Below are 56,128 nucleotides of genomic sequence, written 5' to 3' on the forward strand. Positions count from 1 at the left end.
TAGAGTTTTTGGTAAAGATAAAAAAAATTGAATGGTTAAGGTGTTGCCAATGTTTAAGCGAAAATCAGAAAATAAACAGTCTGAAGATAAGAAACCGCATAGTTTAAATGTGGACGATCTTAAATCAGAATTACAAACTGAGATAGGTGATTGTTCAGACCTGAATTTTCGGACATTAAAAAAGAACGGGAAAAAGATAGTATTTTGCTTTATAAGCAGCCTTATTGATAAAACAAGCTTTGATGAATTTGCATTAATACCCGTTCAACAAAATACACAAGTTGAATGGACCACCGAGAGTCTTGCCCAAATATTGCCGATTGCAGAAATCTTTGCAGCCAATCAATTAAAAGAAATCGTGTCTTCATTAATAGAAGGAAAAGCGTACATTTATGTGGATGGTGAACCGTACGGGATCCTTGCAAATTTTGGGAAGACTGTTGAAAGATCCCTTGAAAAGGCAGAAACCGAGTCGCTTGTGTACGGTCCAAAGATTTCCTTTACAGAATCCCTAATAGGAAATTTAAATATTATCAGGAGTAATTTGAAAGACCCACAATTGTGCATGGAGGATATCACGATCGGAAAAAGGGTGAAAACACCTGGAAAGCTTGTATACATTAAAGATATCGCTGATGAAAATAATGTAAATACGTTTAGGCAAAGAATATCGGAGTTAGAGTACGACTATATTCCGGATACAACGGTACTTGGCCAGTTAATAGAGGATAATAGTTGGACGATATTCCCGCAAATCATGTCAACTGAACTACCAGATCGAATCACCCTTTCCTTAATGAGGGGGAGGGTTGCCGTAATGATGGATCGTTCTCCGTCTGCTATTTATGGACCGACACCATTCCTAAGCTTCTTTGAATCAACCGAAGATGTTTACATGCGTTGGAATATGGGTTTTTTCTTAAGAATGCTTCGAATTATTTCTATTTTTTTATCAATATTATTGACCCCGGCCTATGTGGCTGTATTGACTTATCATTATGAGGTCATTCCATCTGCGCTGCTAATTTCTCTTGGTCAATCGAGGGCAAATGTTCCGTTCCCACCAGTACTAGAAGCCCTTCTTTTAGAATTTGTTATCGAACTTTTAAGAGAAGCTGGGGCAAGGCTGCCAACCAAAGTAGGTCAAACAATGGGTATTGTTGGTGGTATTGTAATTGGTCAGGCAGCGGTACAAGCAGGGTTTACAAGTAATATTTTAATAATCATCATCGCACTTAGTGCGCTAGGGTCCTTTACTTCACCAAGCTATATAATGGGTACCGCCGTTCGGATGATTCGTTTTCCAATTATCGTTTTAGCAGGTATATGGGGGGGAATTGGAATTATGCTATCATTTTGTTTTATTCTCATTCACCTTTTAAGATTAACTACAATTGGGGGACCCTATCTCATGCCAGTCTATCCCTTTAGGTGGAGGGACTTAGGATACAGTATTATTAAATTTCCTGCTCAATTCTTATCTCACAGGCCAATAACGAACCGTCCCGTTGACAATGACCTTTTTCCAAAACAAAAAGGTGTTGAAAAAAAGGATGTAGATGAATAGGAGCGGTCAGGATGAAAGTGAATTTGCAGCCAAAGGAAGGATTATTGATTAATGCATTCCTTATCATGTTTTTTATACATGCTTCGCAAACTGGCGTAGGAATTGTGGGATTACCGAGGATTGTGTACTTAGCGGCCAAACATGATGCATGGATATCTGTATTTCTCGGTGGAATCTTATCTGCTGTTGTCTTAGCAATGATGGTTTTAATGCTAAAAAAATATGATAGCGCTGATTTATATGGAATCCAAGTAGATATTTTTGGCAAGTGGCTTGGGAATGCGATGAACATTTTTTATATGATCTACATGAGCTTAAGTTTTTTTGTCATCCACATGAATTATATTGAAATTGTTCAAGTATGGATTTTTCCTGACTTACCAACATGGCAACTCTCTCTTGCGCTAATCCTTTTAACAATTTATGCCGTTAATGGCGGCATTCGTATTATTGTCGGAGTGGCTTTTATTTCTGTAATTGGGACTGTTTGGATGATCTTTATCCTTATCGTGCCGATGCAGTATGCAGACCCTAAGAATCTGCTTCCTCTTTTAAATACAGATTTGAGACATATTATAAATGGTGTGTTTAAAACATCCTTTTCACTAATGGGCTTTGAACTGCTTATGTTTTTATATCCATATGTTAAGGATAAAAAAAAGATTTTTCTGTATTCACAAATTGGAAATTTATACACGACTATTCTCTTTACTTCGATTACAATGGTGTGTATTACCTTCTTTGCGGAAAATGGGTTGGCGCGGACCATTTGGCCTGTTTTATCGATGTTTAAAATCGTTCGGTTACCAAACTTAGAACGGTTTGAATTTATTGCCGTTTCATTTTGGATGTTAGTCATTTTGCCAAACATGTGCAGTTATTTATGGGCTGCATCAAAGGGCTTTAGTCGGATCATAAATTGGAAACAAAAGAAGGGAATTTGGATTATTGGTATCCTTGTTTGGGGGGGGTCATTTTTTATTAAAGCAAGGTATCAAATGAATGAACTGACTGATTTTGTATCTCATCTTGGCTTTTTATCTGCCTTCTGCTATCCTATACTCCTTTCATTGTTGGTTTTGGTGAAAAAGTGGTTCTTAAGGAGGAAGAAAACAAATGCGGAAGCATCATAAAAGCAGAACAATCCTTCTCTTGGTTTGTTCCATGACGATGGTCATCAGCGCGGGTTGTGTTCAGCAAAAGCCTCTTGAAAAATTAGGTCTTATTACAACATCGGGATTCGATATGGAAGGGAAAAATCAAATAAAAGGCACCGTAGTCGTACAAAAATTTGATCCAATGACCACCCAATCTGCCACAAAAGTAATTACATCTGTGGCAAAAACAAGCAAAGGATTAAGACAACAACAAAATCTTCAATCCAATCAGAAACTCGTTTCTGGTCAGCTTCGTTCGGTTGTCTACAGTAGAGATCTTGCTAAAAAAGGGATTATTCAGCTCGTAGATACATTAAATCGAGATGCTGCCATCGGTAATATGGTTTATTTGACCATTGCAGACCAATCAGCAGCTGAAATATTGCAAATTGAAAATAGTAAAGAAAATCTAAATCTTGGGACATATATGTACAATTTAATTAAACAAAATGTGGAGGGGGAACAAATTATCTCCCCGACCCTGCATGAGTTTAACCATAATTATTATGATATTGGGAAGGACCCTATTCTCCCAATCCTTAAAGTAAAGGATAAAGATGTTATTATTTCTGGGGTGGGTCTTTTTAAAGGTGACCGTTTAGTTGATGAATTAAGGCAAGGGGATCTTTTTTATTTGAAAGTATTAATTGATAAATATAAAGCTGGTACAAAAGAAATGGGGTATAAGACAGATCAATTAAAAAAAATCATTATAAAAAACGAAAATTACACTAAAAAACCAATATTCAGTAAAATATATGTCAGCATTGATAACATTCGAAGTAAGACTAAAATTGAAATAGTCGATAAAAAAAACCTCCGTTTTAGAGTGGATGTAGACCTAGATTCAAGGGTATTAGAAATGACCGAAGCCCTAGATTTAGGTAAACCGACTTCGGTAAAGTTTCTTGAAAAAAAGTTAGATGAGTCGATGAAAAAAAAAATAGAAAGTTTACTTCTTCGTTTTAAGAAGTTAGAAATTGACCCGATCGGTCTTGGAAATGAATACGAAGCCCACTTGAGGGGGAAAACGATCACGCAGGAGGAGTGGGACCGAAAGTATAAGGATGTTACCTTTGATGTCCATGTAAAGAATACGATTGAACGAACAGGTGTAATCGATTAACAAACCAATTCCTTTCTTCTTTTTCAAATCTTTGTTAAACTATTCACGATATGGAATAGAAAAAAGGTTGCAGGTGATGGTATGAAAGCTCGGTTTTTAGTAGTGGTCTTAGTTCTTACTACACTCATTATGTCGGCGTGTGGACAAAAAGAAATAGAAAATGCCGTCGACTGGCCAATTAAGGACTTTACAGCTACAAATCAAGACAATAAATCCTTTGGATTAAAGGATTTAAAGGGTAAGGTATGGATTTCAGACTTTATTTTTACAAGCTGTGCAGATGTTTGTCCGCCGATGACTTCTAACTTGACAAAATTACAAAAAATGGTCAAGGATGAAGGCTTGAAGAATGTTGAATTGGTCTCCTTCAGTGTCGATCCAGTTGTCGATACCCCTGAAGTATTAACCCGTTATGGGGAACAATTCCAAGTGGATTTTAAAAATTGGACCTTTGTGACTGGATACTCGCAGGAGTTTATTGAAAACTTCGCCCTGAAATATTATAAAGCACTTGTCAAAAAACCTGTCGAGGGTAATCAAGTGATTCATGGGACCTCTCTATATTTAGTAGACCAAGAAGGACATATTAAAAAATCCTATGATGGTTACAAGGATGTTCCCTTTGATGAAATAATTCATGATATGAAAGCATTGCAATAGACCTTCGGACAGGTCTATTTTTTTTGGCAGGAATAGGATATAGTACATATTGTTTTGAATGATTCACGCCGTGTTATAATAATTATAATTTAGAAGGCAGGTGAATTTAAGATGAAAAAGCTCTTTCCCCTTCTAATTCTTACGGTATTATTCCTATGTTCATGTAATAAAGTTGACCAATGGGCGTTACATTCTGAAAAGAAAACAGCAGCACAGGCATTTGCACAAGTTCCCGCTGACTTCGTCCCCCGCAAATTAACAGTTTTATCAGCAGGCGATTCACTTACCAAAGGGGTAGGCGATAGTACAAACAAAGGCGGCTACTTGCCATATTTAGAAACAATGCTTGAAAAAGAAAAAGGTATAAAAAAAGTTGATTTCTATAATTATGGCGTAAAAGGTAATCGGACAACTCAACTTTTAAAACGATTGAAAACGCCAGAAATGAAAGCTGTGATACAAAAGGCAGATCTTGTTATTCTAACGATAGGTGGAAACGACATAATGAAAGTCGTCAAGGATAATATTGAAAACCTTCAACTTTCCACGTTTACCACCGAAAAAGAATCCTATCGAACTCATTTAACGCAAATTATCGAGGCTATCATTGGGGAAAATCCCCATACTCAGGTTGTATTAGTGGGGTTATATAATCCATTTTCTAAATGGTTTTCAGAAATTAAAGAGTTGGATGAGATTGTTGCTGATTGGAATAAGGCTGGTCAAAGGGTGGTTGCTAATTACCCCAATGCCTATTTTGTCTCGATAGAAGACATGTTTTTAAATTCTAACGAAAATTTATTATATACAGATAATTTTCATCCAAATGACAAAGGCTATGAGTTGATTGCGCAAAGGTTGAACAAGACATTAGAAGAACAAGTATTACCTGAATTGGACAAAACGCCATATATGGTCAATACAGAGGAGAATTAGATGAAAAACAAATGGAAAATCGGATTCCTGCTGTTGATAGGAATCAACCTTTTGTTCGCTATTGTTATGTTGTCGCTGGTCATGTTTCCGTCGGATGGCCGGCAAACGAGCAAATGGAATGTGCCAATGGGTGAACATGTTTCATTCCATGTTAATTCAAATAAGAATGATTTAAATAAACTCATCAATCATTATTTAAAGGAAGAGGCCGCTGATTCACCGATTGATTATCGAATCATTTTGGGAGATGAGGTTGAATTATATGGTACCTTGCCCTTCTTTAGTGAGGAATTGAATATGAGGTTAACCTTCGAGCCTAAGGCACTTGAAAATGGTGATTTGGTTTTAAATCAGAAATCAATGACAATCGGCAGTTTACATCTCCCCATTTCGTACGTCCTAAATTTTATTAGCAAAAATTATAAGATTCCAAAGGGAGTCGACATAAGACCTAAAGATAAACTTATTTATGTTAATATGCAACAGTTAAAACAAAAAAGTGATATAAGAATAAAGGCAGATAAATTTGATTTAAAGAAGGATGATATTGCCTTTACGATTTTAGTACCAGTAAAATAGGCGCCTCATCATTAGGAGGCACCTGTTTTTTATTCCCTAATAGTGATGAATTGGAATTCTGGTTGACCATTGGCTAAGCCAATAAAGACAATTGTGTAGCTTTCATTTGCCATAAATTGAACCCTCGGCAGGGGTAGAAGTACGGTCTTACTGCCAGTTTCCCTTGCTTCCAAATCGACTGTCATCGGTGTTAACCCCAAATATTCGGTTGCCTGCTTATAAGAAACATTTGGGAAAATCACATCTCGGTCTTTGACTGCAATATCTAGTGGCGAAGTATCTGGTGATAAGTGGATAAAGCGAACCTTCGATTCATTTCTTGGTACTGTTGGTTGATTCTGATACACGAGCAGGCGTAATTTCTTAACAGAGTCAATTGCAGCAAGTGTATAGGATTTTCCAGGTTCAACAGTAATCGTTTTATTTAAAACACTGTCCACCATGTTGCCCGTTCGGTAAATGTCAATATGATGTTTTCCAGCAGGTAATGACAGAATCATACTTACCTTTTTAAATGGTAAGTCTCTTATCACTCGTTTCCCGTCTATATAAATATCAATGTTCGGGGAATCTGGGGAGGTGTGAAGGAAACGCACCTTCGCTTCTAATTGTATTGGTTGGGAATTGGTACGCATGAAGTTCATCGCTTTATTCATGTATTTTATATGTTTTAAATAATACTGCATGTGTAAGTTTGGAAATGAGTATTTATAAAATTGAGCTAACAATTCATACATCGCCGCTTTTTGAAGATAATCGGAATGAGTTCTTTTCTCGGACATTTTATCAACTCCTATCTAATGGATTACACCATAATTTATTCAAGCTTAAATAGGTAGGTGTCTAACTTATATCGCAGTAATTTGGAAATTTTTCATTTTTTATTTACAAATGGGAATATTACACATATACTGATAACAAATATGTTTGAAAGTGGGTGAAGTGCAATGGCAATTGAATCGATGAGTCCAAACCGTAATTTGAATATTGTTGTTTGCACAGCCCAAAGATTTTCCTGTTAGGGACCCTTTATTCCATAATGCGAATAAAACCATGGGCTGTGTGTGCCTATGGTTTTTTATTATGAAAAAATAATGATTCGCTGGAGGAATAAAGATGAATTTAGCAGCAATGGGTTTAACTGAAACTGTAAAAAATGATTTTCATAAATTAAATACAAATGATGAGATGATTCTTGGCCGTGTGGCACTCGAGCACAAACGAATGTATAGGGTGTGGACAGAAAAGGGTGAATTATTATGTGAGGTATCGGGCAGGTTTAGCTTCAATGCCCTTAACAGAGAGGACTTCCCAGCTGTAGGTGATTGGGTTGCTCTAATGCCGAGGAGTAACGAAGGAAAAGGCACCATTTTGGCCATCATGCCGCGAAAAAGTAAGTTTTCGAGAAAATCAGCTGGTCTTACCGCACAAGAGCAAATCATTGCGACCAATATCGACACTGTCTTTCTCATAAATTCACTGAATGAAGATTTGAATCTAAGAAGAATCGAACGCTACCTTTTGCTTGCTTGGGAAAGTGGGGCAAACCCAGTTATTGTTTTAAGTAAGGCAGACCTTTGTCAGGATCTCGATAATATGCTGGCTGAGGTTGAAGCGATTAGCCTTGGTGGAGTTCCAGTTATTGCAGTTAGTGCCGAAACGATGACTGGCTTTGAGGAACTAGAGCCTTTCTTGAAGCCAGGAAAAACAATTGCCTTGCTTGGTTCTTCAGGGGTTGGGAAATCGACTTTAACGAATCGTCTCTTAGGAGAGGAGAAACAGCTAGTTCAGGATATTCGAATGGCAGATGATAAAGGGCGTCATACAACTACCCACCGTGAACTAATCCTTCTCCCGAATGGCAGTGTTTTGATTGATACCCCAGGAATGAGGGAACTGCAGCTTTGGGAAAGCTCAGACGGTTTAACAGAGACCTTTTCAGAAATTGAAGAATTAGCTACCCAGTGTCGCTACCGAGATTGTCAGCATAAGAATGAGCCCGGCTGTGCTGTGGTGAAGGCAATTGAAGAAGGATTGATTGTGGCTGAGCGGCTGACAAGCTACAACAAGTTGCAAAAGGAGTTGGCGTTTATCGAAAGGAAAGCTGATAAACGTGCACAAGCAGAAGTTAAAAAACAATGGAAAAATATAAACAAACAGATGAAGCAGCGAAAGAGCTATTAAAATAGGAAAGGCTGAACAAGTTAGGTCGATGTCGACCGTGACTTGTTTAGCCTTTTATTATTGTCTAGCTCCAGGCCCAGCGTTTAGAGGACTCCCCCCTTCTTTCAGTCAGGAGATTTTGTTTTTCCTAAAACATTCTGTATACTCATACTCAAAGTGAAATAAAGTTAAAGGGGTGTGGGAACTTGGAAAAAACAAATCAAGTTGCAACGTTTGCCGGAGGCTGTTTTTGGTGTATGGTGAAACCATTTGATGAACAGCCCGGAATTAAAAGTGTTACTTCAGGCTATACAGGGGGAACCGTAGAAAACCCGACATATCAACAAGTTTGTACGGATACTACCGGCCATTTTGAAGCAGTCCAAATCACCTATGATCCAGAGATTTTTCCTTATGAAAAACTCTTGGGGTTATTTTGGCAGCAAATTGACCCTACCGACCCGGGCGGCCAATTCCATGATCGAGGACAATCGTATCAAACGGCAATTTTCTATCATGATGACACACAAAAAAGGCTTGCCGAACAATCCAAGCAAGAACTACAAGAAAGCGGCCGCTTCAGCAAACCGATTGTCACACCAATCTTGCCAGCACAGACCTTTTATCCGGCTGAAGAATATCATCAACAGTACTATAAGAAAAATCGGGCCCATTATGAATCTTATCAAGTAGGCTCGGGCCGCGCCGGCTTTATTCAAAGTCATTGGGGGGAGAAAAATGAAAAATAAGGATGTAGAACATCTAAAAAAGGAATTAACACCGATCCAGTATGAAGTCACACAAAATAATGGCACAGAACCTCCGTTTCGAAATGAATATTGGAATGAAACGAGAGAGGGGATTTATGTAGATCTTGTTTCTGGGAAGCCGCTGTTTAGTTCGTTGGATAAATTTGATGCCGGCTGCGGCTGGCCGAGCTTCACTAAACCGATTCAAGACGAAGAAGTGATTGAAAAAGCTGATTTCAGTCATTATATGACTCGGACAGAAGTAAGGAGTAAATCCGCCGATTCCCATTTAGGTCACGTCTTTAATGACGGACCAGACCCAACTGGATTGCGTTATTGTATCAACTCTGCTGCGTTACGATTTATTCCTATAGATAAACTTGAAGAAGAAGGATATGGGGAATACACGAAACTTTTCGGAGCAAAATAAAAAGCCGCGATTGCGGCTTTTTTATTTTACCTTTTGTTTTGAGCTTGAAGTCATTCCGCCCGATAAGACAAATTTCATTGCTTCCTCGGGTTTGACGTCGATAATTTTTACTTGTTCCTTTGGTATTAGAAAGGTAAACCCGGCCACTTGGAATGTTTGCGGGATATAGACAGCCACATGGTCCTTTAGAGGAGAATAAAATTCCTCTAATTGTTCAGAAGTAATAAACCCCAGGCTGCGCATTTCTGTTCCTGGGATAACAACCAGGGCGACCTTAGAGAAAGATTTTTTCTCGCCAAGAAAGGATTGGACGGTGTCTTTAATAACAGAATAGATGGTTTTGACAACTGGAATCTTGTCTAGAAGAATATCGATCAAGCGGATGATTTTCCCCGATATATATTTCGTAGATAGCCAGCCTAAAACAGTAATTAAAATGATGGTTGTTAGTAAGCCAATCCCAGGGATGTAATCTTCCTTTAAATAAGGCTTCAGTGTGTTTCCGAGTAAACCGTCTAAGAATAGAAACGTTTTGTAAATGACATAGATCACAAGGATGATTGGAACAATTGTTAAAATACCGTTAATAAAGTTTTTCAAAATGGATTTCATCGTTTCACCTACAATTTTTATCATTGTATTTCATAATATAGGCGAATGCACATACGGGTCAAGTACCTACTACATAAAGTAACAGTGTTAAGAAACAATTTCGTGAGGAGTGAAGTGTATGTATTACGGGCATGGTGGTTGTGGTTACCCTGCATACCCTGTAGGAGGTTGCGGTTACCCTGTAGGAGGTTGCGGAATCGGCAGTGGATTTGCGTTAATTGTCGTCCTGTTTATTTTATTAATCATTATCGGGGCAAGCTGGGGCTATTAAATTATGAAATAAAGGCTGACTCAAAACGAGTCAGCCATTTCCTTTTTATATAATTTTCTGACAAACGAGCGAAATCCGAACGATGGAATATTTTTTTAAAAAATAGTTCGTATTTATTGTTGACGGAACAAAATTAGTCTGATATATTTACAAATGTTGAGTAAAATGACTTTGGAGGTAATTGGACAATGGATACGAGATATGATGTGATAGTAGTGGGTGCTGGCCCTGCAGGGATATTTGCCTGCTATGAACTGACACTAAAAATGCCGAACGCAAAGGTTCTATTAGTGGATAAAGGACATGATATTTATCGGAGAAATTGCCCGATTTTACAAAAGAAAATTGAGAAATGTCCACCGGCAGCTGGGAGAAAAGAATTTGCTGGGTGTCTTCCGGCATGTTCGATTACTAATGGTTTTGGTGGAGCAGGTGCTTATTCGGACGGAAAGTTTAATATCACAAGTGAATTTGGCGGCTGGATGACAGATTATCTTCCGGATTCTCAGGTAGTTGAGTTAATTCGTTATGTTGATGAAATCAACTTACAGCATGGTGCAACCACGAGCATTACTGACCCATTAACAGATGAAGTAAAAAACATCGAACGCCGCGGTTATGCTGCTGGATTAAAGTTGTTACGTGCACAGGTACGCCATCTAGGGACTGAACAAAATCTTGAAATCATGAAAAGTATCTACGAATACTTAAAGACAAAGATTAAAATGTCTTATAAAACAGAAGTTGTGGATTTAATAACTGAAAAAACAACAGATGGGCTTGTGGTGAAAGGAATTAATCTAAAAGGGGACCAAAATATTTATGCGGATAAGGTGGTCATTACACCAGGCCGAGATGGCTCTAAATGGCTTTCTGGTATCTTAAAATCGCGCAGATTACGCATGATAAGTAACCAAGTAGATATTGGTGTTCGTGTTGAAACATCCAATATTGTCATGCAGGAAATCAATGAGCATTTGTATGAAGGGAAATTTATTTTTAATACATCTGTTGGGACAACTGTACGAACATTTTGCAGTAACCCATCTGGGCATGTGGTGGTTGAAAATCATTCCGGGATTATGCTTGCCAACGGACATGCCTACAAAGATCCGAAACTTGGCAGTCCGAACACAAACTTTGCCCTACTTGTTTCCCATACGTTTTCAGATCCATTTGATAAGCCGAATGAATATGCACATGAAATTTCCCGCTTAGCAAACAGCCTTTCAAATGGCGGACTAATCGTCCAAAAATACGGAGATATTTTAAAGGGTAGAAGATCTACTGCAAAAAGGATTAAGGAAGGTTTCCTTGAGCCGACATTAAAAGAGGCTGTCCCCGGTGATCTTGGGTTAGTTCTTCCGTATAATACGTTAAAAAGCTTAATAGAAATGACCGAGGCGTTGAATCAGGTGACACCAGGACTTGCTTCAGAGCATACCTTGTTTTACGGTGTTGAGGCTAAGTTCTATTCGGCCCGACCACGCTTAAACGACCGTTTTGAATCGGAAATCAGCGGACTTTATGTCGGTGGCGATGGAGCGGGGATTACCCGTGGTCTTGCACAAGCAAGTGCATGCGGCGTCTGGATTGCTCGGGACATTATAAAAAAGGCAAAAACTGAACGAACACAGGAAACCATTCTTGTCTAACCCGCAAATTTTTGCGGGTTATTTTTTTGGGAGTGGCGAAATTTGCAAATACTTTTTAAATTTGTCCGCATGAAGGCCCCATGAGGACAAGAATGGTCCGATACATCGGAAATTTGTCCGCATGAAGGCCCCATGAGGACAAGAATGGTCCGATACATCGGAAATTTGTCCGCATGAAGGCCTCATAAGGACAAGAAAGGCCTAATTCTTCAGAAAGCATCCGCATGAACTGCATCATGAGGGGAATTTTTACTCCTCCACTTAATGCCTTACCCAATCGTTACTTTTTCTTTCGGATAGTTGAACTTTTCCTTGCTGCCTTTGCCTCTTAAGATAAGTAAACAGGTAACAATGCCTACTCTTCCAATAAACATCAGGATAATGATGAGTATTTGTCCAAAGGTAGTAAGTCTTGGTGTTAAACCCAACGATAATCCATTGGTGCCAAAAGCAGAAGATACTTCGAAAATAACCTCTATCACAGTGCCATGTTCAGTAATCGATAGGATTAAAATGGAGAACAAACATAAAAATGCTCCGGTCGCGATCACGATAAATGATTTAAGGACATCCTCACTTAGCAGTTCACGTCTAAAGATTTTGATCGAGCTTTTTCCCCGTGCGTAAAATATGATCGCTAAAATAACAATGGCAAACGTGGTGGTTCGTATGCCCCCGCTCGCACTACTCGGTGAACCGCCAATAAACATTAATATCGACAGGAAAAGTTGGTTACTCGGAGTAAAATCATTGATATCCATTGTTGCTAATCCAGCACTTTTAGTTGTTACGGAATTAAATAAAGAGTAGAAAAAGGATTCATGCCAATTTTTATCAGAAAAAAAGTGTTGACTATCAAAACAGTAAATCAAAAATGCACCTGCTATGGTAAGGAGGACAAACGTTATAGTGGTTAACTTAGTATATAAGGTGAAATGAAATTTCTTCCTTCTATTTAGGCTTAAAAAGAATTCAAAAACCTCAACCATCACGGGAAAGCCAATTGCCCCAACAATCATCAACAAAATTATTATCGTCTGAACAAAATAATCCTCACTATAGGGACTGAGTGACGCATCCGTCAGATCGAATCCCGCATTGGTAGTGGCGCTGATGGATGAAAAAAATCCATGTTTAAAAGCAGACAATGGGCTTTCGAAATAGTTTAAAAAGCGAATACCTAAGATAATTCCCCCCACAAATTCAAACGAAATAAAGATAATCAGGATCCGTTTTGCCAGCTGGACCAAACCAGCTAGGTTGGATTGATTTTGATCAATCATAATCAGTTGTCTTTCTTTTAAGCCTACTTTTTTACCCAGCATAATCCATAGGAATGTACTTAAGGACATAACGCCTAAGCCTCCCAATTGCAGAATTAAGCATAAGAGAAAGATTCCAAAATTACTAAAGGTATCCTTAATTGAAATGACACTTAAACCGGTTACACTGATTGCACTAGCGGAGGTAAACATCGTATCAATAAAACTTAGTGAAACATTTGGACGGTGAGCCATTGGGATTTTTAATAAAAGAGTAGAAACGATTAATGCGGATAAATAAAAAATTACGATTAATTGAATGGTTGAAATATCTTTCGTTTTTAACTTTATTTTTTTTATTGTACTCATAGGATCCTTTCCTTCTATAACTCTAAAAGTAATTTTATATTAATCATCTTGAAAAGTAAAAGTTCATACAATTTCTATAAGGCCTGCCTAATTTAATAAGGAAGTGTTTCCATATGGATCATTCGTTTCTAATAAAACCAATACTCGATGACACTTACCCTGTGATTGACTACGGCATAGGAATTTATTTATTTGATATGGATGGAAAAAGGTATTTAGATGCTGCTTCCGGCGCTGTAACTGCCAATATTGGTCATGGTGTAACAGAGATTATTGAAGCAATGAATGAACAAGCAAAAAAAGTTTCGTTTGTGTATCGATCACAATTTACGAGTGAAGCAGCTGAAAACTTAGCGAAAAAAATTACAAATATGCTTTCAGGAGATCTCAATTGGTGTTTTTTCGTTAACAGCGGTTCTGAAGCAACTGAAACGGCCATGAAAATGGCGATTCAATATTGGCAGGAAAAGGGTGTTCAAACGAAAACCAAGGTTTTATCAAGATGGGTAAGCTACCACGGGATTACCCTAGGTGCTCTTTCGATGTCAGGTCATACAGGGAGGAGAGCAAGATTTGTTCCACTTTTAGAGGATTTCCCTGTCATTAATCCCCCGTATTGCTACCGTTGCCCTTATAACCTCGAGGCACCTAACTGTGGCTATTTATGTGCCCATGAGTTAGAAACAGCTGTTAAGCGGATTGGCGCCGAACAAATCGCCGCTTTTATCGCAGAACCCGTCATCGGAGCTGCAGGCGGAGCAATTGCGCCGCCAAAAGATTACTACAAGATCATAAAGAAAATCTGTGAGGATTATGACATTCTTTTTATCGCTGATGAAGTCATGACTGGCTGTGGCAGGACTGGCACAATGCTTGCGAGTGAACAGTGGGGAATCAATCCTGATATTGTCGCATTAGGAAAAGGGATGGGTGCAGGCTACGCACCGATTGCAGCTGCTGTTGCAACCGAAAAAGTCATCGAGCCGATAATGGCAGGAACAAAGGTGGTCATGAGCGGCCATACCTTAAGTGCCAATCCACAGGCTTGTGCAACTGCCTTAGCTGTTCTCGAATATTTAGAACAAAACAATATTATTCAAGAGGTTGAAAGTAAGGGTGCCTATTTAAGAGCACAACTTGAAGGATTAAAACCACTTTTCACGTTTATTGGTGATATCCGAGGCAAAGGGCTATTACTGGGAATAGAGTTTGTCCAACAAGTGGAATCCAAAACACCCTACCCTAGAAACGCCCAGATCACACAAAGGATTGTAGCTCTTGCAAAGGAAAAAGGACTGCTTGTATATCCAGCTGGTGCTGGCATTGATGGGATAAACGGAGACTCTATTATTATTTCTCCTCCACTTACTATCACTCAAAAAGAAATGGAGGAATTGGTCCACTTATTAAAAAAAACATTTGAAGATTTTTCTAACCAACTGAATGTAGGGGAAGGGGTGATGTAAATGGAAAATCCATTCAGAAAAATTACAACCTTAGCAGCTGTTATGGAATATTTTCATGACGGAATGACATTGATGTTTGGCGGGTTTGGCGGGGTCGGCTCTCCGCCGGCATTAATCGATGGTATTCTTGAAAAAGGAGTTCGTAATATTACTTTAATTGGGAACGACACGGGATTCCCGCAAATTGGCATAGGGAAATTAGTCAGTCAACAAAGGGCAGCGAAAGTAATTGCTTCTCATATTGGCTCCAATCCCTTTGCTGGCCAGTTCATGCATGAGGGAAAGCTGGAGGTAGAGTTTTCACCGCAGGGAATATTAGCAGAAAGAATACGCGCGGGCGGTGTTGGCCTGCCAGCGATATTGTCAGATATCGGTACGGACAATGAAATGGTTACGAAAAACAAACCATTTTTTACTCTAGGAGATAAGAAGTTTCTTGTTGAAACAGCTTTAACGGCTGAGGTGTCGATTGTTTATGCGAAAAAGGCAGATGAGTATGGGAATTTAATTTATGACAAAAGTGCCCGCAATACAAATCCGCTCGTTGCTATGGCAGGGGATATCACGATAGCAGAAGTAGAGGAAATTGTCCCGCTTGGTAGTCTTGACCCCGATGCCATCATTACACCAGGAGTGTTTGTAGATTATGTCATTCCATCTAAGGGGGTGAATTGGAAATGGGCATGGCAGTAGATATGAGAAATCAAATGGCTAAAAGGGCTGCAGAGGAAATTCAAACAGGAATGGTTGTCAACCTTGGAATTGGGATTCCATCGCTCGTTCCGAACCATCTATCAACCGAGACAAATGTGATGTTTCACGCTGAAAACGGCATTACCGGCATGGGACCTACCCCAGTAAAGGGAGAAGAAGATGAAAACTTATGTAATGCAGGAGGTTTTCCAGTCACGCTAAACAAGGGCGGATCTTATTGTGATAGTGGAATTTCTTTTGGAATGATTCGCCGGGGCAGAGTGGATATAACGATTTTAGGATCGCTAGAGGTCAGTAAAAAGGGCGACCTTGCTAACTGGATTGTCCCAGGAAAGAAGGTTCCAGGGATGGGCGGAGCGATGGAACTTGCTCAAAAAGCTAAGAAAGTCATTGTTGTCATGAATCATTGTGATAAACAAGGTAGACCCAAAATTGTCACATCATGCACGTTACCATTAACATCCTCAGCCTGTGTCGATTTAATTATCACTGATCTAGCTGTTTTCAGTGTATCTGAAGAGGGTTTATTATTAACAGAATTGTTTGCGCCCTACAGTTTAGAAACTGTTGTCAACAAAACCGGGTGTGAATTTAAGATACGAGAAACTGTTCGTATGATTCCGTATTAAGCTGAATCATTTTTAAAAGGAGTGAATCGTTTGGACAATAATGAAATGCGCATAAAACAATGGATAAAAGAGAATCGAGCACGAGGGGCAAGACTTTTACAAATCCTCGTCCGAGAAAACAGCACTCGGGGGAACGAAAGTAGTACCCAGGCGATTATTATTGAAAAATGCCGACAGTTAGGATTAATACTCGATATTTGGGAAATCGGTGGTGATGAATTAAATTCCCACCCTGCTTATTGTTGTGACCGTCAGAACTTCGGCGGGAATCCTAACCTAGTAGCTGTGTTAAAAGGTACAGGCGGCGGCAAATCGATGATTTTAAATGGTCATATTGACGTGGTCCCAGTCGGGGATGAATTAAGCTGGAAACATGACCCATTTAGCGGGACTATTGAGTGTGGCAAGCTTTATGGAAGAGGCGCGACGGATATGAAGGGTGGGAATGCTGCTCTGATAATGGCGATTGAGTCCTTAATTGCAAATGATATTAAACTAAAAGGGGATGTTATTTTTCAAAGTGTCATTGAAGAAGAAAGCGGCGGAGCTGGTACCCTAGCAGCCGTTCTTAGAGGTTACCATGCGGATGGGGCCATTATTCCAGAACCGACCAATTTGAAGATATTCCCGAAGCAGCAGGGCTCAATGTGGTTCAGAATTACCGTGAAAGGCAGAGCAGCCCATGGAGGAACCAGGTATAAAGGTGTAAGCGCAATTGAAAAAGCACTAGTAGTCATTCAAAGATTACAACAGTTAGAGAACGATAGAAATGCTAGGATTACTGATCCTCTCTTTGAAAAAATCCCCATTCCTATTCCAATTAATATTGGAAAGCTTTCAAGCGGCGAATGGCCTTCTTCGGTGCCTGACACCGCAATTATTGAGGGGAGAATGGGAGTTTCTCCGGAAGAAACGATTCCATCAGCACAACTTGAAATGGAAGCTTGCTTGAGAGAAATAAGTGAAAATGATGAGTGGCTCAGGGAAAATCCTCTTAAGATAGAATGGTTTGGCGGCAGGTGGCTGCCAGGAAGTCTTGAAAATGACCATCCATTAATGAATGAATTGACAAAGAGTTTTATAGAAGTAAAGGGTAGTAGTCCTATCATCGAGGCAAGCCCTTGGGGAACAGACGGCGGTATCCTTTCTAATATTGGTAATACTCCCGTGGTCATTTTCGGACCTGGGATAACAGAAACAGCACATGACGCCAATGAGCATATTGTTCTCGAAGATATGTTTATCGCAAGTGAGATTATTGCTCTTACTTTATTAAAATGGTGTGAGGCGGCAGAGTAAACAGATTTTTCCATTTATTGATCAAAAGATTGCTATAATTGATTTATACCGACCTAGTGGGAATGTCTGGCTAATCTAGGCCAGACATTTTTTCGAGAATGCTAGTGAAATTATCATTTACCGATGGGGTGAACTCGATGAATCAAACGGCATCCACTATTTTTCTAGAGGAAAAAAGCTATTTTCTTGAAATATATCTTGATCCATTTAATAAACGTATTCGTGTGGATGATTATCGTGGAAATACAAAATTGCTAATTGAACGAGCGGAAGAGCTCGCAGCAAAGCACAAGGCTGAAAAGTTAATTGTCAAAGTCAGAAGTGAAGACTTTCTTAGTTTCTTGGAAAAGGGTCTTCAGCCAGAAGCTGTTGTTGATCGCTATTTTCTTGGCTCAGATGCCCATTTTTTTTCAAAGTATTACACGCCAGACCGGAAGAAAAATGATCATTGGGTGACCGAAGACGAGATGGTCAACAGTATATATCAATTAGACACGTCCATTCAGAAAGGATATCCACCAAAGGAATATGAATTACGAAAGGTCGACGAGAGCAGTGCTGTGGAACTTGCGGTACTGTACGGGCAAGTGTTTCAAATTTACCCAACCCCTTTGCATAAACCGGAATATATAAAAAAGACCATCAAGGATGGGACCATCTATTACGCTTTTTTCCTTCAAGGAAAAATAGTCAGTGCAGCTTCAGCCGAAGTGAATTCTTTTTATAAAAATGCAGAGTTAACGGATTGTGCAACATTATCTGAACATCGGAAATATGGGCTTATGAAAATTATTCTTCAGGAACTTGAAGCTGAGTTGAAAAGGAAGGGAATCTTTTGTGCCTATTCGATTGCTAGATCGTTATCCTTTGGGATGAATGCAGTTTTATTTCAGCTGGGATATTCGTATCGGGGCAGGCTGATGAATAATTGCTTTATCTATGACAAGCTTGAAAATATGAATATGTGGGTAAAGAATCTGGCAAACTGCTAAAATTTCGGCTTACCGTGCCAATTTTTCGGCACCTTGTTAAATTGGAAGGATGGGCAGGTGAATCAAATGGTTCAGTTAACCGCTTTAACGCAAGAAGTTCTGACAGCCATTCTAAAAGGGATTGATGAAGGAATTCATGTGGTCAATACTGAGGGAAAGACAATTTTTTATAATGCAGTGGCAGCAAAGCACGATGGGATGGAAGTAAAGGAAGTGCAGGGAAAGCATTTAATTGACTCATTTCCCTCCCTAACGGAAGAGTCCAGTACCTTGCTAAAAGTAATAAAAACTGGACATCCAATCTACAATCAAACACAGGTCTATATGAATTTGCATGGGACAAGAATTGATACCATCAATACAACCCTGCCAATCTTTCTCGGGGAAGAAATAATTGGCGCGGTTGAAATAGCGAAAGATTATTCCCGAATGAAACTACTTGCGGAACGACTATTAGATTTACAAAAGGGTTTAAAGAAATACAGTAAAAAGAAGGTAAACAGGCAAGTAAACTATACATTAAACGATCTATTGACGGTTAATCCACCCTTTCAGAGCATCAAAAATGAGGCTAAGAAACTGGCGAAATCGGATTCCCCTATTCTCGTCTACGGTGAGTCTGGAACAGGGAAAGAATTATTTGTTCAAGGAGTGCATCATGAATCCCTTCGTTCATCTGAACCGTTTATTGCTCAAAATTGTGCAGCCATTCCTGAAACACTGTTAGAAAGTATCCTGTTTGGTACGGCTAAAGGCAGCTATACGGGGGCAGTAGACCGTAAAGGGTTATTTGAATTTGCAGATGGCGGAACGCTATTCCTTGATGAATTACATACGATGCCGATAGAACTTCAAGCGAAATTATTACGGGTTTTGGAGGATGGAATGGTAAGAAGAGTGGGAAGTTCGCATAGTGTTTCTGTGGATGTGCGCGTAATTGCAGCCATGAATGTCATTCCAAGCAAGGCCCTTCAAGATCAAACGCTTCGTGCGGACCTTTACTATCGATTAAATGTATTTACCTTTTCACTCATCCCTTTAAGAGAAAGAAAAGAAGATATTCTTTTTTTAGCAGATCATTTTATCAAGGGATTTAATCAAAAACTCTATAAAAATATTAGCGGATATGAGAAGAAACTTGAGCTATTTTTTATGAATTATCCATGGCCTGGTAACGTAAGGGAATTGAAACATACGATTGAATACATGATGAATGTGTGTGAAGAAAAGCAGTTGAAGTATAACGATTTACCAAGCATGTTAAGACATCTTCCAAGCACAACCACAACCACAACCACAACCACAACTAATAATGTCGGAATGGAAAGTCTATCATTAAGGAAAAATATTGAAACATTAGAGAAGGATCTAATTTTGAATGCCCTTGAATTATCTGAAGGGAACATTAACCAAGCAGCGAAGCTCTTAGAGATTCCTAGGCAAACCTTACAATATAAACTGAAAAAAATAATAGACTAAGCTGCCGAGTTTTCGGCGTTTTTTTTTGCAAAAAACTAAAAGGGTAAGTTCTAAGCCTTCTTATGACATTGGCACATTTCTTGCATATTATTTTAGTGAAGCAAGATGGGAGGAACTTACAGTGAAACAATTTTTATATAAACCACTAAGGTATTGGAAAGATATAGAACTTTGGAAAGATGTTACTTCAGTGCAGTGGAACGATTGGCTTTGGCAGCTAACGAATACGATCCGTACGTTAGATGATTTAAAAAAGGTGATCCATTTAACTCCAGATGAAGAGGAGGGTGTAAGAATTTCTACAAAAACCATCCCCTTGAATATTACTCCATATTATGCTTCCTTAATGAATCCTGATGATCCACGTTGTCCGATCAGAATGCAGTCTGTGCCTATTTCGAAGGAGATTTATAAAACTAAATATGATCTGGAGGACCCATTATATGAGGATGAAGATTCACCTGTCCCTGGGTTAACGCACCGCTATCCGGACCGGGTTCTCTTTCTTGTTACCAATCAGTGTTCGATGTATTGCCGCTACTGTACAAGGCGACGTTTTTCAGGGCAAATTGGCATGGGTGTTCCGAAGAAGCAGCTGGATGCAGCTATTTCATATATCAGGCAAACCCCTCAGGTAAGAGATGTATTAATTTCTGGCGGGGACGGCCTGCTGATTAATGATAATATTTTGGAATATATCCTTAAAAACCTGAGGGAAATTGATCATGTTGAAATTATCCGGATAGGGACAAGAGCACCTGTTGTGTTCCCGCAGCGAATTACCGAAAACCTTTGTAATATCTTGAAAAAATATCATCCAATTTGGCTGAACACTCATTTTAATACTTCGATCGAAATTACCGAGGACTCAAAAAGGGCTTGCGAAATGCTTGCCAATGCCGGGGTTCCAGTCGGTAACCAGTCTGTAATCCTTGCAGGAATCAATGACAGTGTGCCAATCATGAAAAAACTAATGCATGATCTTGTCAAAATTCGCGTCCGGCCTTATTACATTTATCAATGTGATTTATCTGAAGGGATCGGTCATTTCAGGGCACCTGTATCAAAAGGACTTGAAATTATCGAGGGGCTTCGCGGACATACCTCTGGCTATGCTGTACCGACCTTTGTCGTAGATGCACCAGGTGGAGGGGGTAAAATTACCCTTCAGCCGAATTACTTGATCTCGCAAAGTCCAGAGAAAGTGGTCATTCGGAATTTTGAAGGCGTAATCACCTCATACCCAGAGCCAGAAAATTATGTGCCTGGAAGGGCAGAGGGTTATTTTCAAGAGGTTTACCCTGATATGGAAGCGAAAAGGTCTCTTACAGGAATCTCAGGTATTATGAATGATCAACACTTTAACCTTGTTCCAGAGGGATTAACAAGGTTAAATCGCCGTAAGGATTATTACCAAGACCCGGCACACACGACGTTAAAGGATAAGCGCAGCAAACGGGATGAATTAAAGGATAAGAAATTTAAAGCATTGTCTCAAAAAGAAGCAGGTAGTCAGGAAACAAAGACGGATGGATCATCAGCCTAGATGTTGAAGGAATAGGAGGAGTGTAATTGGAAACCGTATGTGAATGGTGTTCAAGCACAAATGTAGAAAGAGTAACCACTTCAGTTTTTTGGGAGCTGCCAGATGGGACGCGAGCGATTGAAATCTCGGAAACCCCCACCTTTTCCTGCCCTGATTGTGCAATGATTTATCAAAGCGAACCAATTGTAAAAGAAATAGAGAATCAGTTGTATTTAATTGATTGTAAACTGATTGGAAAAGTGGTCAGCTTCGAAGAGTTAATGGCGGTTCCAAGATTATTAAAGAAAAATTACTTTGACTTTTCATCATAATGAAAGCAGCCTCAATTGTAGGCTGCTTTTATGCTTTATGGTATGTCTAAACGCTGGACGCTTACCATAGTATCCGTTATAGTATTTCATAAGAAATACATATAGAGTGAATCTGGATGAGGAAGGCGTTTATATATGATTAAATCATTTTATCATTTTTTAATGAAATATAGGCATCCTGCTCCAAAGGATGCTATTAGTGACTTTGCCAATCATGCCTATTTAGATCATAGTTTTCCGAAAACTTCCGAGGACTATCATGAGTTAAGTTCTTATCTAGAACTGAATGGTCAATACTTAGAATCAATGTCCGTTTTTGATGAGGCATGGCAGCAATATTTGATTACTGAAAGCAAAATATAGAACAATGTGATCGTCTCAGAAATGAGGCGATTTTTTCATTTTACAATTCACATGCGCTTTTATTTAAACGGCGCATATACTATTGTAATCAAAATTCACGACTTATTATTGAGAGGATGGGAGGAAATGGGAAATAGAAAAAAACCGAAGTATAAGATCGGTGATACGGTCGTGATTACAATCTATGGAACAGTTGGCAAGGTAACAGATGTTAAGTGGCTAGACGGGAAGTACGTATATGAAGTAAACAAAAGTGACGGATTATTCATTGAATCCGCCTTACAATTACTATCAGAATTCGATGGCGTTGTAATGGAACAAGAACAAATTGACATCGAATATAATTTTTTCTTCGGCGATTTAGTTCAAGTAAGCGGTTATGGTGCAGACTTGTTTAAAGTTGTAGGCTTCCGTACAGAAATTTGGCGCTATAAAGAAGATGCCTGGGAAGATGTCATTTATGAGCTATCAAGGGTAAGTGATGGTGAATGGCTTGAAGCTGGTGAAGAAGAATTGACACTTGTTGCAGATGCTGAAAATGCTGATACATTTATTCAAAAACTGGGTCTCCTATACTTAGTGAATAAGAAGGAAAAGGCAGTCGATAATCCAAAAGTCCAGAACATTATTAGAAAAGCAGAATTCGAAGAAATTGAACGCAAAAAGGAAAAAAAGGAATTAATTGACAACTTATTGGACATATTTAATGATTACCGGATTTTATATGAAATGTTTCAGGATCAGGAATATTATCAAGTAATGCGTGTGATTCTTCGGAAATTGGAAAGTCTTGTCAGTAACGATGGCAAGAGTCACGTCTAAGAAAGAAGCTACCACCTCGAAATTTCAAATAGTAAATAGACAACAAACGGGATACCAGCCCATTTAATAAGAAAAAACATCACATCTAGTATCTTCTCAAATGTTTGGAGGGTGAGACCATCCTCCCGATTAACATCATTTATCCATGCCTCTAATTTTAATTGTAAATTTAACATCATATCACCTCAGGGAAAGTTGTTTTCATTCATCCTATGCTTGTCCAATCCAAAAAAGACTTCATCTCTTATTGAAATTTAAGGGGTTAATAAATCCTCGTTCACTTTGGAAATAGATATTCAGTTAAGTCCTTAAAGTAAATAGCATGAAAAAGCCATGTACATCATACATTCTCTAAAAAGGGGGCGATGCTATGAGAGAAATTGAAGTATTTATTGATACTGAAGAGATTGCCGAATTTTTCTTTCATGAGCTTGTAAAAAGGGGATACGTTCCTAGTGAAGAAGAATTAGAGGAAATTGCAGACATAACTTTCGAATATTTAATTGAGAAGAGTATTATCGACGAAGAAGAAGAGGATGAATAAAAAATTAATTAATCAAATAGAAGGAAATAGTCTTTTCCTTTTAATATAGATTAATACAGAAGACGAGCATTCGGTGCTCGCTTTTTGTTGTGCTCGTTAAAAAAACCTTTAGCCAAAGAGCATTGGTCATCATATTTAGTAAATTTCGCGAATCATGAAACCTTTATTTTTTCTAAACGTATGAATGTTTACGAAGCTAAGGAGGGGAAAGAATTGTTAAAAAAAATCCTTAAATTAATTTTCAAAAGTAAGCTTCACCATCACCATCAATATAGCTCTTCAAGTGATGCCTGGAAGAGAAGAAATCATTATAAGCACAACAACCTAGGACATCATCATTATAAAAAGAAGTATAAAAGTAGAAGTTTTTTTAGCAGCTAGCAAGGTGCCCTTCTCATGATAAAAAGAATTGCATTCCTATTTTCCAATTTATTTGAACAACTGTTCCCGAATGATAAGCTCATCGCTGATCGATACAAGGTCATTGGACATCTCGGAGCAGGTGGTTACGGTCATAGTTACTTGGTTTATGATCTGGAATCAAAGCAAAAAAAGGTTCTAAAAGCCTTGCGACTCCATAAAAGATTAACGCAATCGGGTCGAATTGACTTTGATTATGAGAAAGAACTGTTAAGTTCGATTGAACATCCTGGTTTTCCAAGGTATTTTGAGGGTGGTACCTTTAACAACATTCCTTTTTACACAATGGAATTTATTGAGGGGATGAACTTTGAACAGCTTATTTTTGCTGAAGGAAAGAAAGTCTCTGAAAAAGAAGCTTTTCAAATCGTCTATGAATTACTAAATCCGATTGAATATCTGCACAATCATAAAATAATCCACAGAGATATCCGAATCCCAAATGTCATTTCGGATGGTGCTAAGATTAGGCTAATTGATTTAGGGTTAGGAAGACATCTTAATCTTAAAACAGCAGTTCAGACAACAAAAAAGGAAAACAATATCCGTAAAGAGTTTAACTGCCAAGCGGATTTTTATGGATTGGGACATTTCCTATTGTTTTTGCTGTATTCAAATTTTACTTTTCCACAACAAAAACAGGAAAAAAGCTGGGAAGAGGAATTGGAAATTTCCAACCAGGCCAAACACATAATTAGAAAGCTCTTACAGATTGAACCAGCATATGAAAACTGTGCCCAAATAAGAGCTGAAATAATAAATTTATACTTAATCTAGGGGGAGAAAAAGATGTCTTTTTTTAACAAAGTATTTGCCAGCGTAGGAATTGGGTCAGCAGCAGTGGACACAAAGCTTGAAAAGGATACTTATATGCCGGGGGAGACTGTTAACGGAGTAGTTGAAATTAAAGGAGGCAAGATCGATCAGCAGGTTGATGAGATTTATCTCACCTTAAATACCACCTATTTAAGAGAGTCAGATGACAAAAAGTATACCGTCACTGCTGCGATCGAAAAGTTTCGATTAACTACTCCTTTTGTCATTCGTGCAAATGAGAAAAAAGACATTCCATTTTCCTTTCAACTTCCTTTGGATACGCCGCTTTCCATTGGCAGGTCAAAGATTTGGGTAACTACCGGTCTAGATATTAAAGGCGGTGTGGACCCAAGCGATAAAGATTATCTAAAAGTTGTCCCTAACTCACTTATGTCTGCTGTGTTTAATGCTATTGATAATTTAGGATTTAGGATTCGAGAAGCCGATTGTGAAGAAGCACCGCGGCGATTACGGGGACGTTTACCGTTTGTTCAAGAATTTGAGTTTGTACCTACTGCAGGATTATTTCGTGGCAGATTAGATGAACTAGAAGTAGTTTTCTTCCCGTCTGGAAATGGCATGCTTGATATCATGTTCCAAGTGGACCGTCGGGCAAGAGGGCTATCAGGATTGTTTTCAGAGGCAATGGGTGCAGATGAGACCAATGTACGCTTGTCAGTTTCAAATGCAGATATCCCGATTTTACAACAAAAAATTCAAAGTGCAATTCAACGATATTCATAAAATCCTGACAATAGGGCCATTTTGGTCCTATTGTTTTTATGTCTATTGAAACGCTATGATTCGACAAAAATCATCTTTGCTGGATAAAAAAAGTGCAATTCGACAAAAATAATGGGATTTTCAAGAAGGAATCGACAATGTCCATCGCTAATTACTAGAATAAGCAATTAATTCTAATAATTGGAGGTATATGATGATCAAAGTATTAACAAAAAGAGCATGTATACAATATGATGTGACGATCTTTCAAACTCCAAAATACCGTGAAAATAAAGGGCATAAAGAGGTTTTTCGAACCACTATTCCAGCAAATAGCCGGGTGCAATGCTTAGAGGAAACTTTCAGCCGCTTTAATGTAACTGACAGAATCCCTGCAGATTATCAAGGCAGATTTCTCTCAACCGGGGATATTGTGTTAATTGACGAAGGCAGGGGAGGACAGCATTATTATCAATTAAAACCTGGTGGTTGGTTTCCTATTAACAGAATAGTACTTCTGTAAGTTAAAAACCTAAGGACAATATTCCTTAGGTTTTTTAGCTTAGTGCTTTCTTCCACCAGTTGCATTGTGCTCTTTTGCATGTGCTTCATGTTCAGCCACAATGGCCTCAGCAGGGATGTGATTATTTTTCTTCGGTGAATTAGTGCGGCTTCGATGTTTTTTACCCATGAATGATCTCCCTCCAATCTTAAAAATAGCTTCCCACAAAATAATAAATTCATGTCTGTTTCATTGCAGAGTTTCTCATTAGAAATTGTTTATGATATATTGTCAATGAAAACAGTTTAAATACGGCTGTAGTTATTGATTGGAGGAATATAGATGAGTGTACATATTGGTGCGAAGGAAAACGAAATTGCTGAAACAGTATTACTGCCAGGAGACCCGCTTCGGGCTAAATATATTGCAGAAACATTTCTAGATGATGCAAAATGTTACAACGAAGTTCGTAATATGTTTGGATTTACTGGGACGTATAAAGGAAAAAGAATTTCTGTACAAGGAACTGGAATGGGTGTTCCTTCCATTTCTATTTATATTAATGAACTTATGCAAAGCTATAATGTCCAAAATCTAATTCGTGTTGGAACATGTGGAGCCATTCAAAAAGATGTAAAGGTTCGTGATGTCATTTTGGCAATGACAAGCTCAACCGACTCAAATATGAATCGTTTAACGTTTGGTCATGTCGATTTTGCCCCTACAGCAAACTTTGATTTACTTCGTAAGGCATATGATGCAGGGGTGGCAAAAGGACTTAACTTGAAAGTAGGAAATATTTTTACAGCAGATTCATTTTATAATGATAACGCTGAGCTTGAAAAATGGGCTAAATATCAAATCCTGGCGATTGAAATGGAGACCACCGCCCTTTATACATTAGCAGCTAAATTTGATCGGAAAGCACTTTCCGTTCTAACAGTTAGTGATCACATCTTAACAGGTGAAGAAACAACAGCCGAAGAAAGACAATTAACCTTTAACGATATGATAGAAGTAGCTTTAGAAGCAGCGATAAAAGAATAATCAACATAAGCCTTTTCCAAATAGGATGAGGCTTTTTATTTTAGTAATTAACAGGAACTCACTACCAAAATGGAGAATAAATAAAAAACAAAACTCCTCTGTGACAAAAGTCATCGAAAGACGTCAAAATTAGGGCTTAAATTAAATATAGTATTATTTTCGGTAAAAATCCTTTGACCAAATATACATTGCGGGGGTATACATATAAAAGAGGTGATCCAAATGAAAGAGCAGCTCAAATTAGACATTTCTGGAATGACCTGTGCAGCCTGTTCAACGAGAATCGAGAAAGTCCTCAATAAAATGGACAGTGTTGAGGCAAATGTCAATTTGGCAATGGAAAGTGCAGCTATTTCTTTCGACACAGAACTGGTTTCAAGTAATGATATTATTACTAAAATAGAAAATCTTGGTTATGAAGCAACAGAAAAGGTTCACAGGGATACCAAACAGCAGCATAAAGATGCGGAAATTAAACAGAAAAAACGTATATTTCTTCTGTCGGTAATTCTGTCAATACCGCTTCTATATACGATGCTTTCCCATTTGCCTGTGGATTTTGGTTTACCAATGCCACATTTTTTGATGAATCCATGGTTTCAATTACTTTTGGCAACGCCTGTGCAATTTTATATAGGTGGTCAGTTTTATATGGGTGCTTTTAAGGCCCTGAAAAATAAAAGTGCTAATATGGATGTCCTTGTCTCGTTAGGAACATCAGCAGCATATTTTTATAGCTTAGCTGAAGGAATGAAAACAATTGGTAACACTAACTATATGCCACATCTATATTTTGAAACAAGTGCTGTACTGATTACATTAATTCTATTAGGGAAATTATTTGAAACGATGGCCAAAGGGAAAACAACGCTTGCCATATCGAAGTTGTTAAGTCTCCAAGCAAAAGAAGCCACTGTACTAAGAGAAGGTAAGGAGCTTCAAATTCCAATAGAGGAAGTGGAAGTTTCTGACAACTTATTAGTTAAGCCAGGGGAAAAAATTCCTGTCGATGGAATAGTAACTTTAGGGCAATCTTCTGTTGATGAAGCAATGATAACCGGTGAGTCAATCCCAGTGGAAAAATCTGTTGGGGACAAAGTCATTGGTTCAACGATCAATAAGAATGGCACCCTGACCATAAAAGCATTGAAGATTGGCAAAGATACAGCACTTGCTGGAATAATTAAAATTGTCGAAGAAGCCCAAGGCAGCAAAGCCCCAATCCAACGGGTAGCAGATACAATTTCAGGTTATTTTGTGCCTGTTGTACTTGCAATCTCAATGTTTACTTTTTTAATTTGGTACTTCTTTGTGAATCCTGGAGATTTCCCTTCCGCATTAGAAACAGCGATTGCTGTTCTTGTTATAGCTTGTCCATGTGCGTTAGGACTAGCCACTCCAACATCTATCATGGTTGGTACAGGTAAAGGAGCTGAAATGGGGATTCTTTTTAAAGGTGGAGAGCATTTAGAAGCAGCCCATAAAATTAATGCAATCGTCCTTGATAAAACCGGCACGATCACAAAAGGACATCCTACAGTAACAGATTTTATAGCCTATCAGGACGAGAAAAAAGTACTCCAATACCTCGTTTCAGCAGAAAAGTCATCTGAACATCCACTTGCCGAAGCGATCGTAAAATATGGGATTGAAAAAAGATCAAGTACCCTGCCTGTCAAACGGTTTAAGGCAGTACCTGGTTATGGAATTGAAGCAAAAATAGGCGATGATGAAATATTTGTAGGCACCAGTAAACTTATGGCTCTAAAAAATATTCCCAGCATTACGGGAGACCAAGACCTAACCCGATTGGAGAACGAAGGGAAAACAGCTATGTTTATTGCCATAAATTCCACTATTATGGGTGTAGTTGCGGTTGCCGATACAGTAAAAGAGACAGCTAAAATGGCGGTTCAGCAATTAAACCAATTAGGAATTAAAGTGTTTATGTTAACTGGTGATAATGAACGTACGGCTAAAGCGATTGCGAATCAAGTCGGCATTACTAATGTTATTGCAGAAGTCCTTCCCGAGGAAAAGGCCAATCATGTCAAAGAACTACAGCTGCAAGGTCTAAAAGTGGCCATGGTTGGCGATGGAATAAATGATGCACCAGCCCTTGTCGTAGCTGATATAGGAATTGCAATCGGTACGGGTACTGATGTAGCGATTGAAGCTGCTGATATAACAATTCTTGGCGGGGAATTAACCTTGATTCCAAAGGCAATGGGTTTAAGTAAATTAACGATGCAAAATATTCGCCAAAACCTCTTTTGGGCGCTTGTTTATAATTCAGGGGGGATTCCAATTGCGGCACTTGGCTTGTTAGCCCCTTGGGTTGCTGGTGCAGCCATGGCGTTTAGTTCAGTATCAGTAGTGTCCAACGCCCTTCGTTTGAAGCGAGTGAAAATATAAATATAAAGTGAGGTAATTTTCATGGAGAAAACAACATTACAGGTTACAGGAATGACATGCGGACATTGTGAAAAGGCAGTGAAAACAGCACTTCTCAATTTAGAAGGTGTAACAGAGGTTAATGTTTCATTAAAAGATGGCAAGGTTATGGTTGGTCATGATCTAAGCAAAGCCTCAGTTGGGAAGCTTAAAGAAGCCGTCGAAGATCAAGGTTATGATGTAGGATAAAAATAAACGGCACCTACCATTTGGTAGGTGCCGTTTATTGTGAAAATTTATTTGTGATCTTATTATAATTTCATTAACTTTTCTTTGTTAATTTTATACGAAAGATGTTATTCTAATCACTAAGGGTTATTTTTTAAAAGTATCTGATAATAGCTTTTGAAAATTTGGAAATCCATCTAGCACCTAATAAGAAAATTTTCGCTGGATCATTTCTTATTTTTATGGATAATGAAAGTGGTGAAGGATTTGGAAGACGAGAAAATTGAACAGATAAAAGCGCAAGAATCAAACGTTGAACAAGAGCAAGGATCAGCAAACAAATCAGGACACATACGTTTAAAAAAATTCCATTTTATCATGCTGTTGTTTATGGTTGTGTTTCTATCTGCGGGAATTACAACGTTTGCACTAGCTTTTGGAGAAGAAAAGGTCGTTACAGTTGGAACAGAAAGACCAGAATTTGATAAACTCTATGAAGCATATGATACATTGAAAAGTGGTTATTTTAAGGATATTGATCAAAAAAAGGTCATTAATGGTGCAATAAATGGGATGGTGGAGTCACTGGATGATCCCTATTCAGACTATATGAGTAATGAAGAAGCAGAAAGCTTTCATGGCAGCATTTCTTCATCTTTTGAAGGGATTGGCGCTGAAATTCAGGAAAAGGATGGGCACATCGTGATTGTGTCTCCCATAAAAGGATCTCCTGCGGAAAAAGCTGGCTTAAAGCCAAATGACATGATTATGTCCGTTAATGGAAAAAGCCTCCAAGGGATGAATTCTACTCAAGCAGTAACACTGATTCGTGGGAAAAAGGGTACAAAGGTTGAGTTGTCTGTCCAACGCCCTGGTACAGCAGCTCCAATGACTGTGCCAATTATCCGTGATGAGATACCAATTGAAACTGTTTATGGTGAAATGGTGGGAGACGGGATTGCTAAAGTTCAAATTACGAGCTTTTCTAGTAATACGTCGAAGGAACTAGTTAAGACCTTGAATGACTTGAATAGGAAAGGAATGAAGGGTCTAGTCTTAGACTTGCGTCAAAATCCAGGAGGTTTATTGGACCAAGCCATCTCGATTTCGAGCATGTTCGTTCCAAAAGGGAAACTTATTTTAAAAGTAGAAGACCGAAATGGAAAGATTAAGGAATATCCTTCTCAAAATGAAGGGAACCCAAATCTTCCGTTGGTTGTTTTAATTGATAAAGGGAGTGCCAGTGCATCAGAAATACTTGCTGCAGCTGTAAAAGAATCTGCTGGTGTTAAGCTAGTCGGAGAGAAGTCTTTTGGTAAGGGAACAGTCCAGACTGCTTCTGACTTCAAGGATGGCTCAAATCTTAAATTCACCACGGCGAAATGGTTGACACCGAACGGGAATTGGATTCATAAAAAGGGGATAAATCCTGATGTAGCAGTAGCCCTGCCTGAATATGCAACTCTAACAATTATTAATCCCGATAAGGAACTGAAACTATCTACATCATCTACGGAAGTTCAAACTGCCCAAAAAATGCTCAAAGCGATTGGTTATGATCCAGGTCGGACAGATGGATTTTTCGATCAAAAGACAAAAGATGCCGTTACTGCCTTCCAAAAAGCTCAAAAACTCCCGGTCAATGGTGTTTTAAAAGGTGATTCCACCATGAAACTAATGGAGTTATTAAGGGACAAAATAAAAACAAGTGATACACAAATGCAAGAAGCGATTAAAGTATTAAAGGGAACGATGAAATAAAAAAAGTAACCCGACTCCCCGGAGTTGGGTCATTTTTTTAGAGTACAATTAATGACCATTGGAAGGGAATTGAGGATGAAAAAAGCTGATGTTTATATTTTATCAGGATTTTTGGGAAGCGGGAAAACCACCCTTTTAAAACGATTGTTAGAGGATGAACAAAGGTTAGGAAGAAAAACAGCAGTCATGATGAACGAACTAGGTAAGGTTTCCATAGACTCTGATGCAGTTGAGGGGAATGATGTTTCCTTAAAAGAATTGTTAGGAGGATGTATTTGCTGCTCCATCCAAGACAAACTTGAAGCCCAGTTGCAAGGATTATTATTAGATGAAAAACCAGAAGTGATATATATCGAAACAACCGGTGCTGCCCATCCTGTGGAGGTTTTGGATGCGATCCTTTCCCCATTGTTTGCAGATAAATTATTGATTAAAGGCATCCTAACAACAGTCGATGGCAAGAGATGGATGGAAAGAAAATCCTTAAGTCCCCAGCTCCAGCAATTGATCCTTGAGCAAGTAAGGCATGCTGACTTCATTATTATCAACAAAATGAATGAATTAAAAGAGAATGAGCAAGCAAAGATAATATTCGAGATTCAATCCATTAATTCTAATGCAAGATGCCTTCTTACTAATTATTCACAGGTGTCAATTGAACAGCTGAGAAAACTTTCTGTATCCTTTGAAAAGGAAAAGAAAGAGTCACAACGAGTAACTATAAATTTAACGACATTTGTTTATCAATTTAAAACTGCCATTAGCCATGCTGAATTTGAGAATTTCTTAAAACGTTTACCAGATACAATTTACCGAATAAAGGGCTATGTTAAGTTTGATCATTCGGACCTGCCTTTTTTATTTCAGTTTTCTTATGGCATGCCGATTTATCTAAAAGAAGACATGAATATGCGATTAAACCTTGTGTTTATTGGTGAAGGTATAAATTGGAATGGGATTGAAACACAATTAGAAAATCTTGAAAAGTAAGAAAAATACCATGATTGAATGAATGATAATTTCCTCTTCAGGTAACTCTTTTAATGTAGCAAAGATTTTTTAAAAGGAGGATACGATGAAGAGGGTAGTCATTTTTTTAATGTTAATTCATATCCTCCTAAATGGCCAAGGGGTAAAAGCAGCATCAACAATCAGCTATAAAATTGAGATGTTAAATTGGAAAGAAGTTAATCAAATCCTTCCAAAGTACACAAAATTTACGGTAATGGACGTGGAAACGGGAAGAAAGTTCAAGGTGCAACGACGTGCGGGAAGCCACCATGCGGATGTACAGCCATTAACCACAAAAGACACGAAGGTAATGAAAAGAATATACGGGGGTAAATGGAGTTGGAAACGCCGAGCTATTATTGTTATTCATAAGGATCAATGGATAGCGGGCTCGATGCATGGAATGCCGCATGGTGCTGGAGCATTAGCGAATAGCTTTCCAGGTCACTTTTGTATTCATTTTTATGGGAGTACCACTCATCGCACCAACTCAATGGACTTATCACATATGCTCATGGTTTTGAAGGCTTCTGGCAAATTAAATCAGTATTTAGGAAAAGCGAATCCCTATGAGGTCATAAATGCCTATGTTGCAGGATTGAAGCAGCAGGATGTCCAGATTACTTCCCAAGCTTCTTTACAAAAAATAAACTGGAAGCCGATTTTAGGGAATATAGAAAGTGTTAGAATTTCTCGAATGGAGTTTTTGCCAGCAGAGGATTTAACCGAGGAAATTAGTTTAGATGTCCCCATCGAAATTGATTGGTTTATAAAAAACAGAGGCGGGCAATCCTTTAGAGGGGATATTCATCTGGTAAGATTTTCACCAATTGATGCTTGGAAAGTGGATTCAAAGGATTTTCTAAAAGAAAATAATCTTCACTAAACAAAAAAACATCCTAGTTACTGGACAACCCAATAATTAGGATGTTTTTTTGTGAAGAAGAAGATTATATCGGCTGTTCGCCAAATTTGATAAACGTACGTTCATCCTCAATTAAACCACAGGCACCGCATTGGACTCGAAATTCTGGTCCATTGTAAGGGAGGTGGAAGGGTTCTAAATCATTTTCACCATACTCTCGGATTACTGCTCCCGATTGAGGGTCAAGTTTAACAGATTGGGAAACTTGTTGAATAACATTAAAGCGGCTCCGATTCGTTTTGCAATTTGGACATTTATAAGGGGTAGACATAAGGTTTCTCCTTTCTTTGACTTGTTAAATTATATTTTTTGCAATAGTGTTAGTAAATATGTAACAATGCAAGTGAAGACATAAAAGGGGAGGGATTGTTTGTCGAAAGAAAGAGTGTCCTTCGATGAATTACTAGAGGAATATCGGCAGATTTGGAATAATCGTATACTAGAAACAGAAGGAAAAGGTAGTGAAGTGACCCTATTCGAAGCGATAAAAAGGGAGCTTCAAGATGAAAACTCACACCCGAGGATCCGGAAAAACAAGTATGAGAAATACTATTCTGCAATCAAAAGAGTGATTAATTCTACGATTTCTCTAGAAGCCAAGCTATTGTTAATTAAAATTCATAATGAAGTAATGGAAGAATTAAGTTAGGAGAGAGGAACCTTGAAAAAGCTTTTCGTTTTTTTGGTGACTGTTCTATGTTTAAGTATTGTTATTTCGTGCAGTAATAAAAAAGAACAAGCCGATAATCTACCGCAAATGGTAGAAGTAGAGTTATCCATTAACCCGGACCCAGGCAAAATGAATCAACCGATTACATTTGAAGCGAAGGTTACTCAGGGGAATGATCAAGTGAAGGATGCTGAGGTTATTTTTGAGATCTGGCGTGCAAAGGATGACAAGCATGAAAAGGTAGAAATTAAGCATGCTGAAAAAGGAATATATCGCTTAGAAAGATCCTTCTCACAAGAAGGTACTTATTATATCATTTCTCACGTTACAGCAAGAGATATGCATAATATGCCTAAAAAAGAATTTACCATTGGGACCCCAAGTGCACCTGAGGATCCCAACACCAAAAACTCCATGGATGGTATGAAGATGGAAGATGAAGATCAGTAAACTAAAGGACAGAAAAATTGGCTGTCCTTTACACTAATGACGTTCATGAAATTTCAGTAACATCAATTTGAGAAAACTGCATATCAACATTTTTGGGGATTTTCACTTCAAGCATATAATCCTTGAAGGTAGCAGTTGCCCCCTTCTTTTTTACAATTGCAGGAAGGATGATCGTGTGTTTATCTTCATGTTGTGGAATATGCTCCACAATTAGTTGATTAGATGTATGAAAAATTCGGAGCTGTTTAATCCATTCCTCTTTTTTGATTGGAATTCTAACATACACAAAATCATGGGTCTCAAAGGCCGTTGAATTCAATATACTCCTCGTTGGCTCCTGCGGGGATACCGACGATTGGAAACCCTTAAACATCTCTTGAGGGTTCATCACACCTTTCATGTTAGCGGGCATGATTTTCCCCATAAGATCCTGAACATAGTTATTGATTTCTTCAGGCTTCATTTTTATTATCTTATCCTTCAAATCGTTATCAAAAGGAAACTTATCCCAAGGGAACAATGATCTCATCCTTTCCACCTTTTGTAGCTATCTTATCCTATGCCAATATTTGCCCATTCGTTATTAAAACTTACATCCGTTACAGAGGAACAAGTTTTCACTATAGAGATGGAACTAAAATTTGCATAAATAATTGTTTCTTTTTAACATATAGTTAAGAGAGAAATTCTAAACATTGAGAGGTAATTATTTGTGAAAAAGAAAACGGCTTTGATTACGGGGGGAGCTTCTGGTATTGGCAAAAAAACTGCTTTATATCTCGCGGAAAATGGGTATCAGCTAGTCATTAACTATCGTAATAGTAAAGCAGAAGCTATTTCTTTAGCAAACCAATTGACTAAATATTATGGAACGCATAACATTACGATTCAAGGTGATGTCTCGAACATGGAGGATTGTATCCGAATTGTTGATGAAACCCTTGCTGTATTTTCAACCGTGGATGTTTTAGTTCATAATGCAGGTCCATACATACATGAAAGAAAGAAGCTGACAGACTATTCCTTCGATGAATGGAACTATATTTTACAAGGGAACTTAAGTGCTGTATTTTATTTGTCAAAACTTATTATTCCTTCGATGCGAAACCAAAAATGGGGAAGAATTATAACAATCGGATATGACCGAGTCGAAACCGCACCAGGTTGGATATTTCGTTCTGCGTTTGCTGCAGCGAAGACAGGAGTAGCGTCACTTACAAGGACAATTGCAATTGAAGAAGCAGAACATGGGATAACCGCTAATATGGTTTGTCCGGGTGATATAATAAATGAATGGAAAGATAGTAATATCGGGGATGCTATAGCAGCAATGGGTGATAGCCCCATTGGAAGGCAAGGAACTGGAGAAGATATAGCCAGAGTAATTGCCTTCCTTACGGATGAAAAATCCGATTTAATTACTGGAAGTATAATACCTGTCACAGGTGGACTTGACGTATTAGGTAAAGTACTTAAGAATTAGTATAATTTTTTGAACTATTTGATTTTCAGGAATGAAAACAGCTTCTTTTGTGGACAATAGAAAATAATCATCTATGAAAGGAGCAAAGAAAATGAGTTTTAACATGAACAGAATTAACCCTAATCAAACCCAAGTATTTTTTCATGATGGCCGCTTTGAAACATTGACGAATGAGGAATTAGATGAATTTTTGCTCCAAATGGGTCTTAATGACGTAAACGAAAGCATGGAGCAAAATTTAACGGAATAATATGAAGATTTCTTTCCTTGAAAACTAAATAAAAACAATCGGCGAGGGCCGATTGTTTTTTTTATGCCTCCAGCAATTGTGAATCGTCTGATTGAACTGCTCCGTTTCGCATAAGGTAAAAGGTGTATTGATCCTTTGGAATCTCATATAAATCATATACTTCACCAATCGCGTTTAATTGCTCATAAATAGATTTTCTACTTTCATTTGCTTTTATAACATAAGGTAGTTTTTCAGCAGCTTTTATTGAGCGAATATTAACCTTGCGGATGCGCATAAAAACTGTCTCAATTCCCGTTTCATAAAAAAGTTCTTGAAAAAAGGCATCCTTAGCCGGGCTATTGTAACCCTTGCCATGGTAGGGCTTGCCAAGCCATGTTCCTAAAAAACCTGCATTGTCCTCAATATCAAATAGATTAATTGTTCCGATAGGAGCTCCCCATTCATCGAGAATGGTCCGTGAAATTAATTCACCGCGTTCTTCGGATTCTATGGTTTGTTTTGTCATAAATAAAAATTCTTCATAAGAATCAGCTTTTTGGCGTACAAAAGGGAAGACATCAGGGTGCGTCATTAATTCGTACAATGCGTGGCTGTCATGAAGATCACGTTTTTTAAGCATGAAAATCCCTCCATTAGGGCATTCCGATCCCATGTCAAAAGAAGCGGTCCACCCTCGAAATTTTTTATAAAGTTACTAAAAAATTTCGGGGTGGGAATCGAACCCACTAGAACCAGTAAAACTGGTGGCGCACCATTTGCCTTCCCTATATCATTTTTTTGTTAACAAATTGTGTTCGTAAACCCCCAAAGTATTTAGGTCTAAAACATTTCACTTAGTGTATAATACAAGAAAAAAACCAAAAAATAAATAGGTTTTTTGTGTATTTTTCGATAATATTTTTTACCAATTTTCAACATTAATCTATCTTTCTTGATAGATCATTTCACCGCCAATCATCGTCCACTTTGGCTTTGCTAAATAATGGAATGGGTGATGGCTCCAAAGCACTAAATCTGCGTCCTTACCCTCTTCGATACTTCCGACGGTATTGTCTATTTTTAAATTTTTGGCTGGTAATATGGTGATTCCTTCTAGTGCTTTTTTCTCGGATAAACCTTCTCGAACAGCAAGGCTCGCGCAAATATTTAAGTATTGAATTGGTGTATAAGGGTGGTCGGTAATAATTGATACTTCAACACCATGATTGGTCAGTTCTTGATAGGTTTTCCATGTTTTATTTTTTAATTCTACCTTGGATCTTCGTGTCAATGTAGGTCCTACAGAAACCTTTAAACCCATTCCAGATAATTCACTGGCTATTAAATGCCCTTCAGTACAGTGCTCAATACGTAAATCTAGATTAAACTCTTCTGCAAAACGAAGCGCTGAAATAATATCATCTGCACGATGAGCATGAATTCTTACGGGAATTTCTCTTTTTAAGGCCTTCACGATAGGAGTAATTCTAGGCTCCTCCGGATTATCCGCATGGATGGCTTTGTAGAAGGCTTCTCTTAGCATCCCCATAATCCCCATCCGTGTAATGGAATCATTATTCCCATGGCTATGAATTCTCTTTGGATTTTCCCCTAAGGCTATTTTTAAGCCTGAAACTTCTTGGATAATCATTTTTTTTATATTTTTACCAGTAGTTTTAATGACTGAAGTAGTTCCGCCAATGACGTTGGCGCTTCCCGGCATGACATGGACAGTTGTAATTCCGCTTTTGACGGCATCAGAGAACGCTGGGTCCAATGGATAAACACCATCAATTGCCCGAATATGGGGCGTGAGGGCTTCGACTGTTTCATTTGCATCATTCCCAGCCCAGCCAGTTCCTTCATCATAAAGACCTAAGTGAGTATGAACATCAATAAAGCCCGGTAAAAGAAATAAATCCTCACAATCGATTATTTTTACTTTTAAGTCTGTCGTTAAATTTTTGCCTAATTTTTTAATTTTCCCTGCTTCAATTAGGACATCACAGTGATGGATTGGTTCTGATGAAATTGGATATACCGTTGCGTTTTTTAAAAGTATTTTTGTCATAATAAAACCTTTCTTCACGTTGATAATAGTTATTTTATTAATTTTACCAATTTGCGTGCCTAGGGAGAAGTTTGATCCCATAAATTTTTTCAAGGATAACGAAACCTTTTAAAACCATTGGCGTAAATATTAATGAATTTAAAAAATATATTCCAATGGGGGAATAGAAAATGGTTAATCAAGATGAAAGGTTGTTTGCTGCTGGTATTTATGTGTTAAGTATATTTTTCCCAGTAATCGCACCGCTAGTTATCTGGTTAATAAAAAAGGATGAGTCATCATTCATTGATTATCACGGCAGGGAATACTTTAACTTTTTGATTTCCTATACAGTTTACTTTTTTGTTAGCGGATTATTAACACTCATCTTAATTGGTTTTGTAGCACTAGCGATATTAGGCGTAATGCTCTTTGTATTCACCATTATTGCAGCAATCAAAGCCTTTGAAGGAAATGAATATCGATTTCCGTTAATTTTTAGGCTAATTAAATAATCTTGAGAAATATACCCGGCAAAAAATTTGTCGGGTTTTAAGGGATTTTTTGGTATAAATGTTAAATACAGTATATTGCGGCTCTTTCTTTGCATTCACATGCATCATAGTCCTCCTTGGGTTTAGTGTATTTATTTTTAGAAAAAAAGAGCTAGCCTCTTAACAAAGTCATATCATCCCTTTTTTTTTGTTCTTTAATCGAAATCTCCTATCATTTTTTAGTCGAATAGTAAATAAACTAAAACTAGAGGAATTGATAAGGAGTTTTCTAGATGAAAATAAATGAATATTACCGGGATACGGCTCATTTGAACTTAAATGGTAGTATTGTTGCTCTGATTCCAGCTGTTATGATTGTTGCTGGCAATCTTTCTGTTATTAAAAACAAAGAAATAATGATATTAACTATACCTTTCCTGATTTATAGCTTGATTTGTTTTCAAATCTATCTTTTTAGAATAAGGCAGTCGATATCCATTGACAGAAATATGGCAAATTCAAAGCGCATTAGGGAGTCTTTATTTGAAACACGACATTTACTTGTCTTATTTCTGAACACAAACTCTCCACGCCTTCTACTCTATTTTCCTGACGGGCATCTAGCAGGGATGATTAAAAGGTTTCATAACCAGGGCTTAAAGAAGCTTAGGATTTCGAAAATTTATGCTCTCTATAATTTGGATAACGATGCCATCGGATATTTTAAAGTTACTGGCAAAAAGATTGAGGTATTTGACCATAAAAGGCATTATTTAGGCTGCTTTGAAAAAAGGAAACTAGATTGGAGAACAAATAAGAAGGAATTACTAGATTCGAAAGGCAGGTTTATTGGTGCTGTTGAAGGGTCATCTACTTTTATGGATGAGCAAGTAATAAACAAAAATGACCTTCCGGACGGACGGCTTCGAAGGGGATGGATGCCGGTTGAATGGAGTCCAATGTTTCCAGAACCTAATACACCAGTCCTCTCACTTAGGGAGACTTTATCAGAGGAGGACAAGCTTCTCCGAATGTCATTTATTGTTAATGAATATTTTATCGAAAGATAGAAGTATCGACAGTTTCCCTCATGAACATTGAATGATATGATAAATAAAACATGTTTATCAATTTTGTGGGGGTTTTACGATGCAAATCAATTTAATTAAAGGCCATGGTTCGGGAAATGACTTTCTAATAATCGACGAAAAAACGAATGGATATGCTTTTACGGAAAGTGAACGAGCGGACCTCGCCAAGTTATTATGTAACCGTCAATCCGATTTGGGTGCTGACGGGATTCTTTTCGTTATGCAAAGCGAAAACGCAGATGGAAGAATGCGTGTATTTAACTCTGACGGGTCGGAAGCTTCAATGTGTGGAAATGGACTGCGTCTTGTGTCTAGATATGTTTGCGAACATCTAGGGCAAAATAGCGCTGTGATTGAAACGATGAAAGCCAATCTGAAGGTAAGCAAACAAAACGACCTTTTACAAGATATCCACACCTACCAAGTGGAAATTTCACCGGTGCTGTTTGAATTAAAAGCCCTCCCATTAAATTTAAATAAACCAACTCTTTACAATGAAAGAATTGAAAAACTTTCAGGGGATTTAAGGTTCACAGCTCTTGCAGTACCGAATCCGCATTTAATCGCCATTGTTGAAGCGGAACAGCTCAAAGGTGACCTCCAAAAACAACTTAGTGAGAAGGTGAATGGTCCCAATGATTTGTTTCCTGACGGCGTTAATGTAAGTTTTGTTAAACACTTGCAACCTGGTTCAATTTATGTAAGAACCTTTGAACGTGGTGTTGGTTTTACGAATGCCTGTGGTACTGCAATGTCTGCCTCCACGCTAGTCACTTGTTTACAAGAATTAAATGAGTTCGAAAAAGTTGTTAATGTTTATAATAATGGTGGAAGAGTCCAGTGTGTAGTCCACGAAAGCGAGGGGAAATACACAATTGACTTGATCGGAAATGCTACCTATCTTTATAATGCGACAGTCAATGTTGATCTCGAGCAAGGAGCGTTTACTGTCACTTCGAAAACGGAATTGATGGAACAGACTTCTTATGAGAAGTTACAATCAGAAGCAAAAGGGTATCTCGAAGACGGAATAAAAGGATAGGGCTCTCCTATCCTTTTTTGGTGCCTTTTTTTAGGATCTCTAAGACAGGTGCAAACGCCTGGGTTGATTTTGTTTGAAAGTAATTTGAAAAGGGATCACCTTGTTGGCGTATTCGCTTGATCGCATTTTCCATGTTAAACGATACTAGCTCGAGCTTTTCATTTACTTCCTCCCAATAAAGGGGAGTGGCAACACCTGCATGTTCGTTTCCTCGCATCGAATAGGGTGCAACAATCGTTTTTCCTTCGCTATGTTGCACATAGTCAACGTATAGCCTGTTCCCCCGCTTTTTTTTCATCCTCTCAATCGTGAAGGAGTCAGGATCCTTGGAAATTAAATACTCAGCGACAAAGCTTGTAAATAACCTGGTATCATCGTAAGAATATTCATTTTCGGGTAGTGGGATGTAGATTTGCAGCCCCTTGTTCCCAGAGGTTTTAATGAAACCTATTAAATTCAATTGATCGAGGACTTCTTTGATTAAAATTGCTGCTTTTATCGCCAATTGAAAGTGGCCGATAGAAGGCGGGTCTAAATCAAAGACAATTTCACTGGGTCCCTTGCTATGAATGGTTTGAAATGGCACGTGGAACTCAATCGCTAATTGGTTACCAAGCCAAACGAGTGTTTTAAGATTATTGCAAAGAATATAGTCAATCCCCTCGGCTGAATGTGTCTGCACAAATTCAGGAGCATAATCTGGACAGTTTTTTTGATAAAATGCTTCTCCGAACATCCCGTGTGGAAAGCGGATGACTGTTAATAAGCGGTCTTTTAATAAAGGCAGCATATACGGTGATATTTCTCGTAAGTACAGGATATAATCGGCTTTGCGTATGGAAAGTTTTTCCCAAAGAGGTTTATCAGGATGGGTAATATCTAAGTCTTCTGGCAGGTTCTTTTGTGCGAAAATAAAACGATCGTATGTACATAAGGATGGTTCTAAATCAAAGCGAAATCGATCAAAATGGGGCTCACGCAGCTGATTTTCATAGAGTTCTAAATATTTTACTTCTATACAAATGGCAGGTTCAACAATAATCATTTGTGCATCTTCACGGAGCTTATTTTGTTTAATTGTTTGTTGCAAAGCTTGTTTTTCCTCCGGTTTAAAGCCGAAAAGTACCTGGCCGATAGGATGGATCTTATTTTCCTTATAGACACTTACGTAAAAGTAACCATTTGTTTTATCATAAGCATTAATAAAACAGCTTACATATTTCCAATTTTTATATTTCAACCATTGTAAGGAACGTTTTCCTTCTTCCCACAGACTATTCTTGTGTTTAGCAATAATTCCTTCCCCATCATTTAAAACAACCTTTTCCCATAACAAATCAAAATCATCATGAGCCTGGACAAGCTGAAGTAATTGTTCATCATAGGGGTCAGCCTCCAACTCCAATCCGATTTTTTGAAACAGTTTGATGAGTTCCTTCTTCCGTTTATGGAAAACAAGGGAATGTAATGCTTTTCCGGTCATCACAAGCACATCAAATACCATCAAGCGGCATGGAGACTTGCTAGCTTGTTCATTAATTTTTCGTTCCGATTTTAATCGGCCTCGTATTTGAATCATTGAGAAATTAGCTTTATGCGTGTTTTCTAATGAAACGAGCTCCCCATCTAATTGAAGAGGTATGTAGGGTTTGAATTGTTTTTCATGTTTTAACAAAAATTCCTTTATTTCTGGAAATTGGGGGAGAAGTGACTTTCCGTTCCTGCTGGTCAGTTTAATTCCTTGTGAATCCCATTCCAAAATAGCGCGAAATCCATCATATTTAACTTCATAGAACCAATCAGGATGAACTGGTAGATCAAATGTAAGACTTGGCAGCATCGGTTTCATCATAAAAAAGTCCCTTCTTTTTTAGTTTATTTTGTTTAATTATCGTCGAATTCATCCTTTTCCAATTGTTTTTAGGAATGTGATTGTTTTGGTGACGTACAATAATAACAAAAAGATTGGAGAATTAACCATGCATACGATGTGGAAGGGCAGTATTAGCTTTGGACTTGTAAACATTCCCATCAAGCTCCATACGGCGACAGAAGATAAAGATATCAAGCTCCGGACCCTGCATAACAAATGTCATGCCCCGATTAAATATGAAAAGGTTTGTTCTGTTTGTGAGGAAGAAGTGAAGCCAGAGGATATCGTTAAGGCATATGAATATACAAAAGGGAAATTTGTTGTCCTTGATAATGAAGAACTCGAAAAGTTAAGAAAAGAAAACGAAGAGAAAGCGGTCGAAATTATTGATTTTGTAAAAATGGAACAAATTGATCCGATCTATTATGATAGAAGCTACTATATGTCTCCCAGTGAGGGGGGAGGAAAAGCCTATTCCTTGCTTCGAAAGGCCTTGTTGGAGTCTCAAAAAGTTGGACTTGCCAAAATCATCATTCGATCAAAGGAGCAATTAGCCGTTATACGGGTATATGAAAATGTCTTAGTCATGGAAACAATTCATTATCCTGATGAAGTTCGTAAAGCCGGTGATGTACCTAGTGTACCTTCAGAAGACAAAGTGACGAAAAGAGAATTAGACACTGCTATCTTACTGATTGATCAATTAACAACAGATTTTGAGCCGGAAAAATATACTGATGAATACCGGACTGCATTGTTGGAATTGATTGAGTCTAAAAGAAGTGGACAAGAAACTGTATCAGCTGCAACGAAGGAAGTAGCGTCAAATGTCACTGACTTAATGGCAGCATTACAGGCATCCATTGATCGCACAAAACCCAAAAAAGCGGCAGCTCCTAGAAAGAAAGCAGCAACAAGAGTCAAAAAGGAAGCATAATCTAAGAAATTTGCTAACGACCGATTCGAATTCTCTCGGGTCGGTTTTTCATGTTCTTTCAACCATTTTCTTTGCATAATTTTAATAAATATAAAAAATTGGAGGAGAGGCTATGGCTTATAATGTGCTCATGATTGCTGATCCTGGTATCGATGATTCGTTTGCCATCATGTATGCCTTACTTAATCCGAAAATAAACCTAGTTGGTATTGTCAGTGGTTATGGAAATACACCGAAAGAAAAATCGGTTAAGAATACAGCTTACCTGTTAACGTTAGGTGGGAGAGCAGATATTCCAATCATAGCAGGTGCAGCAGGACCAATATCAGGTGAATCAATAGTGTTTTACCCTGAGATACATGGCAAAGAGGGATTAGGACCAATTAAGCCTCCAGATACGATCCAGAATGTAAAAGTTTATGATATTAACAAAATTCTTGAAATTGTTACACAATATAAAGGAAACCTTGTGATTGTTTCTGTCGGAAGATTGACTGAGTTAGCATTGATGTTTATCTTATATGGGAATGACGCATTAAAGGAAGTAAACTCATTTTATATTATGGGAGGGGCTTTTTTGGTTCCTGGAAATATTTCTGCTGAAGCTGAGGCGAATTTTTATGTGGATCCAATTGCGGCAGATACCGTTATGGAAAAAGCTCATAATATTCATCTTTTTCCTTTAAACATAACAAACAAAGCAATCATAACTCCTGATATTATTGACTTCCTTAGCAAAAACAGCCCGACACCCTTTAAACCATTATTAAAACCAGCCTTTGATTATTACTATAAAGCCTATCAGAAGAATGTGCCGGGAATTAAAGGTGCACCACTACATGATGTGGTCCCGTTAATGGCATTAACGGAACCGGATTTCGTAAAATATATCCCGAGAAGAGTAAGAGTAGAGGAATTTGGTAATGCCAAAGGCAAAAGCATCGCTGATTTTCGACCAAAACCTGATAAAGAACCGGTTAATACTCTTGATTACATTGGCATGGAAGCGGATTTACAGAAATTTGTCGTCAATTTCATGGAAATATTTTTACAAGGTAATTTCAATAAAGAGCTATGAACTCAATTTGGGATTCATTGCTCTCGGAATACAATTCACCCCAACGTAAAAAATCTGATTGCTGGTGAGTGATAGGAAACTATTATATTTTTAACTGATATATATTCACTGAATTTCCTAGTTTTTGAAATTTTGTTGACTGAATAGCAGAAATGAGTTAAAATAAAGGTACGCTTTTAAGTTAGTTAAATATTTATTGGTTTAAGTAGTCGTAACTGCACGAAAATGTGGGTGATGTCTATTGCCCAAACGTGTTAGTGCGTCTTTTTTATTTTTTTAAATGTAGGATAAATTAAAAGTGAACTATATTTTGGGGGTTTTTCCATGAACAACGGTAAAGTTAAATGGTTTAATGCAGAAAAAGGATTTGGATTTATTGAAGCTGAAGGCGGTCAAGACGTATTCGTACACTTCTCAGCTATCCAATCAGAAGGCTTCAAAACTTTAGAAGAGGGCCAATCAGTTTCTTTTGAAATCGTTGAAGGCGCTCGCGGACCACAAGCTTCTAACGTTCAAACAGTTTAATTCTTTTAAAAAAAGGTGATGCACCATGATTAAGCATCACCTTTTATATATATGATTTATACACAAATAATAGTTTAAAAGTCAATAGGATACTGCTAAATGATGTATTTGATATTTTCCATATTATTTAGCTAGCAAACTAAGTATTTAAAAACAGTCATGCACTAATTACAAGGGGTGATCGTTTTGGCGTTTGGTAGAAAAAATGATGAGGAAATCAAATTAGAAGAAACTAAAATTTGGGTATGTAGTTCAGAGACTTGTAAATGCTGGATTCGCGACAATTTTAAAAGCACTGATGTGCCACTATGTCCGATCTGCAAAAGTGAAATGACAGAAAGTACTAAAGAATTGCAGGTAATTCACAATCATAGTAAGAATTTTATGTGATCAAATTGTCAGCAGGGAGGTTTCATTTCTCCCTGCCTTTTTATTATGCTTTTGCGTTTTCTTTACAATAGGCAAGGACCAGTTCTTCTTCATCCTCTTCCAGATCAAAGTCAAGGACCTTATCGCTCCCTTGTTCATAAAGATAAAAGTTGGTTATTTTGTCACCATTTTCGTCGCTGACGAAAATGGCCCTTAGGCCAATTCCTTTATCCGAATAAAGCTCATCCTCTTCATCTACATCAAGATCTAAGAAAAACTCATATCGGTCACCTGATAATAGACCGAATGGATCTTCCAATTTTTCAACTGAGTGTCCAGTAATGTTCAAGTGTATCATCCTCTTCAAATTATTCATCCTAATTATTATACACATATTTAAATCAACAAGAAAAACTAGAAGTAGCATTGTTATTATTATTTTTCTCGAATAGTGATGTCCTCTATGTATTAATAGGGACCCTGAATGGTTAAGTCCTTATCAAAAAGGAACATGCAAAAACCGCCAAAAATTATTTCTGGCGGTCTTTATATTAATATAAACACGATAAAACATCGTGTTTTTTGAAAGAATATGTATGGAGGAGAAGATGAGATTCGAACTCACGCAACGGTTACCCGTCCTAACGCATTTCGAGTGCGCCCCCTTATAACCACTTGGGTACTTCTCCATTTTGTCCTATGGAGCGGGTGAGGGGAATCGAACCCCCGCCGTCAGCTTGGGAAGCTGAAATTCTACCATTAAACCACACCCGCAATATTTCAAAATGATACATAAATATTATACCATAATCATTCGACATGGAGCAGAAAAGTTTTGTTTTTAAGTTGATATATTATGTATTGTAGAAAAATTCAAATAACGTTCAAAATCATTCAATTTATGAATGATTTTGAAAGAAAATGATTGATTTTTGCAATCGTTTTCAGTATTATGTACTTAAGAAGAATAAAAAAATAGGTGGTGATGACTTGTTAACACCAGAACGTCATCGAATCATACTTCAATTGTTAAAAGATAAGAATGTTATTAAAATTAATGAAATTATGGAGTTAACCGAGTCTTCGGAGTCAACAATTCGCAGAGACCTCTCTTTGCTAGAAGACCAAAAATTTCTAAAGAGGATCCATGGAGGTGCCTCAAGATTACAGGGGAAACTTCAAGAGCTAAGTATGATTGAGAAATCCTCCAAAAACCTTCAAGAAAAACGATTGATTGCTCAATATGCAGCGAATTTAGTGGAGGAAGGAGATTGCATTTATCTTGATGCTGGGTCCACTGTGATTGAAATGATTGAATTCCTGCCATTAAAGGAGATCGTTGTTGTCACGAATGGATTAATGCATTTAAAGCCATTATTAGATAAGGGCATATCGACCTATTTAATTGGCGGTTTGGCGAAGCCGAATACAAATGCTTTCATCGGAAGGGGAGCCTTAGCTGGTTTAGACCTTTACCGTTTTGATAAATGTTTCATAGGTGTTAATGGCATCCATCCACAATTTGGATTTACAACTCCAGACCAGGAGGAAGCAATGGTGAAGCAAAAGGCAATTTCACTTTCAAGAGAGACCTATGTTTTAGCAGATAATACAAAGTTTGCTGAAATCTCGTTTGCCAAAATTGCTGATATCCATGAAGCAACTATTATCACTAATGATGTAGATGACGAAACGCAGAAGCAATATGTAAATAGAACAACTATAAAGGTAGTGACATCATGATATATACATTAACTTTAAACCCTTCAGTCGACTATATAGTCAAATTAGAGAGCTTTCAGCTAGGAGAATTAAATCGAACTATAAATGAGGCGAAGTTTCCTGGTGGAAAAGGGATAAATGTCTCAACGGTATTAAAACAATTTGGTACCAAAAGTAAGGCACTTGGATTTATTGGTGGTTTTACTGGGGCTTATATTGAACAATATCTTCATAATGAAAAAATTGATACAGACTTTGTCCAGGTTGATGAAGATACTCGAATCAATGTAAAGATTAAGACCAGTCAAGAGTCAGAAATTAATGCCATTGGTCCAAATATTTCAGAACAAAACTTCATACGCCTAAAACAAAAAATTCACCACTTAAAGGCAGATGATCTATTAGTACTAGCTGGAAGTATCCCCGCTAGCTTACCTAAAACAACCTATGAGGAACTAGTGAAAATTTGCAGTGAAAGTGGAGCAGACTTTGTTGTTGATGCTGAAGGTGATTTATTAAAAAAGGTTCTTCCTTATCGGCCATTTTTAATCAAACCGAATCATCATGAACTGGGGGAATTATTTGACACCACCATTGCAAACCCAGCTGAAGTCATCCCATATGGCAAAAGACTCGTGGATATGGGAGCGAAAAATGTAATTGTTTCTCTTGCAGGCGCAGGAGCGGTACTAATAAATAGCGGAATGACACTTTTTGCGGAGGTTCCAAAAGGGGAAGTGAAAAATTCAGTTGGGGCAGGGGACTCTATGGTCGCAGGTTTCTTGGCTGCCTACGAGCGGACCAGAAATATTGAAGAAGCTTTTCGTTATAGTGTAGCGTCAGGAAGTGCAACAGCCTTTTCACTAGGTTTATGTACCAAGGGAAAAGTAGAAGAACTCCTTCCACAAGTTCATATTAAAGAGATCCGTTAAGGGAGAGAAAACCATGAAAATTACTGAATTATTATCAAAAAATACGATTCTTTTAAATATTGAAGGCAATCAAAAAGAAGCAACGATTAATCAGTTGGTTGATGTTCTTTTTAATGCAGGGAAAATATCGGATCGCACTGAATTTAAAGCAGCGATCCTAAAGCGTGAAGAGCAAAGTACAACTGGAATTGGGGATGGGATCGCTATCCCGCATGCTAAAACACAAGTAGTGAAAGAAGCCGCTATTGTCTTTGGTAAATCAGCTGCAGGTGTTAATTATGAATCATTGGACGGTAAACCGGCACATCTATTTTTTATGATTGCTGCTCCAGATGGTGCGAATAATACACATTTAGAAGCGTTAGCCCGACTCTCTGGTTTGTTAATGAAAGCGGAAGTCCGATACGATCTTCTAAAGGCAACTACTCCTGAAGAAATCATTGACACCATTAACCGAAATGATAAAGAAGAAAAACAAGAAACAGTAACAATAAGTAAAAAGAATTTAATAGTTGCTGTTACAGGATGTCCAACTGGTATTGCACATACCTATATGGCCGCCGACTCCTTAAAAGCAAAAGCATCTGAAATGGGTGTAGATATTAAGGTTGAAACCAATGGTTCTGGCGGCGCAAAAAATATTCTGACCAAGGAAGAAATTGAAAATGCAACAGCAGTCATTATTGCTGCAGATATCAATGTGGAAATGGAACGATTCAACGGCAAGCATGTCATTCAAGCAGCAGTAGCAGAAGGAATTCGTCGCCCAGAACAATTAATTGATAAAGCGCTAAAGCAGGATGCACCTTTATTTCGAGGAAATGGCGGACAAAGTGAAAAGGGATCCGATCAAAAAGGGTCACGTACAGGCTTTTATAAGCACCTAATGAATGGTGTTTCTAATATGCTTCCATTTGTTGTCGGCGGTGGAATTCTTATTGCGATTTGCTTTATGTTTGGTTATAACTCATTTAAGCCTGACGATCCATCCTACAACCAGATCTCAGAAGCATTAATGACGATTGGCGGCGGTAACGCATTTGGACTCATTGTTCCTGTTTTAGCAGGGTTTATTGCTCTAAGTATTGCAGATCGTCCAGGTTTTGCTCCAGGTATGGTTGGCGGTATGATGGCGGCAAGTGGCGGAGCAGGCTTCCTTGGCGGTTTAGTTGCTGGTTTTCTCGCAGGTTATGTTGTCCTTCTTCTGAAAAAAGTATTTGCCGGACTGCCTAGATCTTTAGAAGGTATTAAGAGTATCTTACTGTACCCTCTTTTTGGAATTGCCATCACAGGATTCATCATGCTTTATGTAGTGAATAAACCAGTTGCATGGTTGAATGGAACAATTGCTGATTGGTTGACAGGTCTTGGGACAGGTAATGCAGTTTTATTAGGTATTGTGCTAGGTCTTATGATGTCGTTTGATATGGGGGGGCCAGTTAACAAGGCTGCCTATGTATTTGGAACAGGTTTATTAGCGAGTGGTGTTTATGAACCAATGGCAGCGATTATGGCTGCAGGTATGGTACCGCCGCTAGCAATTGCTCTTGCAACGACATTCTTCAAAAATAAATTTAATGACCAAGACAGAGATGCTGGTAAAGCATGTTATGTAATGGGATTATCCTTCATTACCGAAGGGGCGATCCCTTTTGCTGCAGCTGACCCATTGCGTGTCATTCCTTCCGTTATGGCTGGTTCAGCTATCGCAGGTGCACTTTCAATGGCGTTCGGAATTGGTCTTCGCGCACCACATGGTGGAATATTTGTAGTCCCATTGGTTGAGAATGGAGCCCTTCTTTACGCACTAGCTATTTTAGTTGGATCAGTTGTATCAGCACTATTAATCGGTTTCTTAAAAAAACCAGTGAAATAATTAAAAAAATGAAAGAGCTGAGGGATTCCTCAGCTCTTTTGTTCTTGTGCATTGGGTTTTATGGCCATTAATGCGACAAGTGCAGCAATGATACTTAGACTGCCTAAGAGGATAAAAATCCAATGGATCGCATGCTTTAATAACAATGCAATAATCGGAGGTCCAGCAGCAACTCCAATAAACCTCATGGAACTATAAATTGATGAAATGGTTCCTCTTTCTTTTTTTTCAACGCCTTCGGTAATTAAAGCGTCTAGACATGGAAGGCCTGCACCGATTCCAATTCCGCTAATAAGAAACATGGTAATCATGTACCAAAGCTTAATCGAAAACCATAATGCACCAATGGATAAGGCTGTTGCGACAATTCCGGCAAACGTGATCCATTTCATCAATATTTTATTTTTCTTAATCACCTTACCGCTTATAAACGATGATAGGCAAAGTGCTCCTAGTGGTAATGCAAGAAAAAATCCCTTTTTAATATCCTTAATGTTGTATTCTTTTTCAAAAATTTCCGAAAGATAAAATAAAATCCCAAAAAGGACTAGCATGAGTATTCCACCAATAAAAAAGATACCGTATAGCCAACGGCCCTTTTCAGTAAAGGTTTTTTTCACGTTGATGAAAAACTCTTTGAAAGGAATTGGTTTCTCAGTTGTTTTTGGGCTTTTGACCAGAAATATGATCATCACAACGGAAATGGCACAAAATACAGGGAATGAAAAAAACGGCAAAAACCATATGAATCCTGCTAGAAAAGCCCCTAAAATAGGACTTAATACTTTCCCAAACGTATTGGATGTTTCAATTAGACCCAAACAACAACTAACATCATCTTCGTTATTAAACATATCACCAACCAATGGCATGACAATAGGAGCCGCCCCTGCTGCTCCGACCCCTTGCAGTGCTCTACCAGCTAAAATAATCCAATAGGCATCATCAAGTTTCCATGAGGCAAATCCTGAAATTAGACCGCCAATACCGGCAATGATGAGACTAGGGATAATGACCTTTTTTCGACCAATATGGTCTGATAGGTATCCTGCGACAGGTATTAAAAAAATGGCGACAATCGAATAGACAGTAATTATCATACTCGTTTGAAAAGATGAAATGGATAATTTTTTTTCCATTGAAGGTAGAACTGGTATTAACATTGAATTTCCCAATGTCATGACTAAAGGAATGGATGACAGTGAGATGATTGCCCACTTTTGATTAGATATCTCATTGGACCGCTTTTGTCCGGCTGCAGATTGTTTCTTTTTCACAGCTTTTGGATTTTGGCTTAAATGTTCAATATGTTCCATTAATCTTCAATCCCGCCTTCATGATTTGCTATTATTACTATTCGCTTAATCACCTTAAAAAACCCCAGTTAAGGCATCCTTTAAATGGAAAAGAATTAATTTGAAATTTTCTAAATCTTTCACTTGACTTTCACTTGAAATTTGCGTAGGATAAAAGTCAACAACATCAAAGTTAAATAATTAACTCGTTGAGCAAGAGGAGTACACTAATTTATTTCTTCCAAGAGAGTCGGGGTAGGTGGGAGCCCGATAAGAAAGGATTTGTGGAATGGACTTGTGAGAGGCATCTTGAACCTGAGTAGGGATGCACGGAACTCCACCGTTAAAAGGATAGGATATCGAACGGATTGTTCCGTATCTGAAGAGGAAGCAGGTTTTATCCACTGCTTCAAATGGAGGTGGCACCACGACCATAGAATCGTCCTCTATATGCGTAATTAATTGCGCATATAGAGGACGATTTTTTTTTATTTTAGAAAGGAGTCGAAACATGAAAATTAAAAGTGGTTATTTCATAAACGAGATCGAAGGAGACACGCTTACACCAATCTCCATATTACAAAAAATTAGCGGGAAAAAGAAGTTCCTATTGGAAAGTTCTCATAAGTACAATGACTCTGGGCGATATTCCTTTATTGGTGCAGACCCAGCTTTCGAACTTATTTCAAGGGGTGATAATAATGAGATTATTCAGCGGAATGGAGACAAGAAAGTTTTAAAAGGCAACCCTCTCGATGTATTAAAAAAACTTATACCACCCATGGGTTTTGAAGAGTTTCCCTTTCCGTTTATTGGAGGCGCGGTCGGGTACGTGGGGTATGACATTATCAGGCAATATGAAGTAATCGGAGATGAATATTCAAACGGAATGGAAATGCCGGATGTACACTTAATGTTTTATGAAGAAGTTATTATCTTTGATCATCTTGAAGACAAGGTCTTGATTTGTGGGTGTCCTTTAGTCAAGGAGAGCGATAACGCTTTAATTGAAAAAAGAATCAATCAAAGGATAGAAGAGCTAAAGCAGCCTACCTTCTACCCAGCAGAGGAGCCATTTTATTTCTCAGGGTTTGAATCCGAAACAAACAAAGAAGCCTTTATCAAAAATGTAGAAATGGCGAAGGAGCATATTTTAGCAGGTGATATATTTCAAGTAGTCCTTTCAAGACGAATGAAATCAACATTTAACGGAGAACCATTATCGCTTTATCGTAAACATCGTGCGAATAATCCTACTCCTTATATGTTTTATATTGATTTTGATACTTATACCGTTATTGGTTCATCCCCTGAAAGTTTAATTAAAACAAGAGCCAACACAGTTATTTCAAACCCAATTGCAGGGACCAAAAGACGGGGAAAAACAAACGATGAAGATTTGTTGATTGAAAAAGAATTAAAAAATGATGAAAAAGAACTTGCTGAGCATAAGATGCTTGTTGACCTTGGCAGAAATGATCTCGGCAAGATCTGCAATTTTGGTTCCGTTCAAGTAGATAAGTATATGGCGGTAGAAAAATACCGGCATGTGATGCATCTTGTCTCTGAAGTAAGCGGGCATTTAAATGCTGATAAAACAGCAATAGATGCCCTCGCGGCCTGTCTGCCCGCTGGGACTGTTTCAGGAGCCCCGAAGGTTCGGGCTATGGAGATTATTAACTCCTTGGAAAAATCAAAACGAGGGTTATATTCAGGGGCTGTTGGTTATTTATCAGCAGACGGAAATATGGATTTTGCCCTTGCCATCCGAACGATGATTTTAAAAGAGGGTTCAGCATATATTCAGGCAGGGGCTGGTATCGTTTATGACTCAAATCCAGAGTCCGAATATCAAGAGACAATAAATAAACTTAATTCTTTCTTGGAGGGTGAGAAATGATTTTACTGATTGATAATTTTGACTCGTTCACATTCAACCTTTATCAGTATCTAGGGGAATTAGGTGAACAAATTACGGTTTTACGAAATAACCAATTAAGCATGGACCAAATCAGAGATTTAAATCCTAAAGCCATTATTCTCTCCCCAGGACCAGGGAAGCCAGAGGATGCAGGAATTTGTATCGAATTGATTCAAACATTTTATAATAAAATCCCTATTTTAGGAATCTGTCTCGGCCATCAAGCCATTGGTGCAGCTTTCGGTGGGGAGATTCAAAGAGCAGCCCTTATCAAACATGGTAAAACATCATTGATTTCACATCGGAGTGGTGGATTATTTAACGGTCTTCCCAACCCATTAGAAGTGATGCGCTATCATTCATTAATTATTGAGAAGAGTAGTATTCCGGAGGAACTTGAGTGTATTGCTCATTCTGATGATGACCAGGAAATCATGGCCATTAAACATCGTGAATATCCCATTTTCGGTCTTCAGTTTCATCCGGAGTCGATTGGTACTCCATCAGGTAAACAAATCCTAAAAAACTTTTTAAATGAGATAGAGAGGATGAATAAAAGTGAAGAATTATTTACTCCAATTAGCTGAACGTGAATCATTTTCTGAAAACCAGATGAAAGAAGCCGTGCATTTCATTTTGGGTGAGGAGGTTTCTGAATCTGAAATTGCTGCCTTTTTAATGGGATTGAAATCTAAAGGAGAAACAGTTGAAGAAATTACGGGAATTGTAAAAGCGATGAAGGCAAATACGCTGAAATTTAATGAGAAAATTTCAGGCGTTCTTGATAATTGTGGAACAGGAGGGGACGGATCCTCCAGTTTTAACGTGAGTACTACGTCTGCTTTTGTTATTGCTGGTGCTGGAATTCCTGTTGCCAAGCATGGCAATCGAAGTGTTTCGAGCAAAACGGGCAGTGCGGACGTGCTGGAATACTTAGGAATCCATTTAAATCTTTCCGCAGAAAGAACAGAGGAAATTCTTCAGGAAATAGGATTATCCTTCTTATTCGCCCCAAACGTTCATCCAAAGTTAAAGAAAGTCATGACAGTTCGAAAACAATTGAAGATACCAACCATTTTTAACTTTATCGGACCACTTACCAATCCGATTGAGTTGGACTATCAATTGTTGGGTGTGTATCGGAGAGATTTATTGAATGTGTTTGCTGAAGTTCTTTTGAAGTTAGGACGCAAGCGGGCTATTGTTATTAATGGTGCAGGTTTCATGGATGAAGCTTCACTTCAGGGGGAAAATTATTTAACTATTTTAGAGGATGGGAAAATTGCTAATCAATCATTTCTCCCAGAAGAAGTCAATCTCCCACGATATGATAACAGCTGTATTAAGGGTGGAGACTCTAAGGAAAATGCTGAGATATTAATCAATGTGTTAAAAGGGGAGAAGGGTGCTTACCGTGATACGGTTTTACTTAATTCTGGACTAGGAATTTATACAGCAGGTAAAGCAAATTCCATTCAGGATGGGATCAATGTTGCGAAAGAAATCATTGACTCTGGTGCTGCTTATGAAAAATTAACTACTTTAATTGAAAAATCTCAAGCAGCGGGTCAGAAAGAGGCGATATAAGTGGCAACAATCTTAGATAAAATCATTGACCAAAAGAAAAAAGAAGTTCTCTTCCTTCGAGAGGGAAACCAACTATTCGAAGGTACAAATCAGCCGAAAAGATCTTTAATTCAAAAACTGAAAACAGCAGAACAAATATCGATCATATCTGAATTTAAGCGAGCATCTCCTTCAAAAGGAATCATTAATAACATGATTGAGCCTTCCTATCAGGCGGGGTTATATGAAGAATATGGCGCTTCTGCTATTTCTGTACTAACAGATCAAACCTTTTTTAAGGGCTCTTTCTCCGATTTAAGAGCTGTTCGGAGCAAGGTAAATCTGCCGATTCTCTGTAAAGACTTTATCATTGATGAATTGCAAATAAATCTTGCTTCTTCCAATGGGGCGGATATCATTTTACTGATTGTAGCTGCATTAGACGATCAGAGATTGGTTGAACTCCTTCAATATGCTAAGAACTTAGGCTTGGAGGTACTGGTGGAGGTTCATAATCAGAAGGAATTGGAGAGTGCACTTAAGACAGGAGCAAAGCTGATTGGAGTAAATAATCGCGACTTAAAAACCTTTCATGTTTCGCTTGAGGTGACAGAGACATTAGCTTCCATTGTAAAAAGCACTGGTGCGTATCTCATTAGTGAAAGCGGGATCCATCACCAAGAGGATGTAGCACGTGTTAGAAATGCAGGAGCGAATGGGATTTTAGTGGGAGAAGCATTAATGAAAAGTGCAAATGTGAAACAATCCTTTATAGACTTTCGCTTGCCGCTTAATGAAGGTGTAAATAGATGAAAGTAAAAATTTGTGGAATTACTGATATCGAAACAGGGGTTGCGGCGGCTCAATATGGTGCTGATGCTATTGGGTTTGTCTTTGCAGAAAGTAAGCGCAGGATCTCGATTGAGAAAGCACATGAGATAATTGCTAAGATACCTAAAGAGGTGTTTAAGATCGGTGTTTTTGTTAATGAAAC

General features: G+C 38.1%; 63 protein-coding genes, 2 tRNA genes and 1 other annotated feature (1 of these 66 cut by a window edge). Of the genes, 50 read left to right on the plus strand and 15 right to left on the minus strand.

The genetic code is table 11. The annotated features are described in order from the left end of the window. Window positions 1–49 precede the first annotated feature (49 nt). From ACSU6B_RS12770 to ACSU6B_RS12795, 6 genes are all read left to right on the plus strand, one after another. Entirely contained in the window at window positions 50–1,567 is a 1,518-nt protein-coding gene (locus ACSU6B_RS12770) for a spore germination protein (RefSeq protein WP_410885707.1), read from the plus strand. An 11-nt stretch (window positions 1,568–1,578) separates the two neighbouring features. Beyond that, window positions 1,579–2,700 (plus strand): GerAB/ArcD/ProY family transporter, encoded by a 1,122-nt coding sequence (locus tag ACSU6B_RS12775; protein WP_410885709.1) that lies wholly within the window; start codon window positions 1,579–1,581, stop codon window positions 2,698–2,700. Further along, window positions 2,684–3,850, plus strand: coding sequence for a Ger(x)C family spore germination protein (locus tag ACSU6B_RS12780; protein WP_410885711.1), 1,167 nt, complete (start codon window positions 2,684–2,686; stop codon window positions 3,848–3,850). The genes ACSU6B_RS12775 and ACSU6B_RS12780 overlap by 17 nt, the downstream gene beginning before the upstream one ends. 81 nt (window positions 3,851–3,931) lie before the next feature. After that, window positions 3,932–4,510, plus strand: a complete 579-nt coding sequence (locus ACSU6B_RS12785; protein WP_410885713.1) for an SCO family protein — start codon at window positions 3,932–3,934, stop codon at window positions 4,508–4,510. A 111-nt stretch (window positions 4,511–4,621) separates the two neighbouring features. Further along, window positions 4,622–5,446 carry an SGNH/GDSL hydrolase family protein gene (locus ACSU6B_RS12790; RefSeq protein WP_410885715.1) on the plus strand — a complete coding sequence of 275 codons (825 nt, stop codon included), beginning with the start codon at window positions 4,622–4,624 and terminating at the stop codon, window positions 5,444–5,446. Continuing rightward, entirely contained in the window at window positions 5,447–6,025 is a 579-nt protein-coding gene (locus ACSU6B_RS12795; protein WP_410885717.1) for a YpmS family protein, read from the plus strand. A gap of 29 nt (window positions 6,026–6,054) precedes the next feature. On the opposite strand, the gene ACSU6B_RS12800 is transcribed toward ACSU6B_RS12795, so the two are convergent. Further along, window positions 6,055–6,807: a DUF4397 domain-containing protein gene (locus ACSU6B_RS12800; protein ID WP_410885719.1), complete on the minus strand. Its 753-nt coding sequence runs from the start codon at window positions 6,805–6,807 to the stop codon at window positions 6,055–6,057. Between the two features lie 334 nt (window positions 6,808–7,141). Between ACSU6B_RS12800 and rsgA the strand changes: the two genes are divergently transcribed. The 3 genes from rsgA to msrB all read left to right on the plus strand — a co-directional run bounded on the left by rsgA (window position 7,142) and on the right by msrB (window position 9,367). Next, window positions 7,142–8,209 carry a ribosome small subunit-dependent GTPase A gene (gene rsgA, locus ACSU6B_RS12805; protein WP_410885721.1) on the plus strand — a complete coding sequence of 356 codons (1,068 nt, stop codon included), beginning with the start codon at window positions 7,142–7,144 and terminating at the stop codon, window positions 8,207–8,209. Window positions 8,210–8,445: 236 nt separating this feature from the next. Next, window positions 8,446–8,937, plus strand: a complete 492-nt coding sequence (gene msrA, locus ACSU6B_RS12810; protein WP_410885931.1) for a peptide-methionine (S)-S-oxide reductase MsrA — start codon at window positions 8,446–8,448, stop codon at window positions 8,935–8,937. Further along, window positions 8,927–9,367: a peptide-methionine (R)-S-oxide reductase MsrB gene (gene msrB / locus ACSU6B_RS12815; RefSeq protein WP_215003209.1), complete on the plus strand. Its 441-nt coding sequence runs from the start codon at window positions 8,927–8,929 to the stop codon at window positions 9,365–9,367. Before msrA ends, msrB begins: the two co-directional genes overlap by 11 nt. A 21-nt stretch (window positions 9,368–9,388) precedes the next feature. Here the strand turns inward: msrB and ACSU6B_RS12820 are convergent, their stop codons facing one another. Then, window positions 9,389–9,979, minus strand: a complete 591-nt coding sequence (locus tag ACSU6B_RS12820) for a DUF502 domain-containing protein (RefSeq protein WP_410885724.1) — start codon at window positions 9,977–9,979, stop codon at window positions 9,389–9,391. A 118-nt stretch (window positions 9,980–10,097) separates the two neighbouring features. On the opposite strand from ACSU6B_RS12820, the gene ACSU6B_RS12825 reads away from it, so the two are divergent. Together ACSU6B_RS12825 and ACSU6B_RS12830 are read left to right on the plus strand one after the other, a co-directional pair. Then, on the plus strand, window positions 10,098–10,250 hold the full coding sequence (locus tag ACSU6B_RS12825) for a YjcZ family sporulation protein (protein ID WP_088088682.1): 153 nt from the start codon (window positions 10,098–10,100) through the stop codon (window positions 10,248–10,250). Between the two features lie 188 nt (window positions 10,251–10,438). Next, a complete protein-coding gene (locus ACSU6B_RS12830) occupies window positions 10,439–11,905 on the plus strand; it encodes an NAD(P)/FAD-dependent oxidoreductase (protein ID WP_410885726.1) in 1,467 nt (488 codons plus the stop codon). Between the two features lie 55 nt (window positions 11,906–11,960). Here the strand turns inward: ACSU6B_RS12830 and ACSU6B_RS12835 are convergent, their stop codons facing one another. Together ACSU6B_RS12835 and ACSU6B_RS12840 are read right to left on the minus strand one after the other, a co-directional pair. Beyond that, on the minus strand, window positions 11,961–12,143 hold the full coding sequence (locus ACSU6B_RS12835) for a hypothetical protein (RefSeq protein ID WP_410885728.1): 183 nt from the start codon (window positions 12,141–12,143) through the stop codon (window positions 11,961–11,963). A 31-nt stretch (window positions 12,144–12,174) separates the two neighbouring features. Beyond that, entirely contained in the window at window positions 12,175–13,527 is a 1,353-nt protein-coding gene (locus tag ACSU6B_RS12840; protein WP_410885933.1) for a TrkH family potassium uptake protein, read from the minus strand. Window positions 13,528–13,649: 122 nt separating this feature from the next. On the opposite strand from ACSU6B_RS12840, the gene ACSU6B_RS12845 reads away from it, so the two are divergent. The 10 genes from ACSU6B_RS12845 (at window position 13,650) to ACSU6B_RS12890 (ending at window position 23,157) form a co-directional block, all read left to right on the plus strand. Then, entirely contained in the window at window positions 13,650–15,002 is a 1,353-nt protein-coding gene (locus ACSU6B_RS12845; protein ID WP_410885730.1) for an aspartate aminotransferase family protein, read from the plus strand. Further along, the gene (locus tag ACSU6B_RS12850; RefSeq protein WP_088088678.1) at window positions 15,003–15,695 is read left to right on the plus strand and encodes a CoA transferase subunit A; all 693 of its coding nucleotides are present in this window, start codon (window positions 15,003–15,005) and stop codon (window positions 15,693–15,695) included. After that, complete coding sequence (locus tag ACSU6B_RS12855) at window positions 15,680–16,345, plus strand: 3-oxoacid CoA-transferase subunit B (RefSeq protein ID WP_214712531.1); 666 nt, start codon at window positions 15,680–15,682, stop codon at window positions 16,343–16,345. Before ACSU6B_RS12850 ends, ACSU6B_RS12855 begins: the two co-directional genes overlap by 16 nt. A gap of 45 nt (window positions 16,346–16,390) precedes the next feature. Continuing rightward, window positions 16,391–17,644 (plus strand): peptidase, encoded by a 1,254-nt coding sequence (locus ACSU6B_RS12860; RefSeq protein WP_410885935.1) that lies wholly within the window; start codon window positions 16,391–16,393, stop codon window positions 17,642–17,644. Window positions 17,645–17,781: 137 nt separating this feature from the next. Beyond that, window positions 17,782–18,636 (plus strand): putative beta-lysine N-acetyltransferase, encoded by an 855-nt coding sequence (gene ablB, locus ACSU6B_RS12865; RefSeq protein WP_410885733.1) that lies wholly within the window; start codon window positions 17,782–17,784, stop codon window positions 18,634–18,636. 66 nt (window positions 18,637–18,702) lie between these two features. Beyond that, a complete protein-coding gene (locus tag ACSU6B_RS12870; RefSeq protein WP_410885735.1) occupies window positions 18,703–20,115 on the plus strand; it encodes a sigma-54 interaction domain-containing protein in 1,413 nt (470 codons plus the stop codon). Between the two features lie 121 nt (window positions 20,116–20,236). After that, complete coding sequence (gene ablA, locus ACSU6B_RS12875; protein WP_410885737.1) at window positions 20,237–21,661, plus strand: lysine 2,3-aminomutase; 1,425 nt, start codon at window positions 20,237–20,239, stop codon at window positions 21,659–21,661. A gap of 26 nt (window positions 21,662–21,687) precedes the next feature. Beyond that, on the plus strand, window positions 21,688–21,972 hold the full coding sequence (locus tag ACSU6B_RS12880) for a YokU family protein (RefSeq protein WP_088088672.1): 285 nt from the start codon (window positions 21,688–21,690) through the stop codon (window positions 21,970–21,972). A 138-nt stretch (window positions 21,973–22,110) separates the two neighbouring features. Further along, window positions 22,111–22,335: a YozE family protein gene (locus ACSU6B_RS12885; protein WP_210427180.1), complete on the plus strand. Its 225-nt coding sequence runs from the start codon at window positions 22,111–22,113 to the stop codon at window positions 22,333–22,335. 126 nt (window positions 22,336–22,461) lie between these two features. Continuing rightward, window positions 22,462–23,157 (plus strand): hypothetical protein, encoded by a 696-nt coding sequence (locus ACSU6B_RS12890; protein ID WP_410885739.1) that lies wholly within the window; start codon window positions 22,462–22,464, stop codon window positions 23,155–23,157. Window positions 23,158–23,165: 8 nt separating this feature from the next. Here ACSU6B_RS12890 and ACSU6B_RS12895 read toward each other — a convergent pair whose 3' ends face one another. Beyond that, a complete protein-coding gene (locus ACSU6B_RS12895; RefSeq protein ID WP_215010975.1) occupies window positions 23,166–23,336 on the minus strand; it encodes a hypothetical protein in 171 nt (56 codons plus the stop codon). 191 nt (window positions 23,337–23,527) lie between these two features. On the opposite strand from ACSU6B_RS12895, the gene ACSU6B_RS12900 reads away from it, so the two are divergent. The 4 genes from ACSU6B_RS12900 (at window position 23,528) to ACSU6B_RS12915 (ending at window position 26,183) form a co-directional block, all read left to right on the plus strand. Continuing rightward, window positions 23,528–23,701 carry a YozD family protein gene (locus ACSU6B_RS12900; protein ID WP_066256754.1) on the plus strand — a complete coding sequence of 58 codons (174 nt, stop codon included), beginning with the start codon at window positions 23,528–23,530 and terminating at the stop codon, window positions 23,699–23,701. A gap of 396 nt (window positions 23,702–24,097) precedes the next feature. Then, the gene (locus ACSU6B_RS12905; RefSeq protein WP_410885741.1) at window positions 24,098–24,898 is read left to right on the plus strand and encodes a serine/threonine protein kinase; all 801 of its coding nucleotides are present in this window, start codon (window positions 24,098–24,100) and stop codon (window positions 24,896–24,898) included. A gap of 12 nt (window positions 24,899–24,910) precedes the next feature. Then, window positions 24,911–25,681 carry a sporulation protein gene (locus ACSU6B_RS12910; protein ID WP_410885743.1) on the plus strand — a complete coding sequence of 257 codons (771 nt, stop codon included), beginning with the start codon at window positions 24,911–24,913 and terminating at the stop codon, window positions 25,679–25,681. 190 nt (window positions 25,682–25,871) lie between these two features. Continuing rightward, a complete protein-coding gene (locus ACSU6B_RS12915) occupies window positions 25,872–26,183 on the plus strand; it encodes a YodL domain-containing protein (RefSeq protein ID WP_214712540.1) in 312 nt (103 codons plus the stop codon). A gap of 39 nt (window positions 26,184–26,222) precedes the next feature. Here the strand turns inward: ACSU6B_RS12915 and ACSU6B_RS12920 are convergent, their stop codons facing one another. Beyond that, complete coding sequence (locus ACSU6B_RS12920; RefSeq protein WP_088088665.1) at window positions 26,223–26,351, minus strand: hypothetical protein; 129 nt, start codon at window positions 26,349–26,351, stop codon at window positions 26,223–26,225. A 153-nt stretch (window positions 26,352–26,504) separates the two neighbouring features. On the opposite strand from ACSU6B_RS12920, the gene deoD reads away from it, so the two are divergent. The 6 genes from deoD (at window position 26,505) to ACSU6B_RS12950 (ending at window position 33,489) form a co-directional block, all read left to right on the plus strand. Further along, window positions 26,505–27,209 (plus strand): purine-nucleoside phosphorylase, encoded by a 705-nt coding sequence (gene deoD / locus ACSU6B_RS12925; RefSeq protein WP_168244803.1) that lies wholly within the window; start codon window positions 26,505–26,507, stop codon window positions 27,207–27,209. 222 nt (window positions 27,210–27,431) lie between these two features. Next, window positions 27,432–29,624 carry a heavy metal translocating P-type ATPase gene (locus tag ACSU6B_RS12930; protein WP_410885747.1) on the plus strand — a complete coding sequence of 731 codons (2,193 nt, stop codon included), beginning with the start codon at window positions 27,432–27,434 and terminating at the stop codon, window positions 29,622–29,624. A 21-nt stretch (window positions 29,625–29,645) separates the two neighbouring features. Further along, complete coding sequence (gene copZ / locus ACSU6B_RS12935) at window positions 29,646–29,852, plus strand: copper chaperone CopZ (RefSeq protein WP_088088662.1); 207 nt, start codon at window positions 29,646–29,648, stop codon at window positions 29,850–29,852. Between the two features lie 228 nt (window positions 29,853–30,080). Beyond that, complete coding sequence (locus ACSU6B_RS12940) at window positions 30,081–31,592, plus strand: S41 family peptidase (RefSeq protein ID WP_410885750.1); 1,512 nt, start codon at window positions 30,081–30,083, stop codon at window positions 31,590–31,592. A 75-nt stretch (window positions 31,593–31,667) separates the two neighbouring features. Then, window positions 31,668–32,582: a CobW family GTP-binding protein gene (locus ACSU6B_RS12945; protein ID WP_410885752.1), complete on the plus strand. Its 915-nt coding sequence runs from the start codon at window positions 31,668–31,670 to the stop codon at window positions 32,580–32,582. An 85-nt stretch (window positions 32,583–32,667) separates the two neighbouring features. Next, entirely contained in the window at window positions 32,668–33,489 is an 822-nt protein-coding gene (locus ACSU6B_RS12950) for a hypothetical protein (RefSeq protein ID WP_410885754.1), read from the plus strand. 64 nt (window positions 33,490–33,553) lie between these two features. Here the strand turns inward: ACSU6B_RS12950 and ACSU6B_RS12955 are convergent, their stop codons facing one another. Then, the gene (locus tag ACSU6B_RS12955) at window positions 33,554–33,799 is read right to left on the minus strand and encodes a DNA alkylation repair protein (protein WP_168244799.1); all 246 of its coding nucleotides are present in this window, start codon (window positions 33,797–33,799) and stop codon (window positions 33,554–33,556) included. Window positions 33,800–33,898: 99 nt separating this feature from the next. On the opposite strand from ACSU6B_RS12955, the gene ACSU6B_RS12960 reads away from it, so the two are divergent. Both ACSU6B_RS12960 and ACSU6B_RS12965 read left to right on the plus strand, forming a co-directional pair. Continuing rightward, a complete protein-coding gene (locus tag ACSU6B_RS12960) occupies window positions 33,899–34,177 on the plus strand; it encodes a hypothetical protein (RefSeq protein WP_410885756.1) in 279 nt (92 codons plus the stop codon). Between the two features lie 12 nt (window positions 34,178–34,189). Continuing rightward, entirely contained in the window at window positions 34,190–34,648 is a 459-nt protein-coding gene (locus ACSU6B_RS12965) for a FixH family protein (RefSeq protein WP_410885758.1), read from the plus strand. A 43-nt stretch (window positions 34,649–34,691) separates the two neighbouring features. Here the strand turns inward: ACSU6B_RS12965 and ACSU6B_RS12970 are convergent, their stop codons facing one another. Next, a complete protein-coding gene (locus tag ACSU6B_RS12970) occupies window positions 34,692–35,177 on the minus strand; it encodes an Hsp20/alpha crystallin family protein (RefSeq protein ID WP_410885760.1) in 486 nt (161 codons plus the stop codon). A gap of 183 nt (window positions 35,178–35,360) precedes the next feature. Between ACSU6B_RS12970 and ACSU6B_RS12975 the strand changes: the two genes are divergently transcribed. Together ACSU6B_RS12975 and ACSU6B_RS12980 are read left to right on the plus strand one after the other, a co-directional pair. Then, entirely contained in the window at window positions 35,361–36,131 is a 771-nt protein-coding gene (locus ACSU6B_RS12975) for an SDR family oxidoreductase (protein WP_410885762.1), read from the plus strand. 91 nt (window positions 36,132–36,222) lie between these two features. Continuing rightward, window positions 36,223–36,381, plus strand: coding sequence for a hypothetical protein (locus ACSU6B_RS12980; RefSeq protein ID WP_179195904.1), 159 nt, complete (start codon window positions 36,223–36,225; stop codon window positions 36,379–36,381). Between the two features lie 61 nt (window positions 36,382–36,442). Here the strand turns inward: ACSU6B_RS12980 and ACSU6B_RS12985 are convergent, their stop codons facing one another. Further along, entirely contained in the window at window positions 36,443–37,003 is a 561-nt protein-coding gene (locus tag ACSU6B_RS12985) for a GNAT family N-acetyltransferase (RefSeq protein WP_215003237.1), read from the minus strand. A gap of 303 nt (window positions 37,004–37,306) precedes the next feature. Continuing rightward, entirely contained in the window at window positions 37,307–38,434 is a 1,128-nt protein-coding gene (locus tag ACSU6B_RS12990) for an amidohydrolase (RefSeq protein WP_168244795.1), read from the minus strand. Window positions 38,435–38,604: 170 nt separating this feature from the next. Between ACSU6B_RS12990 and ACSU6B_RS12995 the strand changes: the two genes are divergently transcribed. From ACSU6B_RS12995 to dapF, 3 genes are all read left to right on the plus strand, one after another. Next, complete coding sequence (locus ACSU6B_RS12995) at window positions 38,605–38,928, plus strand: DUF4870 domain-containing protein (RefSeq protein WP_088088653.1); 324 nt, start codon at window positions 38,605–38,607, stop codon at window positions 38,926–38,928. Window positions 38,929–39,200: 272 nt separating this feature from the next. Continuing rightward, the gene (locus tag ACSU6B_RS13000; RefSeq protein WP_410885765.1) at window positions 39,201–39,977 is read left to right on the plus strand and encodes a hypothetical protein; all 777 of its coding nucleotides are present in this window, start codon (window positions 39,201–39,203) and stop codon (window positions 39,975–39,977) included. A 79-nt stretch (window positions 39,978–40,056) separates the two neighbouring features. Further along, a complete protein-coding gene (dapF, locus tag ACSU6B_RS13005; protein ID WP_410885767.1) occupies window positions 40,057–41,040 on the plus strand; it encodes a diaminopimelate epimerase in 984 nt (327 codons plus the stop codon). Between the two features lie 7 nt (window positions 41,041–41,047). On the opposite strand, the gene ACSU6B_RS13010 is transcribed toward dapF, so the two are convergent. Continuing rightward, the gene (locus tag ACSU6B_RS13010; protein WP_410885937.1) at window positions 41,048–42,889 is read right to left on the minus strand and encodes a DNA ligase D; all 1,842 of its coding nucleotides are present in this window, start codon (window positions 42,887–42,889) and stop codon (window positions 41,048–41,050) included. Between the two features lie 130 nt (window positions 42,890–43,019). On the opposite strand from ACSU6B_RS13010, the gene ACSU6B_RS13015 reads away from it, so the two are divergent. The 4 genes from ACSU6B_RS13015 to ACSU6B_RS13030 all read left to right on the plus strand — a co-directional run bounded on the left by ACSU6B_RS13015 (window position 43,020) and on the right by ACSU6B_RS13030 (window position 45,843). Continuing rightward, window positions 43,020–43,850, plus strand: a complete 831-nt coding sequence (locus ACSU6B_RS13015) for a non-homologous end joining protein Ku (protein ID WP_214998337.1) — start codon at window positions 43,020–43,022, stop codon at window positions 43,848–43,850. Window positions 43,851–43,962: 112 nt separating this feature from the next. Further along, the gene (locus ACSU6B_RS13020) at window positions 43,963–44,928 is read left to right on the plus strand and encodes a nucleoside hydrolase (protein WP_410885769.1); all 966 of its coding nucleotides are present in this window, start codon (window positions 43,963–43,965) and stop codon (window positions 44,926–44,928) included. Between the two features lie 324 nt (window positions 44,929–45,252). Further along, window positions 45,253–45,453: a cold-shock protein gene (cspD, locus tag ACSU6B_RS13025; RefSeq protein WP_214712564.1), complete on the plus strand. Its 201-nt coding sequence runs from the start codon at window positions 45,253–45,255 to the stop codon at window positions 45,451–45,453. A 186-nt stretch (window positions 45,454–45,639) separates the two neighbouring features. After that, window positions 45,640–45,843, plus strand: a complete 204-nt coding sequence (locus tag ACSU6B_RS13030) for a cold-shock protein (protein ID WP_179195903.1) — start codon at window positions 45,640–45,642, stop codon at window positions 45,841–45,843. A 43-nt stretch (window positions 45,844–45,886) separates the two neighbouring features. On the opposite strand, the gene ACSU6B_RS13035 is transcribed toward ACSU6B_RS13030, so the two are convergent. The 3 genes from ACSU6B_RS13035 to ACSU6B_RS13045 form a co-directional block, all read right to left on the minus strand. After that, entirely contained in the window at window positions 45,887–46,180 is a 294-nt protein-coding gene (locus ACSU6B_RS13035; RefSeq protein WP_410885939.1) for a DUF6509 family protein, read from the minus strand. 239 nt (window positions 46,181–46,419) lie between these two features. Then, window positions 46,420–46,511: transfer RNA gene (locus ACSU6B_RS13040), tRNA-Ser, on the minus strand. Between the two features lie 11 nt (window positions 46,512–46,522). Beyond that, a tRNA-Gly gene (locus tag ACSU6B_RS13045) sits at window positions 46,523–46,596 on the minus strand. 216 nt (window positions 46,597–46,812) lie between these two features. Between ACSU6B_RS13045 and ACSU6B_RS13050 the strand changes: the two genes are divergently transcribed. Genes ACSU6B_RS13050 through ACSU6B_RS13060 form a run of 3 tightly spaced genes read left to right on the plus strand, consistent with a single transcriptional unit; the run spans window position 46,813 to window position 50,352 of the window. After that, window positions 46,813–47,565 (plus strand): DeoR/GlpR family DNA-binding transcription regulator, encoded by a 753-nt coding sequence (locus tag ACSU6B_RS13050; RefSeq protein WP_410885772.1) that lies wholly within the window; start codon window positions 46,813–46,815, stop codon window positions 47,563–47,565. Then, a complete protein-coding gene (gene pfkB / locus ACSU6B_RS13055) occupies window positions 47,562–48,476 on the plus strand; it encodes a 1-phosphofructokinase (protein ID WP_410885774.1) in 915 nt (304 codons plus the stop codon). Before ACSU6B_RS13050 ends, pfkB begins: the two co-directional genes overlap by 4 nt. A 13-nt stretch (window positions 48,477–48,489) precedes the next feature. Next, the gene (locus ACSU6B_RS13060) at window positions 48,490–50,352 is read left to right on the plus strand and encodes a PTS fructose transporter subunit IIABC (protein WP_410885775.1); all 1,863 of its coding nucleotides are present in this window, start codon (window positions 48,490–48,492) and stop codon (window positions 50,350–50,352) included. A 29-nt stretch (window positions 50,353–50,381) separates the two neighbouring features. Here the strand turns inward: ACSU6B_RS13060 and ACSU6B_RS13065 are convergent, their stop codons facing one another. Further along, complete coding sequence (locus ACSU6B_RS13065) at window positions 50,382–51,668, minus strand: MFS transporter (protein ID WP_410885777.1); 1,287 nt, start codon at window positions 51,666–51,668, stop codon at window positions 50,382–50,384. A gap of 179 nt (window positions 51,669–51,847) precedes the next feature. Continuing rightward, window positions 51,848–52,097, plus strand: a binding site (T-box leader). Between the two features lie 61 nt (window positions 52,098–52,158). Here ACSU6B_RS13065 and trpE point away from each other — a divergent pair. The 5 genes in view from trpE to ACSU6B_RS13090 are tightly spaced (each overlapping or abutting the next) and all read left to right on the plus strand, a layout consistent with a single transcriptional unit that may run on beyond the window. Beyond that, window positions 52,159–53,547 (plus strand): anthranilate synthase component I, encoded by a 1,389-nt coding sequence (gene trpE, locus ACSU6B_RS13070; RefSeq protein ID WP_410885779.1) that lies wholly within the window; start codon window positions 52,159–52,161, stop codon window positions 53,545–53,547. After that, on the plus strand, window positions 53,544–54,155 hold the full coding sequence (locus tag ACSU6B_RS13075; RefSeq protein ID WP_410885781.1) for an anthranilate synthase component II: 612 nt from the start codon (window positions 53,544–53,546) through the stop codon (window positions 54,153–54,155). Before trpE ends, ACSU6B_RS13075 begins: the two co-directional genes overlap by 4 nt. After that, window positions 54,127–55,155, plus strand: coding sequence for an anthranilate phosphoribosyltransferase (gene trpD, locus ACSU6B_RS13080; protein WP_410885783.1), 1,029 nt, complete (start codon window positions 54,127–54,129; stop codon window positions 55,153–55,155). Before ACSU6B_RS13075 ends, trpD begins: the two co-directional genes overlap by 29 nt. Beyond that, window positions 55,156–55,947, plus strand: a complete 792-nt coding sequence (trpC, locus tag ACSU6B_RS13085; protein WP_214712579.1) for an indole-3-glycerol phosphate synthase TrpC — start codon at window positions 55,156–55,158, stop codon at window positions 55,945–55,947. Continuing rightward, window positions 55,944–56,128: the start of a phosphoribosylanthranilate isomerase gene (locus ACSU6B_RS13090; RefSeq protein ID WP_410885786.1), read on the plus strand. The gene runs 433 nt beyond the window's last position; 185 of the gene's 618 nt are visible here — the first part of the coding sequence; its start codon is at window positions 55,944–55,946; its stop codon lies off the right edge, out of view. The genes trpC and ACSU6B_RS13090 overlap by 4 nt, the downstream gene beginning before the upstream one ends.

This window comes from Neobacillus sp. C211, assembly GCF_051842875.1.
In the GTDB taxonomy this organism is placed as follows: domain Bacteria; phylum Bacillota; class Bacilli; order Bacillales; family Cytobacillaceae; genus Neobacillus.

Excerpts from the sequence above, each read along its gene's own strand:
- ACSU6B_RS12770 (WP_410885707.1), top strand. The coding sequence starts at position 50 with ATGTTTAAGCGAAAATCAGAAAATAAACAGTCTGAAGATAAGAAACCG.
- ACSU6B_RS12775 (WP_410885709.1), top strand. The coding sequence starts at position 1,579 with ATGAAAGTGAATTTGCAGCCAAAGGAAGGATTATTGATTAATGCATTC.
- ACSU6B_RS12780 (WP_410885711.1), top strand. The coding sequence starts at position 2,684 with ATGCGGAAGCATCATAAAAGCAGAACAATCCTTCTCTTGGTTTGTTCC.
- ACSU6B_RS12785 (WP_410885713.1), top strand. The coding sequence starts at position 3,932 with ATGAAAGCTCGGTTTTTAGTAGTGGTCTTAGTTCTTACTACACTCATT.
- ACSU6B_RS12790 (WP_410885715.1), top strand. The coding sequence starts at position 4,622 with ATGAAAAAGCTCTTTCCCCTTCTAATTCTTACGGTATTATTCCTATGT.
- ACSU6B_RS12795 (WP_410885717.1), top strand. The coding sequence starts at position 5,447 with ATGAAAAACAAATGGAAAATCGGATTCCTGCTGTTGATAGGAATCAAC.
- ACSU6B_RS12800 (WP_410885719.1), bottom strand. The coding sequence starts at position 6,807 with ATGTCCGAGAAAAGAACTCATTCCGATTATCTTCAAAAAGCGGCGATG.
- rsgA (WP_410885721.1), top strand. The coding sequence starts at position 7,142 with ATGAATTTAGCAGCAATGGGTTTAACTGAAACTGTAAAAAATGATTTT.
- msrA (WP_410885931.1), top strand. The coding sequence starts at position 8,446 with ATGGTGAAACCATTTGATGAACAGCCCGGAATTAAAAGTGTTACTTCA.
- msrB (WP_215003209.1), top strand. The coding sequence starts at position 8,927 with ATGAAAAATAAGGATGTAGAACATCTAAAAAAGGAATTAACACCGATC.
- ACSU6B_RS12820 (WP_410885724.1), bottom strand. The coding sequence starts at position 9,979 with ATGAAATCCATTTTGAAAAACTTTATTAACGGTATTTTAACAATTGTT.
- ACSU6B_RS12825 (WP_088088682.1), top strand. The coding sequence starts at position 10,098 with ATGTATTACGGGCATGGTGGTTGTGGTTACCCTGCATACCCTGTAGGA.
- ACSU6B_RS12830 (WP_410885726.1), top strand. The coding sequence starts at position 10,439 with ATGGATACGAGATATGATGTGATAGTAGTGGGTGCTGGCCCTGCAGGG.
- ACSU6B_RS12835 (WP_410885728.1), bottom strand. The coding sequence starts at position 12,143 with ATGATGCAGTTCATGCGGATGCTTTCTGAAGAATTAGGCCTTTCTTGT.
- ACSU6B_RS12845 (WP_410885730.1), top strand. The coding sequence starts at position 13,650 with ATGGATCATTCGTTTCTAATAAAACCAATACTCGATGACACTTACCCT.
- ACSU6B_RS12850 (WP_088088678.1), top strand. The coding sequence starts at position 15,003 with ATGGAAAATCCATTCAGAAAAATTACAACCTTAGCAGCTGTTATGGAA.
- ACSU6B_RS12855 (WP_214712531.1), top strand. The coding sequence starts at position 15,680 with ATGGGCATGGCAGTAGATATGAGAAATCAAATGGCTAAAAGGGCTGCA.
- ACSU6B_RS12860 (WP_410885935.1), top strand. The coding sequence starts at position 16,391 with ATGCGCATAAAACAATGGATAAAAGAGAATCGAGCACGAGGGGCAAGA.
- ablB (WP_410885733.1), top strand. The coding sequence starts at position 17,782 with ATGAATCAAACGGCATCCACTATTTTTCTAGAGGAAAAAAGCTATTTT.
- ACSU6B_RS12870 (WP_410885735.1), top strand. The coding sequence starts at position 18,703 with ATGGTTCAGTTAACCGCTTTAACGCAAGAAGTTCTGACAGCCATTCTA.
- ACSU6B_RS12890 (WP_410885739.1), top strand. The coding sequence starts at position 22,462 with ATGGGAAATAGAAAAAAACCGAAGTATAAGATCGGTGATACGGTCGTG.
- ACSU6B_RS12895 (WP_215010975.1), bottom strand. The coding sequence starts at position 23,336 with ATGATGTTAAATTTACAATTAAAATTAGAGGCATGGATAAATGATGTT.
- ACSU6B_RS12900 (WP_066256754.1), top strand. The coding sequence starts at position 23,528 with ATGAGAGAAATTGAAGTATTTATTGATACTGAAGAGATTGCCGAATTT.
- ACSU6B_RS12905 (WP_410885741.1), top strand. The coding sequence starts at position 24,098 with ATGATAAAAAGAATTGCATTCCTATTTTCCAATTTATTTGAACAACTG.
- ACSU6B_RS12910 (WP_410885743.1), top strand. The coding sequence starts at position 24,911 with ATGTCTTTTTTTAACAAAGTATTTGCCAGCGTAGGAATTGGGTCAGCA.
- ACSU6B_RS12915 (WP_214712540.1), top strand. The coding sequence starts at position 25,872 with ATGATGATCAAAGTATTAACAAAAAGAGCATGTATACAATATGATGTG.
- ACSU6B_RS12920 (WP_088088665.1), bottom strand. The coding sequence starts at position 26,351 with ATGGGTAAAAAACATCGAAGCCGCACTAATTCACCGAAGAAAAATAAT.
- deoD (WP_168244803.1), top strand. The coding sequence starts at position 26,505 with ATGAGTGTACATATTGGTGCGAAGGAAAACGAAATTGCTGAAACAGTA.
- ACSU6B_RS12930 (WP_410885747.1), top strand. The coding sequence starts at position 27,432 with ATGAAAGAGCAGCTCAAATTAGACATTTCTGGAATGACCTGTGCAGCC.
- copZ (WP_088088662.1), top strand. The coding sequence starts at position 29,646 with ATGGAGAAAACAACATTACAGGTTACAGGAATGACATGCGGACATTGT.
- ACSU6B_RS12940 (WP_410885750.1), top strand. The coding sequence starts at position 30,081 with ATGAAAGTGGTGAAGGATTTGGAAGACGAGAAAATTGAACAGATAAAA.
- ACSU6B_RS12945 (WP_410885752.1), top strand. The coding sequence starts at position 31,668 with ATGAAAAAAGCTGATGTTTATATTTTATCAGGATTTTTGGGAAGCGGG.
- ACSU6B_RS12950 (WP_410885754.1), top strand. The coding sequence starts at position 32,668 with ATGAAGAGGGTAGTCATTTTTTTAATGTTAATTCATATCCTCCTAAAT.
- ACSU6B_RS12955 (WP_168244799.1), bottom strand. The coding sequence starts at position 33,799 with ATGTCTACCCCTTATAAATGTCCAAATTGCAAAACGAATCGGAGCCGC.
- ACSU6B_RS12970 (WP_410885760.1), bottom strand. The coding sequence starts at position 35,177 with ATGAGATCATTGTTCCCTTGGGATAAGTTTCCTTTTGATAACGATTTG.
- ACSU6B_RS12980 (WP_179195904.1), top strand. The coding sequence starts at position 36,223 with ATGAGTTTTAACATGAACAGAATTAACCCTAATCAAACCCAAGTATTT.
- ACSU6B_RS12985 (WP_215003237.1), bottom strand. The coding sequence starts at position 37,003 with ATGCTTAAAAAACGTGATCTTCATGACAGCCACGCATTGTACGAATTA.
- ACSU6B_RS12990 (WP_168244795.1), bottom strand. The coding sequence starts at position 38,434 with ATGACAAAAATACTTTTAAAAAACGCAACGGTATATCCAATTTCATCA.
- ACSU6B_RS12995 (WP_088088653.1), top strand. The coding sequence starts at position 38,605 with ATGGTTAATCAAGATGAAAGGTTGTTTGCTGCTGGTATTTATGTGTTA.
- ACSU6B_RS13000 (WP_410885765.1), top strand. The coding sequence starts at position 39,201 with ATGAAAATAAATGAATATTACCGGGATACGGCTCATTTGAACTTAAAT.
- dapF (WP_410885767.1), top strand. The coding sequence starts at position 40,057 with ATGCAAATCAATTTAATTAAAGGCCATGGTTCGGGAAATGACTTTCTA.
- ACSU6B_RS13010 (WP_410885937.1), bottom strand. The coding sequence starts at position 42,889 with ATGAAACCGATGCTGCCAAGTCTTACATTTGATCTACCAGTTCATCCT.
- ACSU6B_RS13015 (WP_214998337.1), top strand. The coding sequence starts at position 43,020 with ATGCATACGATGTGGAAGGGCAGTATTAGCTTTGGACTTGTAAACATT.
- ACSU6B_RS13020 (WP_410885769.1), top strand. The coding sequence starts at position 43,963 with ATGGCTTATAATGTGCTCATGATTGCTGATCCTGGTATCGATGATTCG.
- cspD (WP_214712564.1), top strand. The coding sequence starts at position 45,253 with ATGAACAACGGTAAAGTTAAATGGTTTAATGCAGAAAAAGGATTTGGA.
- ACSU6B_RS13035 (WP_410885939.1), bottom strand. The coding sequence starts at position 46,180 with ATGATACACTTGAACATTACTGGACACTCAGTTGAAAAATTGGAAGAT.
- pfkB (WP_410885774.1), top strand. The coding sequence starts at position 47,562 with ATGATATATACATTAACTTTAAACCCTTCAGTCGACTATATAGTCAAA.
- ACSU6B_RS13060 (WP_410885775.1), top strand. The coding sequence starts at position 48,490 with ATGAAAATTACTGAATTATTATCAAAAAATACGATTCTTTTAAATATT.
- ACSU6B_RS13065 (WP_410885777.1), bottom strand. The coding sequence starts at position 51,668 with ATGGAACATATTGAACATTTAAGCCAAAATCCAAAAGCTGTGAAAAAG.
- trpE (WP_410885779.1), top strand. The coding sequence starts at position 52,159 with ATGAAAATTAAAAGTGGTTATTTCATAAACGAGATCGAAGGAGACACG.
- ACSU6B_RS13075 (WP_410885781.1), top strand. The coding sequence starts at position 53,544 with ATGATTTTACTGATTGATAATTTTGACTCGTTCACATTCAACCTTTAT.